Raw genomic sequence first — 57,306 nt, forward strand, 5'->3', positions numbered from 1 at the left:
ATGCAGTACGTCGACCAGCTCTATTCCGCTGCCATGAGGATGGCGCGGAACCCTGCTGACGCAGAAGACCTGGTCCAGGAGGCGTACACCAAAGCCTTCTCCGCGTTCCACCAGTACAAGCCCGGCACGAACCTCAAGGCATGGCTCTACCGGATACTCACGAACACGTACATCAACCTGTACCGCAAGAGGCAGCGCGAGCCGCTCCAGTCGAACTCGGACACGATTGAGGACTGGCAGCTGGCACGGGCGGAGTCGCACACCTCAACGGGTCTGCGCTCCGCGGAAGCCGAAGCACTGGACCACCTTCCCGATTCCGATGTGAAGCGGGCCCTGCAGGCGATCCCGGAAGAATTCCGGCTCGCGGTGTACTTCGCTGACGTGGAGGGTTTCGCCTACAAGGAAATCTCGGACATCATGAACACCCCCATCGGCACCGTGATGTCCCGGCTCCACCGCGGCCGGAAAATGCTGCGGGACATGCTCGCGGACTATGCCGCAGAGCGGGGTTTCAAAGCCGCAACCGATTCAGGCGCAGCGGCCGAAAGCACAAAACAGGAGAACAGGAAATGAGCGACTGCCAGGGACTGGGCGATTGCGACGACGCCCGGATGCAACGTATTTACGAATACCTGGACGGTGCGTTGACACACAGCGACATCGCCGAGATCAAGGATCACCTGGACGGTTGCCCGGAGTGCCTTGAGGAGTACGATCTCGAGTGCGTCATCCGCAAGGTGGTCAAGCGGTCCTGTACGGAAGCCGCCCCGGAGAACCTGAAAAACGCGATCTTGGACCGGATCCACTCGATTCGTCCCGTGGAGGCCTAGCTCCCCGCGGCAGCCCGCCCCGGATGTTAAAGCGAAGGGCCCCGGAAACCATGTGGTTTCCGGGGCCCTTCGCTTTAAAGCTCATGTTCCAAACCGTAGTTTAGGCGTTGGGGCGCTTCCCGTGGTTCGCGCCGCCACGCTTACGGTCACGACGTTTACGTGCTCGCTTGCTCATAGCTGGCCTCCTTAATCTTGGTACTCAAAAGAGCTGCCCTCAAGTCTCCCACATCACGCGACGGCCCGCGAACCGAGTCCGGCTCAGTGACTGTCTGCCTTCAGCGAGTTGCGGATGGATATCCGGGCCTGATCCAGTACCGTTCGGATCGTTTCCAGCGTGACGCCGCTGATGGGGGCGGAGCTGGCCCGAACCCGAAGCTCAACCCGGAGGCTGTCCCTGAAGGCCTGGAGCAGCATTTCCGCTTCCTTCAGCGTTCGGTCGCTTTCGGGGCCATGCCGGGTTCCGCGGTCGGGAAATGCGGCGGATCGTGCTGATGACCTCGCAGCTTCCGCGGTGGCGGCAAGGTCGGCCCGGAGTCCGCGCATATTAGCGCGGATGTCCTCGCGCAGGTTGTCGGCCAGCCTGCGCACGGAGTCCGAAATATCATTTTCGACTCCGGCGAGTTCGTCCCTGCGCCGGTTGAGCTCCACCAGCCCGGCCGGCGTGATGCGGTAGTTGGTGCGGCGCCCCTCGGACTCGGTGGCCACGAGCCCCTCTTCCTCCAGCTTGCCCAGCCGCGGGTAGATGGTGCCGGCGCTGGGGGAGTAGGTTCCCCCGAACCGCTCGCTGAGGGCCTTGATGAGTTCGTAGCCGTGTTTGGGGCCGGACTCCAGCAGGGAGAGGAGATAGAGGCGCAGTGCGCCATGGGCGAAGACCGGAGGCATCTAGGCCCCCGTTTCGGCTTCGGCGGGCGACTCGCTGTGGATGATGGACGTCTTTCCGGAGATGGAGTTGGTCCGGACCAACATAAGCTGCGTATCCGGGCCGGCGATGGTTTGGACCTTGCCGCCGGGCTGGACGTATTTATGGTCGTCGATGACCACAGCGCCGCTGGCGGACTTTGCCACGATGTCCACGCCGACGTCCTGGGGCACCCGGACGGTGAGGTCACCTGACACTGAATTCGCCCCGAAGTCGTGGGTGAAGCCGTGCAGGTCAAAGCTCATGTCGCCGCTCACGGTGTTGGCGCGGATGTTGCTGAACCGGCCCGAGGCGGTGACTTCGCCGGAGACGCTCTTGGCGGTGAGGACGCCGTCGTGGTTCCGGGCGATGACTTCGCCGCTGACCGTGTTGACGTGGAGTTCGCCGGCGGTGCCGTCCGCCATGACTGATCCCGAGACGGTACTCAGCCTCGTATGCCCGCTGATCCCGGAGACGAGGCCGTCGCCGCTGACCGTGCCGGCCTCGACTTCGACTCCGGCCGGGAGCGCAATGCTGATCACGATGGAGTTGGTGCTGTTGTTGTGGACCGTTCCCATGAGGTTCTTGAACCAGCCCTGGGCGCCTTGAAGCTGGTGGCGCACCTCGAGCCTTCCGTTGGCCAGGGTCACCGTCAGCGGGTCGCCGTGTATTTCGGATACTTCGATCCGCGTGACATCCTCGGCGTGGGTGACCACATCGAACCGGCCCCGGATGATTCCGAGTTTGAGTGCCCTGACGCCGTCGACGTCGATGGTCTGCGGACCGGTGACGGTCCAGGTGTTGTCGTCCACAGTTCCTCCAAGTTGCGATATATCGTGAATATGAATTGACGATATATCGCGTCTTGGCCGAAAGCAAGAGTCGACAGCCGTTAGCGGTAGAGCTTCCCGATGAGGGTGCGGGCGATCGCCGTCGCCGGGTCCCGGCCGTCCGGCGTCGGGGCCAGGTTGGTCCAGACAACCAGGGTGACCTTGTTCCCGGGGTCGTAGCCGGCGAAGCTGTTGAACCCGGGCAGTTCACCGGTGTGCCCGAAAAGGTTGCCGAATTTTGCGATCCCCAACCCGTAGAGGGCGCCGCCCGGGTCGTCGGCCTTAACCGGCTGGAGGCTATCCAAACGCAATTTCTGCAAGTCCGGCCCCAGCACCTTCCCGCCGCCGAGCGCTTCGGCCCAGGTCGCCAAATCCTCCGCCGTCGAGATTCCCGCACCGGCCGCCCAGCCCCATGACGGGTTCATGGCTGTCTGGTCCGTGGGCTGGAGCGTCCCGTCGGCGGCAGCCTTTTGCATGTCTTCGGGGAGGGCGCGGTCGTCGAGGGTCAGCACGTTGTTCCCGAACATGTACCCCTGCGGATGCGGGGCGGGAATGTCGTTGGACGCCCGCTCGGGAAACACGGATCCGGTCAGGCCAAGCGGCTTGAACAGCCTGTCGCGGAAGGCCGCTGCCAGCGGTTTACGGTCCAGGGCTTCCGCGATCAGGCCAAGAAGCACCGTATTCGTATTGGAATAGTGGAAGCCCTCGCCGGGAGGAAAGTACGGCGAGTTGCGGAAGGCAACGGCGAGCAGTTCGTCGGTGTTCCACGTCTTCCCGGGATCCGAGTCGAGGACCTGGTTTACTGCCAGGGCCTCCGTGTAGTTGTAGAGCCCGCTGCGCATCGTCAGCAGCTGCTCGATGGTGATATTGGCACCGTTCGGTACATCCGGGCGGTAGTCCGCCACCGGGTCGTCGAGCTTGATCCTGCCTTCCTGGACCAACTGCAGGATGACCGTGGCGGTCCACGTCTTGGTGATGGAGCCGATCCGGACGTGGTCTTCCGGCGTCACCGGATCGGATCCGCCAATGCTTCGCACGCCGTAGGTGCGCGTGAGGTTGCCGCCAGGGGTCCGTAGCAACATCACTGCCCCGGGGACGCGCAGTTCGCGGGCAGCTTCGCTGAAGGTCTGCTCAAGCGCGGCCTGGTCAAATGGGTGCAGCGCGCTGTCTCCCGCCGAAGGTGCCGGTGTACCGCTGGCGGCGTTGGACGGCGACGTTGAGGCTGAGTTCGACCCCGGGCTGGACGGAGCGGGAGACTGGCCCGGACTGCATCCTGCCAGGGCAAGCATCAGTGCCACGGCCAGGGCTGCCGGGGCACGGGAGGCCTTGGAATTTCCGGGAGCGGTCATGACCCACAACCTTCTGTCGACGGCGCTATGGGGCCATTGGGTCACGGGCACGACTCAGGTGTCAAGCCTTACCGGGTACGGTGCAGCAAATTGCCCACGGCGCCGCGGCAGGGATTTGGTTCTTACTCCGGAGCAGCGATGCCGAGCCACTGGAACCAGCCGCGGTGCAGCACCAGCCAGGCCATCAGTCCGTAGCCGGCCTGTCCCGGTGTGCCGCTGTTGGCGGCGAGGTCCTGGCGCCACTGCTCGTGGTTGAGCAACGGCGAAAACGTGTCAACGTAGAGGTGCTTGCGCCGTGTGGTGACGTCCGCGAACGCCGTGTTCAGTTCACCCAACCGCCGGTTTTGCGCCGGATCGAGCGACGGCGGCGGGCCCACCACAAAGACCTCGATTTTGTTCTGCGATGCGGAGTCCAGGATGTTGGCGAGGTTCAGCCGGCTGCGGGCCGTGGACAGCCCGAACTCGACGTCGCGCCCGCTGAGTCCGATCACGAGCCGGTTTTCGTGGTTGTTGCCGAAGCGGCGCCCGGCCTCGTCAAGCCACCGGGCGGCCAGGCCTTCGGTGCCTTCCTGCGGACAGGGGAGGGCATAGCACTCAACGGTGATGCCGTCCTGCGGAGTGCGGGCCAGCACGCGGCCCAGCCAGCCCAGCGCCCGGGGATCGCCCAAGCCGGCCAACAGTTCATCTCCAACAGCCGCAATCCGCAGCTTCCTGTCTTCCACGACTACCTCTTAACCTCAATATGCAACTAAATTCAGCGTTCCATGGAAACGGGCTCCCGGCCAACTCCGGCGGCGGACGGTCTGTTGGCGGCAGCCCCTTCCATTAAGCAGCGCTGCCCGGCCGGAGTCGTTTCGAGCTCCGACCGGGCAGCGTTCAAGCTACTTCCGTGCGAACGCCTGCTTAAGGAGGGCATCCTGCTCCGCGGCGTGCCGCTTCATGGAACCGGCGGCCGTGGAGGCCGAGGCCGGACGGGAAACCAGCCTGACCCTGCGGTCCAGGGCCTCGGGCAGGTTCAGGCCCATGAACGGCCACGGACCCTGGTTGGCCGGTTCGTCCTGTGCCCACACCACTTCGGCGTTCGGGTACTTGGCGAGCTCGGCAGCGATTTCAGCGGCGGGCAGCGGGTAGAGCTGCTCGACGCGGACGATCGCGGTGGTCTTGTCGCCGGTCTTCTGCCGGGTGGACAGGAGATCGTAGTACAGCCGGCCGGAGACCAGCAGCACACGCTCGACAGCATCTGCCTGCAGGTGCTCGTGCTCGCCGATGACGGGCCGGAAGGCGCCCGTGGTGAAGTCCTCCACGGACGAGGCTGCGGCCTTCAGGCGGAGCAGCTGCTTGGGCGTGAAGATGATGAGCGGCTTCCGCGGCCGGCTGTACGCCTGGCGGCGCAGCAGGTGGAAGTGGGAGGCCGACGTCGTGGGGTTGGCCACGATCATGTTCTCTTCGGCGCACATCTGCAGGAAGCGCTCGATCCGTGCGGAAGAGTGGTCCGGTCCCTGGCCTTCGTAGCCGTGGGGCAGCATGAGCACCAGCGAGGAGCGCTGGCCCCACTTCTGCTCGGCCGAGGAGATGAACTCATCAATGATGGTCTGGGCACCGTTGACGAAGTCACCGAACTGCGCTTCCCACAGGACCAGCGCGTCAGGGCGCTCCACCGAGTAGCCGTACTCGAAGCCCATGGCGGCGTATTCGGATAGCAGGGAGTCGTAGATCCAGAGCTTGGCCTGGTCATCGGAAAGGTTGCCGAGGGGCAGCCACTCGTTGCCGTTGGCGCGGTCGTGGAACACAGCGTGGCGCTGCACGAAGGTGCCGCGGCGGGAGTCCTGGCCGGCGAGCCGGACGGGGACGCCTTCCATGATGAGCGAGCCGAAGGCTGCGATCTCGCCAAAGCCCCAGTCGATGCCGCCTTCGCGTGACATCTGTTCCCGCTTCTCCAGCAGCTGCTTGAGCTTGGCGTGGACGGTGAAGCCCTCGGGGATTTCAACGTGTGCCTTGCCGATGCGCGCCAGGGTTTCGGCGGAAATCGCGGTGGAGACCGGTGCGTTGATGCCGAAGTCGGCCTGCTGGGCGATGGGCCGTTCGATGTCCGACACGGCGGCGGAATCCGCAGTGATGATCGGGATCGGGGAGGTCTGGGCCGCGTGGGTTTCTGCGAAGACGCGTTCCAGCCGTTCCTGGTAGTCGCGAAGCAGCTGCTCGGCTTCTTCCTCGGTGATGTCGCCTCGGCCGATCAGCGATTCGGTGTACAGCTTGCGCACCGAACGCTTTGCTTCGATCAGGTTGTACATCAGCGGCTGGGTCATCGAGGGGTCATCGCCCTCGTTGTGCCCGCGGCGCCGGTAGCAGACCATGTCGATGACGACATCCTTGTGGAAACGCTGGCGGAACTCGTAGGCGAGCTGGCCGATGCGGACCACGGCCTCCGGGTCGTCGCCGTTTACGTGGAACACCGGCGCCTGGATCATCTTGGCGACGTCCGTGGAGTAGGTGGAGGAACGTGACGAGGACGGCGCGGTGGTGAAGCCGACCTGGTTGTTGACGACCACGTGGATGGTACCGCCGGTGCGGTAGCCGCGCAGCTGGGAGAGGTTGAGCGTTTCCGCGACCACACCCTGGCCTGCGAAGGCGGCGTCACCGTGCACCATGATGGGCAGCACGGGGAAGGCCTCGCCCTGGTCCAGGCGGTCCTGCTTGGCGCGGACGATGCCTTCGAGGACCGAGTCCACGGCCTCGAGGTGCGAGGGGTTGGCGGCGAGGTAGACCTTGGTCTCCTTGCCGTTATCCGACGTGAAGGTGCCCTCGGTGCCGAGGTGGTACTTGACGTCGCCGGAGCCCTGCACGGAGCGCGGGTCCTGGGTGCCTTCGAATTCGCGGAAGACCTGTGCGTAGGTCTTGCCGGCGATGTTGGTGAGCACGTTCAGGCGACCGCGGTGGGCCATGCCGATTGCGACTTCGTCGAGGTTGTCGTCGGCCGCATCGGAGATGATGGCGTCCAGCAGCGGGATCAGCGATTCGCCGCCTTCCAGCGAGAACCGCTTCTGGCCCACGAACTTGGTCTGCAGGAAGGTTTCGAAGGCTTCCGCAGCATTGAGCTTGGATACGATGCGCAGCTGCTCTTCGCGGCTCGGCTTGGAGTACGGGTGCTCCAGCTGGTCCTGGAACCACTTGCGTTCGGCCGGGTCCTGGATGTGCATGTATTCGATGCCGGTGGTGCGGCAGTAGGCGTCGCGGAGAACGCCCAGGATGTCGCGGAACGCGAGCATGGGCTTGCCGCCGAAGCCGCCGGTGGGCCACTCGCGGTCCAGATCCCACAGGGTCAGTCCGTAGGTGAGGACGTCCAGGTCAGGGTGCTTGCGCTGGACGTACTCCAGGGGATCCGTGTCCGCCATGAGGTGGCCGCGGACACGGTAGGAGTGGATGAGCTGCTGGATCCGGGCGACCTTGTTGATCTGGTCGGCGGGGTCAACCTGCAGGTCCGGGCTCCAGCGCACGGGTTCGTACGGGATGCGCAGGGACTCGAAGATCTCGTCATAGAAGTTCTGCGCGCCCAGCAGGAGCTGGTGCACGAGCTTCAGGAATTCGCCGCTGCCGGCACCCTGGATGACGCGGTGGTCGTAGGTGGAGGTCAGCGTGAGGACCTTGCTGATGGCGTTGTGCGCGATGATCTTCTCGCTGGCGCCCTGGAACTCGGCCGGGTAATCCAGTGCGCCGACGCCGATGATGGCCGCCTGGCCCTTGGAGAGGCGCGGCACGGAGTGCACGGTGCCGATGCCGCCCGGGTTGGTCAGGGACACGGTGGTGCCCGAGTGGTCATCCGCCGTCAGCTTGCCGTTGCGGGCGCGCTTGATCAGGTCCTCGTAGGTGTGCCAGAACTCGGAGAAGTTGAGGGTCTCCGCCTTCTTGATGTTCGGCACCATCAGCAGGCGGGTGCCGTCAGGCTTGGGCATGTCGATGGCGATGCCGAAGTTCACGTGTGCCGGCTGGACCGCTACGGGCTTGCCGTCCACTTCGTCGTAGTAGACGTTCATGGAGGGGAACTGGGACAGCGCACGGATGACGGCATAGCCGATCAGGTGCGTGAAGGAGACCTTGCCGCCGCGGGCGCGGGCCAGGTTGGAGTTGATGACCACGCGGTTGTCGATCAGCAGCTTGGCAGGGATGGCCCGGACGCTGGTGGCGGTGGGAACCTCCAGGCTGGTGACCATGTTTGACGCGATGGCCTTCGCCGGTCCGCGAAGGACGGAGACGACGTCCTCTTCGGGTGCCGTGGGGGCCTTGATGTTCTTGGGCAGCTGTGCCGGGATCGGCGGGGTGCCGGCGGACTCGGGCTTCTTTGCGCCGTCGCGGGCAATAGTGGCAGGAGCTTTCTTTGCCGGGGCTGCCTGCGGCTGGGCGGCAGCGGGCTGGGCAGGAGCAGCCGGCTTGGCAGGGGCTGCCGGCGACGCTGCCGGTGCTGCCGCAGCGGGAGCTACAACTGGAAGTTCGCGAGTTGCGGGGTCGGCGGGCGCCGGTGCCCCCGAGGTCCCGTTGGAAGACGAGCTGTCACCGGCGTCGAAAGATTCGAACAGCGGCCACCACTTGGCATCAACCGTGTTCTTGTCCTGCTGGTAACGCTCGTACAGTTCGTCAACGAGCCACTCGTTTCCGCCAAATTCCTCTGGTAGACGGTGGCTAGGCTGCTCTGGCACTTGAAATACGCCTCTTCCATGAGTTTGATTTCCCTCTGGTCGCCTTCGGTGCCTCAGCACAACAATCGAACCAGTTTCTGCGTCCTGTGAACCCAGACCTTTGCCAGTCTAGTGACGATTCTTGGTTAACTGCCAATAAGGGTGACCCAAATCATGTAGCGGCGAAACTATTGCGGGAATAAGCCTCCGGGGCCGTCTCCGGAGCCGTCCCCGGCGTCGTCCCCGGCGCCGTCCCGCTGGGGGCGCGCCCTCGCCTAGACTCGCAGTGAGAACCCCTTTTCGACGAGGAGCAGCCGTGCGTTTTCTGAGTGAACCGTCCACCGACCTGACTTATTCGGACGCCTTCCTGGTGCCCTCGCGTTCGGACGTGACGTCACGGCTGGATGTGGACCTTGCAGCCGACGACGGCACCGGCTCGTCCATCCCGCTGGTGGTGGCCAACATGACCGCCGTGACCGGAAAGCGGATGGCCGAGACAATGGCCCGCCGCGGCGGGCTGGCGGTCCTGCCGCAGGACGTTCCGCTGGAGGTGCTCCGGGACGTCACAGACTGGATCAAGTCCCGCCACACGGTATTCGAAACTCCGGTGAGCCTGCTGGCCTCGGAAACCGTCATCGACGCCCTCCACCTGATGGGCAAGCGGCCGCACGGGGCGGTCGTGGTGGTGGACGACGCCGGCAAGGTTGCCGGGGTGGTCCGGGCGGCGGACTGCGAGGGGCAGGACCGTTTTGCCTCCCTCGCATCCGTGATGCGGCCGGCCCTGGTGCTCGGCGCCGCCGACTTCGGCGCCGGCGCCGGCGCCGCGGCTGGCGCGGCGGACGGGGCGGGAACAGGCCCGGCCGCCCGTGACGCCTCGCTCCGTGCTGCTTTTGCGGCCATGGACTCCGCGGGTACGGACTTCGCGCCCGTTCAGCTCGGCAGTTCCCTCGCGGGGGTCCTCACCCGCAAGGGCGCCCTTCGTTCCACCATCTACCGGCCGCTGCTGGACGCGGAGGGGAAGCTCAAGGTGGCTGCCGCCGTCGGAATCAATGGTGACGTGGCGGGCCGGGCCGCGGAGCTGCTGGCCGCCGGAGTGGACATACTCGTCATCGATACGGCCCACGGGCACCAGCAGAAGATGTTCGACGCCCTCGCGGCCGTCCGCCGCCTGGACCCCTCCGTTCCCCTCGTGGCCGGGAACGTCGTGACTGCGGACGCCACCCGCGAACTGATCCACGCCGGCGCGAACATCGTCAAGGTGGGCGTTGGACCGGGCGCCATGTGCACCACCCGCATGATGACGGCGGTCGGCCGCCCGCAACTGTCCGCCGTGCTTGAGTGCGCGGCTGCGGCGCGCGCCGCGGGAGGGCGGATCTGGGCCGACGGCGGCGTGCGTTACCCGCGTGACGTTGCCCTGGCGCTGGCGGCCGGGGCAAGCCAGGTGATGATCGGCTCGTGGTTCGCAGGTACCCACGAAAGCCCGGGGGATCTGCAGCCGGATGCGAACGGCCGCCTATATAAGGAGAGCTTCGGCATGGCGTCGGCCAGGGCGGTGCAGAACCGCAACCAGCGTGAAGGCGCCTTCGAAAAGGATCGGAAGGCGCTCTTCGAAGAAGGCATATCCACGTCGCGCATGTATCTGGACCCCGCCCGGCCGGGTGTGGAGGACCTCGTGGACATGATCACCGCCGGACTTCGCAGTTCCATGAGCTATGCCGGCGCCGCCGACCTCGCCGGCTTCCGCGAGCGTGCCGTTGCCGGAATCCAGTCTGCGGCCGGTTACGAGGAAGGCCGGCCCGTTCCGCAAAGCTGGTGAGGGGTGCGTGCGAAGGAGCGGCGGCGGCTGCCCGGCCGCCGCTCCGGTACGCCGTGGCTGCTCCTGTAGACTGAAACTCTTATGGACAGTAATTCTAGGTGCCGGCCTGGGGGCTGTCAGCGGAGCAGGAACACGAGCTCCCCGCAGCACACCCACAGAGCCGGCAAACCCCGTTCACGCGCCCATCACTCTGCAGCAGTTCACTCCGCCGCAGCCTTTCAGGAAACAGGGTCGGCACCGGCCGACCATCCTCCGCCGGCCAGTTTCCCCGGCAACACCTTCCACTCTTCGCCCGCTGGACCCCCGGCGCCCACTGATCCCGGTGAGGGACGTCTGCTCGCCGGATATCCGGAGGCCAGCCGCTGATGGAATGGTTGTTGCTTGGAGCAGGCCTCCTGCTCATCCTTGGCACGGGCTTCTTCGTCGCCGTCGAATTTTCCCTCGTCGCCCTTGACCAGGCCACGGTCCAGCGGGCCGTGGACAACGGCGACGCCGCGGCCGTGCCGCTGCTCAAGTGCCTCAAATCGCTATCCACCCAGCTTTCCAGCTGCCAGCTCGGCATTACCCTGACCACCCTGCTGACCGGCTACGTCATGGAGCCATCCGTGGGACAACTGCTGGAAGGTCCGCTGGCCGCGGCCGGCGTTCCCGAGACCGCAGCGGCGTCAGTATCCCTGGTGCTCGCCATGACCATCGCCACCCTGCTGTCGATGCTGATCGGCGAACTGGTCCCCAAGAACATGGCCATTGCGCTCTCGCTGCCCATCGGCAAGGCAGTGGCCCGCCCGCAGTTGGTGTTCACCGCGATCTTCAAACCGGCCATCGTCGTGCTCAACGGATTCTCCAACAAGGTGCTGAACGTCTTCGGACTGGAAGCCAAGGAAGAGATTTCCGGGGCGCGGACACCAGCCGAACTGGCCTCCCTGGTGCGGCGCTCCGCCGCCATGGGAACGCTCGACGCCGGCACGGCCAACTTCATCGACCGGACGCTCAAGTTCTCCGGCCGCACGGCAGCGGACGTTATGACGCCCAGGATCAGGGTGGAGACCATCGCGGCCGAACAGCCGGTGTCGGACATTGTGGACGCCGCAAAGCGCACGGGGTATTCGCGTTTCCCGATCATCGGCGAGTCCGCGGACGACATCCGCGGCCTGGTTCACGTCAAGAAAGCCATCGCCGTGCCCTGGGACCGGCGCGCCAACCTCGAAGCCGGCGCCATCATGACGGACGTGTTGAGGGTGCCCGAAACCATCCACCTGGATGCACTCCTGGCTGAACTGCGGGAAGGAAACCTGCAGCTCGCCGTCGTTCTGGACGAATACGGCGGCACGGCCGGCATTGCCACGCTGGAAGACCTCGTCGAGGAAATCGTCGGCGAAGTCGCGGATGAACACGACAAAGTCAGGCCCGGGCTCCTCCAGAGCGCTTCGGGCGACTGGTATTTCCCGGGGCTGCTGCGCCCGGACGAGCTCTCCGAACAGATTCCAGGCCTGACTGTTCCCGATGAGTCCGCCTACGAGACGGTCGGCGGCTATGTCATGAGCCAGCTCGGCCGGATCGCGGTGGTGGGGGACAGGGTCGACGTCGGAGGCGGAACACTGAGCGTGACCCGCATGGAGGGCCGCCGGATCGACCGGATCTGCTTCAAGCCCTCTCGTGTCCACGGCGAAGAGCATGTTGCCGGCAAGGGAGGCACCGCATGAGCGACTGGGTAGGAATCCTGTGGCTCGTCATCCTCCTGATCGGCAACGCCTTCTTCGTCGCCGCGGAGTTCGCCGTGATGTCGGCGCGCCGGAGCCAGATCGAGCCGCTGGCGGAAGCCGGGTCCATACGGGCCCAGACCACGCTGCGGGCCATGGAAAACGTCTCGCTGATGCTTGCCTGTGCGCAGCTGGGCATCACGGTCTGTTCCCTGCTGATCCTGCAGGTGGCTGAACCCGCGATCCACCACCTGATGGCGGTGCCCCTGGAAGCAGTGGGCCTGCCCATGGAAATCGCGGATGTCGTGGCGTTCACCGTGGCGCTCCTCGTGGTGACCTTCCTGCATGTGACCTTCGGCGAGATGGTTCCGAAGAACATTTCGGTTTCCGTCGCGGACAAGGCGGCCTTGTTGCTGGCGCCGCCGCTGATGTTCATTGCACGGCTCGTGAATCCGGCGATTGTGGCCCTCAACTGGTCCGCAAACCACATTCTGCGCGCCATGCGGATCGAACCCAAGGATGAGGTCAACTCCTCGTTCACCCTGGAGGAAGTCCAGTCGATCGTGCAGGAATCCACCCGGCACGGGCTGGTGGACGATGATGCCGGACTGATCACGGGTGCACTGGAATTCTCGGAACATACGGCATCCCACATCATGGTCCCGCTGGACAAGCTGGTCATGATGAAAGCGGCAACCACGCCGGTTGAGTTCGAAAAGGCCGTGAGCCGCACCGGGTTCTCCCGCTTCCCGATGATGGACGAGGACGGCATGCTCTCGGGCTACCTCCACATCAAGGATGTGCTGTCCATCCCGGAGGGCGACTACGAGCATCCGATTGCGGAAAGCCGGATCAGGTCCCTGGCGAACCTGTCCATGGACGACGAGATCGAGAAAGCGATGTCCGTGATGCAGCGCACCGGTTCGCACCTGGCGCGCGTCATCGGACCCGACGGGAACACCCGGGGCGTGCTGTTCCTGGAAGACGTGATCGAGCAGCTGGTCGGCGAGATCCGCGATGCGACGCAGGCGAAGGGTATCCGCCGGCTGGGTCAGCCGGACGGAGAGTAGGCGCCGGCAGCGCCCGCGCCCTGACCGGTGTAGCCCTAAATAGGAATCATTCCCATTTAGGGCTACACTCGTCTTGTTGCTAATGCTCCTGATTCTCATGTAGCAAGTCCTGACAACCAGATCCGAGGTCCTTCCGTGCGCCGTTCAGCCGTCCTTTCCGTCACCGCCCTTGCCGGCCTGAGCCTGCTGCTGTCAGCCTGCAGTACGACGGCGGGCGGCCAGCAGGAGGGTTCCGGCGCCATCGAGGTGGTCACCTCCACGAACGTCTACGGGGACATCGTCCGCGAAATCGGCGGGGACAAGGTCAATGTCAAGGCACTCATCACCAAAGCTAGCCAGGATCCGCATTCCTACGAGGCCACCACCCAGGACAAACTGGCGGTCTCCAAAGCCAGGCTGGTCGTTGAAAACGGCGGCGGCTATGACGACTTCATCCACAAGCTTGCCGATGACAGCAACCTGGGCCATGACAACATCATCAGCGCCGTTGAGGTGTCCGGGCTTGCCCCCGAGGAGGAGCCGGCTGCCGGTTCCACAGCCGAGGCCGACGAACTCGGTCACTCCCATGACCACGGAGCCTTCAACGAGCATGTCTGGTACAGCCTCGGTGCCATGACCAAGCTGGCCGATGCCGTTGAGGCCAAACTCGCAGCGCTGGAGCCGGCCTCGGCACCGACCTTCCAGGCCAATGCCGCCGCGTTCAAGCAGGAGATTTCCGGGCTCAATGCGCAGGTCACCGGCCTCACGGCGACGGCCGCGCAGGCGCCCGTGGCCGTCACTGAACCTGTGCCCCTTTACCTGCTCGAAGCCGCCGGCCTGGTGAACAAAACGCCGGCTGACTATACGGCCGCGATCGAGGAAGGCTCCGATGTGCCGCCCGCGGCGCTCAAGGAAGCCACGGAACTGGCCGGTTCAAAGGACATCAAGTTCCTGGCCTACAACACGCAGACCGAAGGCCCGCAGACGCAGGCCCTTAAGAAGGCGGCCGAGGGAGCGGGGATTGCGGTGCTTGACTTCAGCGAAACCCTGCCCGACGGGAAGACGTACGTTCAGTGGATGACCGCCAACGTGGACAGCATCAAGCAGGCACTGGGCAAGTAGCCCGCCGCAACTGGACCCCCGGCAAAACGCCGCAACTGGACCGCCGGCAGCGGACCGTGCCGGATTGAACCATCCTTGGACGGGCCGTCCTAAGATGGTGGGGGCGCTTCGCCCCGCATGAATCGAGGATAAAGAACGTTGAAACCGGTAGTGAGCCTCCGCGGAGCCACCCTGAAGTTCGGCAAACGGACGCTCTGGGAGGACCTGGACCTCGACATCAATCCCGGCGAGTTCTTTGCCGTCCTCGGCCCGAACGGCAGCGGAAAGACCACGTTCCTGAAGGTCCTGTTGGGACTCCAGGAGCTCCATTCCGGGTCGGCGACCTTGGGTGGCCGCCCGGTGGAACGGGGAAGCAACCTGATCGGCTACATTCCGCAGCAGAAATCCTTCGCACCGGACACGCCCCTGCGGGCCCGGGACCTTGTGGGCCTGGGCGTTGACGGACACCGCTGGGGCCTGCGGGTGGGCGCCGCCAAGGCCAACCGCCGGATCGATGAACTGCTGGACCTTGTCGGCGCCACGGAGTACGCCAAGGTGCCGGTGGGCCAGCTCTCCGGCGGTGAACAACAGCGGCTCAGGGTGGCCCAGTCGCTGGCCGCGGATCCGCAGGTCCTCCTGTGCGACGAGCCGCTGCTCTCTTTGGACCTTCAGCATCAGCAGGCCGTCAGCGCACTGATCAACAAGCAGTGCCGCAGCCAGGACAGCGCCGTGGTCTTCGTGACGCACGAGATCAACCCGATCATCGATTACGTGGACCGCGTCCTCTACCTTGCCGGCGGACGGTTCCGGGTGGGCAAGCCGTCTGAAGTGATGACTACCGAGGTGCTCTCCGGCCTCTACGGCAGCCGGGTGGAAGTGATCCACGCCAACGGCCGGATGATCGTAGTGGGGCTGCCCGAGGCCGCAACGCACCACCACGAGGACGCACACTCCGTGGCAGGGGAGGTGGGCTAAATGGATTTCGACAGCATCCTGCGTGCCATTTTCAATTTCGAGAACTACGGCGAGCTCCTGGCCCTGGTGCAGAACTCCATCTGGGCCGGCGCGCTGCTCGGCCTCCTGGGCGGCCTCATGGGCACCTTCGTGATGAAGCGTGACCTCGCCTTCGCGGTCCACGGCATCTCCGAGCTATCCTTCGCCGGCGCAGCCTTTGCGCTGCTGATCGGAGCAGACATCGTTTTCGGATCCCTCATCGGTTCGGTGCTCGCGGCGCTGCTCCTGGGAGTGATGGGCGTCCGCGCCCGGGACAAGAATTCCATTATTGGCGTGATCATGCCGTTCGGCCTTGGCCTGGGCATCCTGTTCCTCTCGCTTTACGAGGGGCGGGCTTCAAACAAGTTCGGCCTCCTGACGGGGCAGATCGTGTCCGTGGACACCGTCCAGCTCCAGGTGCTGGCCACGGCCGCCCTGGTGGTGATGATTGCCCTGGTGGCGATCTGGCGTCCGCTCACTTTTGCGAGCGTGGACCCGGAGGTGGCGGAAGCGCGCGGTGTGCCCGTCCGGACGCTGGGCATCGGCTTTATGGTGCTGCTTGGAATCAGCGTGGCGCTGTCCATCCAGGTAGTGGGGGCACTGCTGGTGCTCGCGTTGCTGATCACCCCTGCGGCCGCGGCGCTGCGCGTGACGTCCTCACCCCGGCTGGTGGTGACGCTAAGTGTGGCCTTCGCGGTGACGGCCACGGTGGGCGGGATCATGCTTGCCCTGGGCGGCCGGATTCCGATCAGCCCGTACGTGACCACTCTGTCGTTCCTGATCTACGTTGTGTGCCGGATCGTCGGCGGTGTACGGGCCGGGCGCGGCCTGAACGGGCGCGTGCTCCCGGCGGAGGCCGGAGCAGCTTAGTCGCACACCTAGCCTGCCGCGGCCTTCCGTGCCGTGCAGTCCGGGCACAGGCCGTAGATCTCAACGGTGTGGGCCACTTCGGTGTAGCCGTGCTCCGCTGCGGTCCGCGCGGCCCAGGTCTCTACCGCGGGAGCCTCGACTTCCACAGCCTTGCCGCAGTTGCGGCACAGCAGGTGATGGTGGTGGCCGGTGACGGCGCACCTCCGGTACACGGCCTCGCCCTCGCCGTTACGCAGGACATCCACAAGCCCGTCGTCGGCGAGCGACTGCAGGATCCGGTAGGCAGTGGCCAGCGACACGGAGGTGCCCTGGTTCTGCAGGATCCGGTAGAGCTCCTGGGTGCTGACGAAGTCGTCAAGCTCATCGAGGGCGGCGCTCACCGCCAGTCGCTGCTTGGTGACACGCTGCTCCCTGCCGCCGGTGGCAGCCGGTGCGGCTAGCTTCGTGCCGTCGGCTTTGGCGCCGTGGGCCATGGATGGACTCGCTTCCCTGAGGGGTGTTGGCAATGTCCAAGATTACCAGCCGGGGTTCATGGGCACTGCCGTTCATATGCATGGCCGTTCATGGACAGTGCCGTGCGGGCCGCCCTAGGCTGGCTCCATGAAGTTGACCAAGTACACCCACGCCTGTGTCCGGCTCGAGAAGGACGGCCAGGCGCTCGTGCTGGATCCCGGCACGTTCTCCGAAACCGGCCCGGCCCTCGACTCCGCCGGGGCCGTCCTGATCACCCACGAACACGGCGACCACGTTGATGTCCCCGCCGTTGTCGCGGCCCTGCAGGGCAATGATGCGCTGCAGGTCTTTGCACCCGCTGGTGTAGCAGCGAAGCTTCGGTCCGAAGCGCCGTTAGCGGCCCCGCGGATCCATGCCGTGGACCCGGGCTCGACGTTCACGGCTGCCGGATTCGACGTGCGGACCTTCGGCGGGCAACACGCGCTGATCCACCCGCAGATACCCGTGGTGGCCAACATCGGATACCTCATCGACTCCAATGTGTACCACCCGGGGGACTCCTTCGTTATTCCGGACGGCATCGCGGTCCGGACGCTCCTGGTGCCGGTCCACGCGCCCTGGAACAAAGTGGGCGAGGTGGTGGACTTCGTCATCGGGGTCCGCGCCGCCAAGGCGTTCCCCATCCACGACGCCCTGCTGAACGAAACCGGACTCGGCCTCATTGAAGGGCACGTGAAGCGGTTGGGGGCCAAGTACGGCACCGAGTATGCGCACCTCTCCAGCGGCGATTCGGTGGAGGTCTAGCTCCCTCCGGGCCAGGATCCCTTTTCGAAGAAATCCCTGATGGTGGCCTCGTGCGGCCGCGGGTCCAGGCCGCGCGACTGAAGCCACGCGTCGTTGTAGTAGCTCCCCGCGTAGCGGTCGCCGGCGTCACACATCAGCGAGACCACGCTGCCCTGCGTTCCGTCCGCGACCATCTTCGCGATCAGCTGCCACACGCCCCAGAGGTTGGTCCCGGTGGACGGTCCGGCGTGCAGTCCTGCGAGGCCACGCAGGTGCCGCATCGCGGCCACCGACGCGGCATCGGGCACCTGGATCATGTGGTCGATCACGGCGGGCACGAAGCTCGGCTCCATCCGCGGCCGGCCGATTCCCTCGATGCGGGATGGCATCCCCGTGCTGAAGTCGGCCACGCCGTCCCTCCAGCCGGGGTAGAAGGCGGAGTTTTCCGGGTCCACGACGGCGAGCTCCGTGCCGTGGCGGTGGTACCGCAGGTATCTGCCGATGGTGGCGCTGGTGCCGCCAGTGCCCGCGCCCACCACGATCCACCGGGGGATGGGGTGCTCTTCGAGGGCCAGCTGCCCGAAGATGGACTCGGCGATGTTGTTGTTCCCCCGCCAGTCGGTGGCACGCTCGGCGTAGGTGAACTGGTCCATGTAGTGCCCGCGGGTTGTCGTGGCGACTTCCTCCGCGGCCGCGTAGACCTCCGAGGCGTGGTCCACCAGGAGGCAGGAGCCGCCGAACTGCTCGATCAGGTCGATCTTCTCCGGACTGGTGGTGCGGGTCATGACGGCGATGAACGGCAGGCCAAGGAGCTGGGCGAAGTAGGCCTCGGAGACGGCCGTGCTGCCACTTGAGGCCTCCACGATGGTGGTGCCTTCCCGGATCCAGCCGTTGACCAGGCCGAAGAGGAACAGCGAGCGTGCCAGCCGGTGCTTGAGGCTGCCCGAGCGGTGCGTGGATTCGTCCTTCAGGTACAGCTGGACGCCCCAGTGTTCCGGCAGCGGGACGGAGTAGAGATGTGTGTCCGCCGACCTGTTGTTTTCGGCGTTGATCCTGCGGACGGCTTCATCGGCCCAGGCGCGGTCCTGGCTGCTCACACGGTTACCTGCTCTGCTCACCGATTCAGCCTACCCGGGACGGAGGGCCTCCACGGCTACAGTTGGAATCGGCTGGCCGCCCGCAGCAAAGCCTCACTCATACGCGCGTTTCCTGCACCGGACCGGACAGCCTGTCATCCGAACCAAAGGAGATTTGATGAACCCCCTGATGGACGTGTCCGCGCTGAACCACCGGATGACCTCCGGTGAGCGCACCGTTCTGCTGGACGTGCGCTGGGCGCTGGGCGATCCCCACGGCCGCGAGCACTACCTGGCGGCCCACATTCCCGGCGCAGTCTACGTTGACCTGCCTACCAAGCTGGCAGCGCCGGCGGATCCGGGCCAGGGCAGGCATCCCTTGCCGCCGCTGCAGCAGTTCCGGGAATCGGCGCGGTGCTGGGGCATCCGGGACAACGACGTCGTGGTTGCGTACGACGACACGGGCAGCACTGCTGCCGCGAGGCTCTGGTGGATGCTCCGCAACGCCGGGCTTTCCACCGTTTTCCTGCTCGACGGCGGCCTGTCCGCGTGGCGGGCGGCGGGATACCCCGTCGAAGGCGGCCTCGAGCAGGCCTCGCTGGGCGATGTCACGCTGACCGACGGTGCGATGCCGGTGATCGGTGCAGCCCAGGCCGCGGAGTGGCCTGGGCGCGGCGTGCTGCTGGACGCGCGGGCGGGGGAGCGCTACCGCGGTGAGATCGAACCGGTCGATCCGCGGGCAGGGCACATTCCCGGCGCTGTGAGTGCCCCCACGACCGGAAACATCGGAAGCGACGGACTGTTCCTGCCTCCGGAGGAGCTGCGGGACCGTTTCACTGCCCTGGGGGTGCGTCCGGACGTGCCCACCGCCGTCTACTGCGGCTCAGGCGTAACGGCAGCGCACGAAATCGCTGCCCTGGAAATCGCCGGCTTCCCGGCGGCGCTGTATCCCGGATCGTTTTCCCAATGGTCCAATGACCCTGCGAACGAGGTGGCGACGGGGGCAGCTCCCTAAGGCTGGCGCCGTTGGCCCGGCTCCGATTGGAACAGCGGACCGGGGCAGGGGTAGCGTCGGAGCATGACTCCCGGACGACCCGTACCGCCGCCCCTTGCCAAGCCCATCCCCGGCACTCCGATCCCTGAGGCCGCATCCCTTGCCCCTGGATCCCCACCTGTTTCCAGCCCGCGGCTGGCCGCGGCGTACGGCGCCACGGCCAGCGACAGCGGCCTTGTGCCGCTGACGGTCGCCCGCCGGGCTCCGAAGGACGACGACGTCGAGATCGCCATCGAATTCTGCGGGCTCTGCCACTCGGACGTGCACGCAACACGCGGCGAGTGGGGCGCGCAGAAATACCCGCTGGTGCCCGGCCACGAGATCGTCGGGCGTGTCAGCCGGGTAGGTGCCGCCGTCGGGGATTTCGCCCCGGGTGACCTCGTCGGCGTGGGCTGCATGGTGGATTCCTGCCGGGAATGCGACAGCTGCCTGGACGGACTGGAGCAATACTGCGAAAACGGCATGACCGGTACGTACGGGGCAACGGATGCCCGCAACGGAAATTCCGTCACCCAGGGCGGCTACGCGACCTCGGTGGTGGTGGACCGCCGCTACGTGCTGCGGGTTCCGGAAAACCTTGACCCCGCCGCCGTTGCGCCGCTGCTCTGCGCCGGCATCACCACCTACTCACCGCTGCGGCATTTCGACGTCGAGGCCGGGGACGTCGTGGGAGTGGTGGGCCTGGGCGGACTGGGCCACATGGCCGTGAAGCTCGCCAAGGCCATGGGCGCCGAGGTGAAGGTGTTCACCACCTCCGCATCGAAGTTTGAGGCGGCCCGCGAACTTGGCGCCGACGACGTCATCCTGTCCCGTGACGAAGCGTCCATGGCAGCTGCAAACCGGAGCATCGACGTCATCATCGACACAGTCGCGGCACCGCATGACCTCAACCCCTACTTCCGGACCCTGCGCCTGGACGGCGCGCTGTTCCAGCTGGGCCTGCCGTCCGAAGCGATGCCGCCGGTCAACCCGGGGACCCTGATCCGGCGCAGGATCGCCTACGCGGGCTCCCTGATCGGCGGCATCGCCGAGACCCAGGAGATGCTGGAATTCTGTGCCGAACACGGCGTGGTGTCCGACGTCGAGGTGGTGCGCGCCGACCAGCTGAACGAGGCGTATGACCGCATGGTCGCGGGCGACGTCAAGTATCGTTTTGTCCTGGACACCAGTACCCTCGGGACCCCATCGGAAAAGGCAGACGCATGAGCACCGTTTTCACCAAGATCATCAACGGCGAGATCCCCGGACGGTTCGTCTGGCGCGACCAGGACGTTGTGGCGTTCCTGACCATGGGCCCGCTCGCTGACGGCCACACCCTGGTGGTTCCCACCGAGGAAGTGGACCGCTGGACGGACGCCCCGCCCGCGCTCCTGGCCCGGGTGATGGAGGTTGCCCGGAAGATCGGCGCGGTCCAGGTCGATGTTTTTGATGCCCCACGGGCCGGACTGATTGTGGCCGGGTACGAGGTCAACCACCTCCACGTCCACGTGTGGCCGTCCAACTCCATGGCCGACTACGACTTCGGTTCGGCCGACCAGAATCCCGATCCCGCAGAGCTGGACGCCAACGCCGAGAAACTCCGCGAAGGGCTCCGCCGGGCCGGCCACGGAGAGCACGTTCCCGCATCCTGACACCCTGCCGGGCAGGATTCGGGCGCCGGCGGGCCCCGATCGAGCGCGAACCTGGCGCAGTTCCCCTTCCGGGGGCTACGCCGGGGCCAGAGCCTTGTTCAGCACCGCGCGGATCCGCTTCTCCGAGACGGAATAGGCTGTTCCGAGTTCGACGGCGAAGAGGCTCACCCGCAGCTCTTCGATCATCCAGCGCACCTGGGTTAACTCTGCGCCCGCGCGGCGGCCGGGCAGCAGCGCGGAGACTGCGTCGTCGTAGTCGTCTTCCAGCCCCTGGACCGCTGCCATGCTCAGGGCGTCCCGCTGGACGTTGCCGGGCAGTTTCTCGAGGCGCTTCTCGATGGCGGTCAGATAGCGCGGCAGCTGGCTGAGCTGGGCGTAGCCCGTGCGTGCTACGAAGCCGGGGAAGACAAGCTGTTCGAGCTGGCTCTTCACATCGTTGAGCGCGCTGATCAGGGCCAGGCTGGTGGTCCCCCTGAGCTGCTTTTCGATCCGGCGCGTACTGGCCAGGATCCGTTCGACGACAGCGGTGACCGTGAAGACCGTGTCGATCAGCTCCGCCCGGACCTGCTCGTACAGTGCCTTGAAAGAGGCTTCGTCCCAGGGCAGTTCGGCCGGCGTCAGCTTGTCGATGGCTGCCAGTGCGCAGTCTGCGATCAGCGCGGACACGGAGCCGTGCGGGTTCTGGCTGAACGTCAGCTTCTCAGTGTTGTTCAGGTGCTCCAGGACATACCGGTCCGGCGGCGGCACTTTCAGCGCCAGCAGGCGTATGACGCCGCCGCGCATGGCCTGTTCCTGTTCGGACGTGGTCTGGAACAGCCGAAGCGCAACGGAGGAGCCCTCATCGACCAAGGCGGGGTAGCCGGTGACCGTGTGTCCCTTCACTACTCCCTGGACCTGGCGCTGCACTGTGCCGAAGCCCCAGTCGGTGAGCCCCGTCTTCTCAGCGAAGCCTGGTGTGCCTGCCCCGTCCGGGGACGCCGCAAAGCCGCCGGCCGCCTGCGGGGACCGCGTGGACTGCCCGCCCTTCGGCCCCTTGGGGGCCGTCGTAACCGGGGTTGCACCCAGGGATTCGGCGATGGCCCGCCTCGTGGCCGGTGCCAGCCGTTCCTGCAGTTCCGCGAGGTCCTTGCCTTCATCCAGCGTCCTGCCCTTGGAATCGACCACCCGGAAACTCACGCGAAGGTGGGACGGCACGGCATCCCAGTTCCAGGAACCCGGCGGGATGACCTGTCCGCGGATCCGGCGCAGGACCAGCTCCAGGGAGGGCTCCAGCTCGTCGGTCGCGGGGTCGAAGTCGGCCTCCAGTGCGGCCACGGCCTGTCGCGCGACATCCGGGGCGGGAACGAAGTTCTTGCGCACCTGCTTGGGCAGCGACTTGATCAGGGCCGTGACGAGCTCCACCCGCTGGCCCGGAATGAGCCAGCGGAACGCCGCATCGTCCAGCTGGTTCAGGAAGAGCACGGGCACCTCGGCCGTGACGCCGTCGGACGGGTTGGGCGGGGAGCCCGGCGCAACGGGGTGGAACTCGTAGCTCAGGGGCAGTTCAAAGCCCTTGTGCAGCAAGGTCTTCGGGTAGGCCGAATCGTCGAGCGCGTCGGCGTCCTCGCTGATCAGCAGCGCCTGGTCGAAGTCGAGCAGCGCGGGATCCTGCTGCCGGGCTTCCTTCCACCACTTGTCGAAGTGGCGTTCGGACACCACGTCCTTGCCGATCCGGGCGTCATAGAACCCGAACAGTGTTTCATCGTCCACCAGGATGCCCCGGCGCCGCATCCGGGCCTCGAGCTCCTCGACTTCGTGGAGCAGGGCACGGTTGCGGTGGAAGAACTTGTGGTGGGTCTGCCAGTCGCCCTCGACGAGGGCATGCCGGATGAACAGTTCCCGGCACAGTTCCGGGTCCACCTTGCCGTAGTTGATCCGCCGGCTGGCAATGATGGGCACCCCGTAGAGCGTGACCTTCTCGTGGGCCATCACCGAGCCCATCTTCTTGGACCAGTGCGGTTCGCTGTAGCTTCGTTTGACGAGGTCCGGCGCCACCTGTTCGGCCCAGAGGGGATCGAACTTCGCCGCCACACGGGCCCACAGCCGGCTCGTCTCGACGAGTTCCGCGGCCATCACGAACGTGGGCGACTTCTTGAACAGCGCCGAGCCGGGGAAGACCGCGAACCGGCTGCCGCGGGCGCCCGCGTATTCGCGCTTGCGCTCGTCGAGGATGCCGATGTGGCTCAGCAGGCCCGAGAGCAGGCTGATGTGGATGCCCTCGTGGTTGCCCACCGGATCGGCCAGGCGCTTGTTGTCGAGGCTGATGCCCAGCGGCCTGGCGAGCTGGCGGAGCTGGGCGAACAGGTCCTGCCATTCCCGGACGCGGAGGTAGTTGATGAACTCGGCGCGGCAAAGCCTGCGGAACTGGGTGGAGGAAAGCTCCTGCTGCTTCTCCTGGAGGTAGTTCCAGAGATTCAGGAAGCCGGTGAAGTCCGAGTTCTCATCCCGGAACCGCGCATGCTTCTCGGCGGCGAGCTGTTGCTTGCCTGAGCCGTCCCCTTGGGGACGCTCGCGCGGGTCCTGGATGGTGAGCGCAGCGGCAAGGATCATTACTTCGCGGACGCAGCCGCGCTTGCCGGACTCCACGATCATCCGGCCGAGCCTCGGGTCCACGGGCAGCTGGGCAAGCTGCTGCCCGACGGCGGTCAGGCCGCCGCCGTTCCTGCCGCCCGAAGCACCTGCCGGGCGGCCGCCGTCGGCCGCCTGTTCCTGCGGGCGCGCCGCAGTCAAGGCGCCGAGTTCCCGGAGGAGCGTGACGCCGTCGTTGATGGCGCGGGAGTCCGGAGGCTCCACGAACGGGAAGTTCTCCACGTCCTTGGGGCCGCGGGCCACGCCCATGGCCGTCATCTGCAGGATGACGGCTGCGAGGTTGGTGCGCAGGATCTCGGGATCCGTGAACTGCGGCCTGGACTCGTAGTCCTCTTCCGAATACAACCGGATGGCGATGCCGTCGGAGACACGGCCGCAGCGCCCGGAACGCTGGTTGGCCGAGGCCTGGGAGACACGCTCGATGGGCAGCCGCTGCACCTTGGTCCGGTGCGAGTACCGCGAAATGCGCGCTGTGCCCGTGTCCACGACGTACTTGATGCCGGGCACGGTGAGGGAGGTTTCCGCGACGTTGGTGGCCAGCACAATCCGTCGATTGCGGCCGGGGTGGAAGACCTTGTGCTGCTCCTGCAGGCTCAGCCGGGCAAAGAGCGGCAGCACCTCGGTGCCGGCCAGCCGCCGGTTGGACTGGATCCGGGCGTTGAGGGCCTCGGCGGCGTCGCGGATTTCGCGCTCGCCGGAGAAGAAGATGAGGATGTCGCCCGGCGCTTCGAGGGCCAGTTCGTCGACGGCGTCGCAGACGGCGTCGAGCGGGTCGCGGTCCTCCTCGAGTTCGTCGTCGGAAGAGTTGTCTTCATCGTCGCCGGCAGATGCGGCCCCGCCAGCCGGCTGGGAGAGCGGCCGGTACCGGATTTCCACCGGGAACGTCCGGCCGGAAACCTCGATGACGGGGGAGGGATCCTCTTCCGTGCCGAAGTGCTTGGCGAACCGCTCGGGGTCGATGGTGGCGGACGTAATGATGATCTTCAGGTCCGGGCGCTGCGGCAGGATGCGCTTGAGGTACCCGAGGATGAAGTCGATGTTGAGGCTGCGCTCGTGGGCTTCGTCGATGATGATGGCGTTGTACTTGCGCAGCAGCTTGTCGCGCTGGATCTCCGCCAGCAGGATGCCGTCAGTCATGAGCTTGACCTTGGTGGACCGGCTGACCTCGCCGGTGAAGCGGACCTGGAAGCCCACCTCCTGGCCGATCTCCACGCCTAGTTCTTCGGCGATGCGTTCGGCCACCGTGCGGGCAGCGAGCCGGCGCGGCTGGGTGTGGCCGATCAGTCCGTTCTCACCCAGGCCCAGTTCCAAGCACATCTTCGGAATCTGCGTGGTCTTACCGGAACCGGTCTCGCCGGCAATGATGGTCACCTGGTTGGCCGCTATGGCGGCCATCAGGTCCTCGCGGCGCTCGGAGACCGGCAGCTCGGCGGGGTACGAAATATGAAAAGTCATGGCTGGAACCAGTCTACTGTGGCGCAGCCGGTGAGCCTGGTTCATCGTCAGGGATACCGCCCGACGCCGGCCTGCCGCCGCCCGCCGCCTTCCCCAGCCGTTCGGCCAGCCTGCTGACATGCTGCGCGAACTCCGCCGGGGAGAGGATCTCGAAGTCCATGTCCAGCCCTGCCAGGTGCGCGGCGGGGGCCTCGAGCCGGTCCCAGCCCGCGCGCAGGATGGTCCGGTCCGGTCCTTCGGCGGTCAGGGTGGCCACATGCGGACCCACCAGGGCTGCCACGTCGTGCAGCGGCGCGTGCAGCCGCACCACCACCTCATACCTGTACGGGGACCGCGTCACCGAGCGCTGCACATAGGCTGCCAGGTCCGGCGCGGGCAGCGGGCGCGGCACATACTTCTTCCGTTCCGCCGGCATGGAGGCGAGGCGGTCTGCCCGGAACGTGCGCCAGTCCGCCCGGTCGCAGTCCCAGGCGACCAGATACCAGCGGCGCCCCGTGTCCACGAGACGGTACGGCTCCACCAGGCGGCGGCCCGCGCCGCCGTCGGCCTTTGTGTAGTCGAAGCTCACCTGGCGGTGGTCGGCAATGGCCGTCGACACTGCCGTCAGAAACAGCGGATCAACCGGCGCGGCGTCGCTGGCCAGTGTGGTCACTGCGTTTCGCAGCGTGGAGAACCGGGTGCGCAGCCGGGACGGCAGCACCTGTTCGAGTTTGGCCAGGGCCCGCACGGAGGCCTCGCCGATCCCCGCAACCGGGCCTGCCGCCACCGAGCTGAGGCCCAGGGCCACGGCCAGGGCCTCGTTGTCGTCAAGCAGGAGTGGCGGAAGCTGGGCTCCCGACCCCAGCTGGTAGCCGCCGGCAACACCGGGGGAAGCCTGGATGGGATACCCCAGGCTGCGGAGCTTGCCGATGTCGCGGCGGACGGTCCGTTCCGTCACCTGCATGCGTTCGGCCAGGGCCGGTCCCGTCCATTCGCGGCGCACCTGCAGCAGGCTCAGCAACTGGAGCAGGCGGGCGGAGGTCTGGATCATAGGAACGAATGTACGCCCCTATGCGGACCATAACTGTCCGGATAGGGGCGTAGGTTGCTGTGATGGGTGGAGATGCCGGGCCGTTGGCCGGGCTAGCCCTGCGGCAGCCGGCCACGACGGCGATGGTCAGTAGTTCCTGAGGGTGTAGCTGACGCTCGGCAGTTCCAGTGCGGACCAGTCCTCCTCCGAGCGTTCGGGCGGCGTGTGGCCCCGTCCGTCCTTGAGGAGTGCGGCGATGGTGGCTGACAGGATGACGAGCAACAGGACGATGAGTACGACTCCGATGGTTTCCATGCCTCTATGTTTCTACCGTTGCCGGCGACAAAACAGTGGCAGAAATGACCAAAAAGCTATAATTTCTGCCACAATGGAAGCATGCTCAAATCAGTGGCAGTGATTGTTGTTCCCAACTTTTCCATCTTCGAGTTCGGGACCGCGTTCGAGGTGTTCGGCATTGACAGGTCGGACCGGGGGACCGGGGTTCCGGCCTTCGATTTCCGCGTCTGCACGCCGGAGCCGGGGGATGTCCGGCTCAAGTCCGGCCTGTCCCTGCACGTGGAGCTGGGGCTGGAAGCGGCCGCCGATGCCGACCTCGTGATCATGGCCCCCTATGGCCACGACCAGGACGTCCCGGAATCCGTTTTGGACGCCCTGCGGGCCGCCCATGCCCGTGGCGCCTGGGTGATGTCCATCTGTTCCGGCGCCTTCGCGCTGGCGCGGGCCGGCCTGCTGGACGGGCGCAGATGCACTACGCACTGGCACTATTCGCAGGTGCTGGCCAGCCGTTACCCGGCGGCCCTGGTGGACGAAAATGTCCTGTATGTCCAGGACGGCCGGATCATCAGCAGTGCAGGCACCGCGGCCGGGATTGATGCCTGCCTTCACCTGGTGAGGGTGGAACTCGGCGCCAACGTGGCGGCGAGCATTGCCCGCGACATGGTGGTCCCGCCCCACCGCGACGGCGGGCAGGCGCAGTTCATCGACCGTCCCATTCCTGCCTGCGGTTCACAGCCCATGGAAGAGCTGCTGCGGTGGATGGTCCGCAACCTCGAAAACGAGCACACCGTGAACGAACTTGCGGCCCGGGTCCACATGTCGCCGCGGACGTTCGCGCGCCGCTTCCGGTCCGAAACGGGGGCCACTCCCGCCGCCTGGCTGAACTCCCAGCGCGTGCTGCGGGCGCAGGAGCTCCTCGAATCCACGGAGCTGAACATCGACGAGATTGCCCGCGAGTCCGGGTTCGGCCATTCCGTGCTGCTCCGGCACCATTTCGGCAAGGTGCTGTCCACCAGCCCCCAGTCCTACCGGAGGGCGTTCCGCGGGCAGCTGGAGCCGGCGGTCTAGCCGGACCGGCGTCCGCTGTTCCGAGCGGCTTCGGCGGCTGCCCGAGTGTTGTCCACGAGGACCCGCCACGGCCCCGTGACAGCCTGCTCGGGGAGCGTGGCGCGGTGCTGGCCGGCCTTGATCGAATACGTGAACCTGTCCGGCTGGCCCCCGGCCTCAGCGGACCGCGGGACGGCGTCCCAGGGGCAGGCCTCAACGAGCGGTTCCCAGCGGCTCTTGTCCGTGGGCGTCGTGGCCTGGACACTCCACACCCGCTTGAGCGCAGCAATCCCGCCGCTGCGCTGGACAGTGATCTTCATGGCCTGGTTCCTGTGCTTCCGGTACTGCTGGCCGCCGGCTGACCGCTCCGGCGGCGATCCAGTTACAACTTTACCTTCACAGTTTCCCACGCCTTCCGGACGGCGTCATGTTCGGGGGAGTCTCCACCGAACAGTTCCTTCGCGGATGCGGCGGTGGCTTTGGCGAACTTGGTGAACGTGGCATTGGCCGGCAGGGATCCTCCGGTGAGTGTGTCGTACCAGATCCGGCCCGGAGTTTCCCAGGCGTTGCCGCCAAGTGCCGACGCCACCAGGTAGAACGCGCGGTTGGGGATGCCTGAGTTGATGTGCACGCCGCCGTTGTCCGCACCGGTCCGCACATAGGAATCCATCGAGTCCGGTTGGGGATCCTTGCCCAGCACGTCGTCGTCGTAGGCGGTGCCGGGAGCCTTCAGCGACCGCAGGGCCGCACCTTCCACCTGATCGGTGAACAGGTCTTTGCCGATCAGCCAGCTGGCCTCCGACGCCGGCTGCTGGCCGACGTACTGTTCCACCAGGGCGCCGAACACATCCGAAAGAGACTCGTTGAGGGCCCCCGCCTGGTTCCGGTAGACGAGGCCGGCCGAGTGCTGCGTGACACCGTGGGCCAGTTCGTGCCCGATGACGCTCAGGGACCGGGTGAAGCGCTGGAAGATTTCGCCGTCGCCGTCGCCGAAAACCATCTGGGTTCCGTCCCAGAACGCGTTGTCGTACAGCTTCCCGAAGTGCACGGTGGCATCGAGCGGGAGGCCCTGGCCGTCGATCGAGTTCCTGTCAAAGGCCTCGGCGTACAGACGGTGGGTGTGCCCGAGGCCGTCGTAGGCCTCGTCTGCTGAGGGGTCTCCCGTGGCGGGTTCGCCTTCCTTCCGGACCACCTGGCCGGGCAGGGATTCGGAGCCCTTGGCGTCATAGACCGTGCGGCTGGGCGGACCGGGCTTGAGCTGCCGGATTCCGGAGGGGACGGCTGGCAACGGAAGCGCACGGGTGGCCTGGATGGACCTGACATGGAGCAGCGCTTCCTTGGCTGCCCGCGCAACGGCGGAGAAGCGTGGTTCGTCCCGGGCCGCAAGGCGACGCAGCAGGTAGGGCGGGATGATGGAGCAGTACATGATTTTCCCCTTTGCTCGTCGGCGATGGAACCAGCCTACGAGGGGGCACCGACATTGCCGCGGACGGGACACGCCTTAGGGGCCACACGCGCCTTAAGCAGGAAACCCCGCCAGCTGGGCTGGCGGGGTTTGTCTGTGCCCTCGATAGGATTCGAACCTACGACCTTCTGCTCCGGAGGCAGACGCTCTATCCCCTGAGCTACGAGGGCAGTCAGGGTTCCTGCCGTTGCCGGCGGGACGTCCTAGAGCTTAGCAGGAAGGTGGCCTCCAATGGAAAATCGGCGGTCAGTAGCCTGCAAACGAGTCGGTGTGGATGCGCCGCGCACCGGCGCCGCGGGCGGCGGCTCGCAGCGAGCGGACGCTGGCAGGCGAGCCGGAAACGAACACCTCGCGGCCGGCGATGTCCGGAACAAGCTCCTTGAGCGCGGCACCGTCCAGCCGTGCCGGCGGCCTGGAGACTTTGCACGCGTCTTCCATGAACGACGGCGGCACGGAGCCGTCGGACAGACGGGCAATGACGCGGGCACCGGACTGCTCAAGCGCATCCGCGTAGGCGAGTTCAGAGGCAGACTTCGCCAGGTACAGCAGGACAACGTCGCGGTTCTTCGCAGTACCCGCGGCGAGCTGGGCAAGGTAAGGCGTAATGCCGATGCCGGCCGCAACCAGCAGGACGGGGCCGGCCGGCCTGCGGGGGAGGACGAAGTCTCCGCCCACCGCGGTTGCCGTCACGGAATCTCCGGGCTGCAGCGCAAGCAGGGCACGCTTGGCGGCGGACACGGGTTCGGCAGTTCCCACACCGATCGTGACGTCCCGGGCATCCGGTGCGCTAGTCAGGCTGAACACGCGCCGCCGGCCTTTCCCGTCGGACTTGGCGTGGGGCAGGTGCAGCTCCATGTACTGTCCCGGCGTGAACCGGACCGCGCGTTCGGGCCGGAAGCTGAATTCCGTCGTCGTTGGTGTCAGGGGCCGCGATTCCTGGAAGTTTAGGCGGATGCCGCCGCGCTGCCCGGCCAGGAAGGCAAGCAGGTTTCCCACGAGCAGCGCCAGTTCGGGCGAGTTTGCCACGAATCCCAGGTTGTAGGGCACCGCGAACACCACCCCGACGACGGCGGCGAGCGCCAGCTGCTGCCAGCGCCGCGGCGGTAGGGTCAGCGGTTCGGTCAGCATGAAGCCCACGAAGAACAGCACCGGGCGCTGCGCGAGCGGCTGCCAGAGTGCCCCGCCCAGGGTCATCCCGGCCCGGAGGAGTTCCGTGGCCACAATGGATACGGACACGGCCGTGAACACGGCGCCCATGAGGACTTTCCTGGTGCGGTAGAGCACCAGCAGGATGCCGGGAACCAGGAGGAAGAGCATCGCGGGAGTGGCCGCCCACCACGTGGCGATGTTCAGTCCCGTCAGGCCTGCCGTGAAGGCGCCTGCTGCAGCCGGGTTGAAGATGTGCCGGCCACGCCAGGCCAGGGCGTATTTCGAGGCCGACGCCAGGACACAGGCGAGCGCGACGCCTGCCACGTCCAGGGCCTTAAAACTGGGCCAGAACAGGAAATACAGCAGCAGCCCGGTGATGAGCGATGATTCGGAGTGCGGCCGGACGTGGAACAGCGCGGCCAGCCCGCGGTTCGAGGCGTAGGTCAGTCCCAGGCAGAGCGCCAGGTGGGCCAGCATTTCGGGGATGCCGAACGTCAGCCAGCCGAGGACGTTGAGCAGCAGGCTGTATGCGGCCAGGACGGCAAGCACCCACAGCACCAGGCGGTACATGGTCAGGCGGTTCAGGGACGTGTCCACCCGCTGGATCATGGAACTCATTCGAACAGCACTCCTTCGAAACCTGCTGAGTAGGCGGCACTTCCGTCCGAGAAAACCGTAAGCCAGGAAAACTCAAAATCCTGTTCAAGCGCCTTGCCGGAAACGAAGAACAACGCCGTGGCCAGCGCGTCGGCCGTCATGGCAGTCCCCGCCAGCGCCCACGTGGCGATGACGGTCCGCACCGGTGTCCCCGTGGTGCCGTCCAGCACATGGTGCAGCCCGTCGCCCCAGGCCCGCCGGTTGGCGGCGGAGGCGCAGAGCGCACCGGCGCCCAAGCTGATGGTGCCGATGGCCCGGCCGGGATCGTACGGATGCTCCAGGCCGACGGCCACCGGAGCGGGACCGGAATTGAGGAGGTCGCCGCTGGCGTCGATGAAGTGTTCGCTGACGCCCTGGGACCGGAGTTCCGCTGCCAGCAAATCGGCCAGCTGCCCCTTGCCGGCGGCTCCGACGTCCAGGACCACGGGAGCCGTGGTGGTCAGCACAGTGTCCTGCCAGTCCAGTACGTCGTCCCACGGCGGGGCGGGCAGCGGGGTGCCGCGGGACCGGAGCGAGTAGTCCGCGTCGTAGCCCAGCTGTTCCAGGCTGCCGCCGATCAGCGGAGTCATGGCACCGGCGCTCAGCCGGTAAAGGCTCCGGTACAGGCGGCCCAGCGCCCCCGCACCGTCCGGCATCTGGTAGCGCCCCGCTTCCCTGGCCGCCTGCGCCACGAGGGAGTCCGTCCGGAAACGGGACCACGCGGCGTCGTAATCCTCCACCACGTCCAGGAGCCGGCGGCGCTGGCCCGTGTCCAGGGGGCCGGGCGTGGAAATCTCCCAGGCGGTCCCGATTCCCTCGAAACTAACGGCTGCCCAGCCCGGGTGCGGCACGTGATCTCCTCTTGATGCGGTGAACGGGTTCAGAGCCGTACTTACTGAGCTTCGGACTTGATCTTCTCCACTGCTTGGTTGAAGCCGCCGCTGGTCAGTGAGGAGCCGGCAACCTTGGAGACGTTCAGCTCATCCAGCTTCTTGCCCACGATCTGCGCCTTGATCCCGCCCGCGAACTCGCCCTGGAACTTGCGCGTGTTGGGATTGGAGGGATGCTGGGTGATGTTGACGTCGGACACCGTTCCGCCGGAAAGCGTCAGCTCAACGCCCACGGTTTCCGTGCCGTTGGGGGAGACATAATTTCCGTCGGCGCTGTAGGTGCCGTCCTTGTAGCCGGACGCGGCCGATGTCGAGGCGCCAGTACTCGCAATGGGGGCACCGCTGGTTGAGGCGGCAGTGGACTGTGCCGCCGGTGCCTGGGCGGACGGCGCACAGCCCGCTACGGTTCCGATCAGGGACATGCCGGCGAGGCCGACGAAAACGCTCTTGCGTACCGGGAAGCTCATGCAGGGACTCGTTTCGTGTGGTTGCGTATGGATGCGTCTTGATGGGGACCCGGCACCGGGGTGGCCGGGTGCAGCCACGCAGTTACAGGATGGACAACGTTGGAATCAGCGTAATGGTTCAGGCTGTGACGAACCCGATTCAATTCTGTGAGGCTTCTTATTCCTGTGCGCCTTCGCAGCGTCATGGCATTGCCCCGATTCCGCCGCGATCGCGGGCCACCGGTAGGCTAGAAGTGTGACTCCCGAAGAACTCTCCCTCGCCATATCCGCCTGCCTGAAAGACGCCGTCGCCGCCGGTGATATTGCACTTTCCGCATCAGCCGTGCCGGACGAGGTGCGGGTGGAGCGGCCCAAGAACCGGGACCATGGCGACTGGGCCACCAACATTGCCCTCCAGCTGGCAAAGCAGGCGGGCACCAACCCGCGGGACTTCGCCACCATCCTCAGCGCACGGCTCAAGACCATCGACGGCGTATCGGCCGTGGACATCGCCGGACCCGGCTTCCTGAACATCACCGTCGACGCCGCCGCAGCAGGGACGCTCGCCAAGGCCATCGTCGAAGCCGGTCCGCAGTACGGCACCAACTCGGCGCTCGCCGGCCACGTGGTCAACATGGAATTCGTCTCAGCCAACCCCACCGGCCCGCTGCACATCGGCCACACCCGCTGGGCTGCGCTGGGCGACTCCATCGCCCGCGTGCTCCGGGCCTCCGGCGCAAAAGTCACCGCCGAGTACTACATCAACGACGCCGGCTCCCAGATGAACGTTTTCGCCCACTCGGTGCTGTCCCGGCTGCACGGCCGCGGCGTTCCGGAGGGCGGTTACCCGGGACAGTACATTTCCGACCTTGGCCACCACGTCCTGACGGAACACCCGGACATCCGTGAGCTCACCGACGTGGCGGCGCTGCCGGTCATCCGCAGCGCGGCGTACAAGGCCCAGATGAAGGACATCAAGGACACCCTCGCCGACTTCGGTGTTGCTTTCGACGTCTACTTCTCCGAGCAGGAACTGCACGACGCCGGCGCCATCGAAAGTGCCGTGGCGCGCCTTCGGGAACAGGGCCACGTGTTCGACGACGGCGGTGCCGTCTGGCTGCGCACCACGGACTTCGGCGACGACAAGGACCGCGTGATGATCCGCGCGAACGGCGAACCGACGTACTTCGCCGCGGACGCCGCCTACTACCTCTCCAAGAAGGACCGCGGCTTCGACCAGAAGATCTACCTGCTGGGAGCGGACCACCACGGCTACATCCACCGGCTGAAGGCGATCGCCGCCGCTGCCGGCGACGATCCCGAGGCCAACATCGAGGTGCTGATCGGCCAGCTCGTGTCAGTGAACGGCGCCAAGCTGTCCAAGCGGGCCGGCAACATCATCGAGCTCAAGGACCTCATCTCCTGGCTGGGCAAGGACGCCGTCCGCTACTCGCTGGCCCGGTTCCCGGCTGACTCTCCGCTCACCCTGGACCCCGACCTGCTCAAGAAGCACAGCAACGAGAACCCGGTCTTCTACGTCCAGTACGCCCACGCCCGCTCCCGAGGCACGGCCCGCAATGCCGTGGCGGCCGGAGTGGAACGCCGCGTCGATGGCGAAGACGTGTTCGACGCAGCACTCCTGGACCACGCCACCGAGAACGAACTGCTGTCCTACCTGGGCAGCTACCCGTCCATCGTGGCCAAGGCCGCCGAACTGCGCGAACCGCACCGCGTTGCCCGCCACCTGGAAGTCATCGCAGGTGCCTACCACCGCTGGTATGACGCCTGCCGCGTGGCGCCGCAGGGCGATGAGCCCATCACGGACGTCAACCGGACGCGGCTGTGGCTCAACGACGCCACCAGCCAGGTGCTGGCCAACGGACTGGAACTGCTTGGCGTTTCGGCGCCGGAACGGATGTGACGCAATGACCGGGAACTCCCTGAACCACGCATCGCCGCTGGCACCGGACTGGCTTGCCGTTCCGGCGGACCTCAATGCGCTCCATGAGCCCATGTGGGCGGCCGGAGTTGCCAGGAACGACGCCGGCGAGCTCGCCATCGACGGCATTCCGGTCAGCGAGCTCCGGCGCCAGTTCGGCACGCCGCTGTTCGTGATGAGCGAGAACGACTTCCGGGCACGCGCCCGGGCCTTCAGCGACGCCTTCAATGACGCCTTCGCCGACATCTGCGGGGGAGTGGATGTCTACTACGCCGGGAAGTCCTTCCTCTGCACTGCCGTCGTCCGGTGGGTGGAGGAAGAGGGGCTGCGGCTGGACACCGCCTCCGGCGGGGAACTCGCCGTCGCCAGCCGCGCCGGCATCCCGGGGGCCGACGTCGCCCTGCACGGGAACAACAAGTCCGACGCCGAGATCCACCGTGCGCTGGACATGAAGCTGGGGCGGATCGTCGTGGACAGCCTCGCGGAGCTGGAGCGCGTCGCGAAAATCGCCTCGGACCGCGGCGAAACCGCCAAGGTGATGCTGCGGCTCACCCCCGGAGTGCATGCGCACACGCACGAATTCATTGCCACCGCCCATGAGGACCAGAAGTTCGGCCTCTCCATGGCGGAGGATTCCACGGACCAGGCCGGCCTGTCCGCCGCCGAGGAAGCCGTGGCCGCGGCCACGAGCTACCACAGCATTGAACTCCTGGGCCTGCACTGCCACATCGGCTCGCAGATCTTCGAGCCGGACGGCTTCGCGCTGGCCGCCGTGAAACTGCTCAATTTCCTCGCCGCGATGCAGGGGAAATACTCCATCGTCCTGCCTGAACTGGACCTCGGCGGCGGCTACGGCATTGCCTACACGCCGGTGGACACACCGCGCCCGCCGGCCGAGATCGCGCAGGCGATGGCCGCCGTCGTGCGTTCCACCTGCGCCGAACTGGGCATCACCGCACCGCGGATCTCCATTGAGCCGGGGCGCGCCATTGTGGGGAGCACCACCTTCACCCTCTACGAAGTGGGAACGCTCAAGACCGTCCGCGTGGACCCGCCCGGCGCCGGAACCGGCGACGGCGGCGAAAATGCCGCGAATGCAGAAGGAACCGTTACGCACCCCCGCCGCTATGTGTCGGTGGACGGCGGCATGAGCGACAACGCCCGTCCGGTGCTTTATGACGCGGATTATTCGGCAATTGTGGCCTCGCGGAGCTCCGACGCAGCACCGCAGCTGTCCCGCGTAGTGGGCAAACATTGCGAGAGCGGCGACATAGTTGTTAGAGATGTATATCTGCCCGAGGACGTGGCAGCCGGTGATCTGCTCGCTGTACCGGGGACCGGCGCCTACTGCTGGGCCCTGTCAAGCAACTACAACTATCTGGCCCGGCCGGGCGTTGTCGCTGTGCGCGACGGATCAGCACGGCTGATTATCCGCGGGGAAACCGAACAAGATCTGCTGAACCGCGACATGGGAGTCTGAATGACTGAATTGCGAACCCTGAAGGTAGCCCTGCTGGGCTGTGGCAACGTTGGGGCCCAGGTGGCGCGGATTCTGATTGAGGACGCCGAAGCGCTGGCCGCCCGCACCGGAGCCCGCCTGGAACTGACCGGCATCGCCGTGCGCACCATCGATGCGCCCCGTGACGTTGAGCTGCCGCGGGAACTCTTCACCACCGACGCCGACACCCTGGTCAAGGATGCCGACCTCGTCATCGAACTGATGGGCGGCATCGAACCTGCCCGCACCCTGATCCTCGCCGCCATCGAGAACGGCGCCAGCGTGGTCACCGGCAACAAGGCCCTGCTGGCCCAGGATGGCCCCACGCTCTACGAGGCGGCAGACAAGGCCGGCGTCCAGCTGTCCTACGAAGCAGCCGTGGCCGGCGCCATCCCCATCCTGCGCCCCATCCGCGACAGCCTCTCCGGCGACCGCATCACCCGGGTCCTCGGCATCGTCAACGGCACCACCAACTTCATCCTTGACCAGATGGATTCCACCGGTGCGCAGTTCGCCGACGCCCTCGCCGAGGCCCAGCGCCTTGGCTACGCCGAAGCGGATCCCACAGCCGACGTCGGAGGCCTTGATGCCGCAGCCAAGGCGACCATCCTCGCCTCGCTGTCCTTCCACACGCGCTTCGACCTGGAGAACGTCCACTGCGAAGGCATCACCGAAGTCAGCGCGTCGGATATCGCCGCGGCCAAGGACGCCGGGTTCGTCATCAAGCTCCTCGCCATCGCGGAGAAGCTGACCGCCGCCGACGGCACCGAGGGCGTCTCCGTCCGCGTGCACCCGACGCTGCTGCCGCGCGAACACCCGCTGGCGGCCGTCCATGGCGCGTTCAACGCCGTGTTCATCGAAGCCGAGAACGCCGGCGAGCTGATGTTCTACGGCCAGGGCGCCGGCGGAACCCCGACAGCGTCTGCCGTCGTGGGCGACCTCGTCTCCGCTGCCCGCCGGATTGTCCTGGGCGGGCCTGCGCAGACCGAGACCACCATCGGACACGTTCCCGCGCTGCCCATCGACGCCGTCAACACGAGCTACTACATTGGCCTCGACGTTGCTGACCAGCCGGGCGTGCTGGCACGGATCGCCCAACTGTTCGCGGAGCACGGCGTGTCCATCGAGATCATGCGCCAGACCATCCACCGCGATGCCGACTCCAACGTGGAATCGGCCGAACTGCGGATCGTCACCCACCGCGCAACCGAAGCTGCACTGGCAGCAACCGTCCAGGCCGTGAAGGGCCTCGACGTCATCAATTCCGTTACATCCGTTCTTCGGGTAGAAGGAGTCTAAGTGGCTCACCAATGGCGCGGTGTCATCCGCGAATACGCTGATCGTTTGCCCGTAACGGAAAGCACGAAGGTCATTACCCTCGGTGAGGGCGGCACGCCGCTGGTCCACGCGCAGAAGCTGTCCGAGCTGACCGGCTCCACCGTGTACCTCAAGGTCGAAGGCATGAACCCCACGGGATCCTTCAAGGACCGCGGAATGACCATGGCCATGACGGCAGCGGTGGCCTCCGGCGCGAAGGCAGTCGTGTGCGCCTCCACCGGGAACACCTCCGCTTCCGCCGCCGCATATGCCACGGCCGCTGGGCTGAAGTGTGCCGTGCTGGTGCCCGAAGGCAAGATCTCCATGGGCAAGCTCAGCCAGGCCATCGCGCACGGCGCGACGCTGCTGCAGGTGGACGGCAACTTCGATAACTGCCTGGACATCGCCCGCAAGCTCGGCGAGGCCTACCCCGTCTTCCTGGTGAACTCCGTGAACCCTGCCCGCATCCAGGGCCAGAAGACCGGCGCCTTCGAGATTGTCGATGCGCTCGGCGACGCCCCGGACATCCACGTCCTGCCGGTGGGCAACGCCGGAAACATCACCGCGTACTGGAAGGGCTACAAGGAGTACTCAGCGCCGTTCGAGTCCGAAACTGCCGGAACCCTCGCTGCCGTATCCACCAGGACACCGCAGATGTGGGGCTTCCAGGCCGCCGGCGCGGCCCCCTTCGTGGTCGGCCACCCCATCACGGAGCCCGACACCATCGCCACGGCCATCCGGATCGGCAACCCTGCATCCTGGGACGGCGCCATCGCGGCCCGTGACGAATCCGGTGGTTTCATCGACTCCGTCACCGACGACGAGATCCTGGCAGCCCACCGCTGGCTGTCGGCCCGCGAAGGCGTCTTCGTCGAGCCCGGTTCCGCCGCCGGCGTCGCCGGACTGATCAAGAAGCACGCGGCCGGCGAGGTCCCCGCAGGCAAGACCATCGTGATCACCGTGACCGGCCATGGCCTGAAGGACCCGCAGTGGGCGCTGCGCACCGAGGACGGCAGCGATGTTCAGCCCGTCAAGGTGTCCAACGACGTGGTCACCGTGGCCGCCGAACTGGGCCTGGAAGAAAAATAACCTTGGAAACCACCCTCACAGTCCCGGCCGAGTCTGCCGCCGGCGCGCCGGCAGTCCCGGCCGGGCAGTTGGTGACCGTACGCGTCCCGGCCACCAGCGCCAACCTCGGCCCGGGATATGACAGCCTGGGCCTGGCCCTTTCGCTGCATGACACCCTGACCGTGGAAACCCTGGGCAGCGGCGAACTGCAGTTCGAGCTCAGCGGCGAAGGTGCGGAGACGCTTCCGCGCGACGCCAGCCACCTCGTGGTCAGGGCCGTCACGGAAGCCCTGCACCGGCTGGGCTTCCGGCACGAGGGCCTCCGCATTACCGCCGACAACGTCAACCCGCACGGCCGCGGCCTGGGTTCCTCGGCTTCGGCCGTCGTGGCGGCGGTGACCGCCGCGAATGCACTGGTTCCGGAGGCTTCCCGGCGGGGCAAGGACTGGATCCTGCAGCTCACGAGCGAAATGGAAGGCCATCCTGACAACGTCGCACCGGCCATTTTCGGCGGGCTGGCGCTGTCATGGCAGGACAGTGACCAGTACAGCAGCACGTGCGCTACCGTGGCGGATTCGGTGATTCCCGTCGTCGCAGTACCGGACTACGAGCTTTCCACCGAAGCGGCCCGCGCGCTCCTGCCGGCGTCCGTGGGCCATCATGCGGCCGCCATGAACTCCGGCCGGGCGGCGCTGCTCATCCACGCCCTCACCAGCAAACCGGAATTCCTGCTCGCCGGCACGGAGGACTACCTCCACCAGAGCTACCGCGCGGAGGCCATGCGCCCCAGCGCGGAGCTGATCCGGGCCCTGCGCCGTGCAGGGCACGCAGCCGTTGTTTCCGGCGCGGGACCAACCGTCCTGGTGCTGGCCAACGGGGAAGACGAGGCCGGTACGGTGGTGGACTTCATTGACGCCTACACCCGGGCCAACACGCCGGATGTTGGCTGGCGCGTGATGAAGCTGGCGGTGGACGTCGAAGGTGCTAAAGTGGGAGTGCACCGGCGGTAATCCCGCAGGCAGTTAGTCAAAGAATCAGAATCGCAGTCAAAAGAACCCGATGTTGGCCATGGCGCCTGTCTAATCGTTTGCTGCTCTGAAATTCAACTGCGCAATAGTCTCCGGTGCCGCCTGCTTTGGTCTGTCGCAGGAACCTGCAGAATCACTCTGCACCCCTGAAGCGTCAGTCCGCCATTCCGGTCTCTTGTTGGAATGTCGAGGTGTATCAGTATCCGGCCCTGCTGGCCGAATTCCATCCGGCAAGGCCGAAATCCGGCTGTAGATCTGAACTGCAGCCCAGATCAAATCATCGCGTCCAGCTCCCAGTCTGGACGCCGTCGAGGGGGAAGGATCCTTCGTGACCGAAACCACTGAGCTGTCTCCAGCTGTGGACATATCATCTTCTGCTACCGATTTGTCGGCAGCACCCGCCAAGAGCAGCGGCCTTGCCGGCCTCAAGCTCGCCCAGCTGCAGGCTCTCGCCAGCCAGTTGGGTATTTCCGGCGGATCCCGCATGCGCAAGGGCGATCTGGTGACCGCCATTTCCGCTCATCGTGCGGGCACTTCAGCCACCAAGGCTCCGGCCAAGGGCGCTGAAAAGACCGGCGAAACCATCTCGGCCCGGGCAAAAGCGCCGGCTGCTGCGGCCCCTGCGGCTGAAGCCGTGGAGGCTCCCGCCGCGGAAGGCACCCGTGCCCGCCGTGGCCGCAGCCGCCGCGCCGGCAGCGACGGTGTTGTGACCGCTCCTGCCACCGAGGCACCCGCCCCGGAAGCCGCACCCAGCGAGGCGCCCGCAGCCCCGTCGGCTCCTGAAGCCGGCCAGGCCGCTGTGTCCGAAGCTGCTGCACCTGAAGCCGCAGAGCGCCGCCAGCCCCGCACCCGGAACCGCCGCCGCGGTGAAGCGGCAGCCCAGGCTCCGGCCGTCGAAGCTGAAGCACCGGCCGAGGCCCCCGCCGAACAGCGTGGCGAGCAGCGTGAACAGCGCGGCGAGCAGCGTGAACAGCGCGGCGAGCAGCGCACCGAACAGCGTGAACAGCGCACCGAACAGCGTGAACAGCGCACCGAACAGCGTGAGCAGCGCGGAGGTGACCAGGGCGGCGAGGCTGCCGAAGCCGGTCAGCGCAACGAACGCCAGACCACCCGCACCCGAGGCGGCCGCGACGGCGGAGACACCACCGGTACGCGCGAAACGCGCCGCGACGACACCCGCGAAAGCGATGATGCAGACGGCGGAAGCCGCCGCAACCGCCGCAACCGCCGTGACCGCAACGACCGGACAGGCGGCCAGGACAGCCGGGACAACTCGCGCAACGACCGCAACGACCGCTTCCGCGACCGTAACGACCGCCGTCGTGGACGCGCCCAGGGACCGGACGTCGACGACGTCGAGGTCACCGAGGACGATGTCCTGCTGCCCGTCGCCGGCATCCTGGACGTGCTGGAGAACTACGCGTTCATCCGCACCTCCGGTTACCTGCCGGGGCCGAATGACGTCTACGTGTCCCTCGCCCAGGTCAAGAAGTACAACCTGCGCAAGGGCGACGCCGTAGTCGGCGCCATCCGGGCACCGCGTGAAGGCGAAGACCGCAGCCAGCAGACTGCCCGCCAGAAGTTCAACGCCCTGGTCCGCGTCACCTCAGTGAACGGCAAGACGCCGGAAGAGCTCAAGGACCGTGTCGAGTTCGCCAAGCTCGTTCCGCTCTACCCCTCCGAGCGCCTGCGCCTCGAGACGGACCCGAAGAAGATCGGCCCCCGCGTCATCGACCTGGTTGCCCCGATCGGCAAGGGCCAGCGCGGCCTGATCGTTTCGCCGCCGAAGGCCGGCAAGACGCTCATCCTGCAGTCCATCGCCAACGCGATCACCACCAACAATCCTGAGGTCCACCTCATGATGGTGCTCGTTGACGAACGTCCCGAAGAAGTCACGGACATGCAGCGCACCGTGAAGGGCGAGGTCATTGCCTCCACCTTCGACCGTCCCGCCGACGACCACACCACCGTGGCCGAGCTCTCCATCGAACGCGCCAAGCGCCTCGTGGAAATGGGCATGGACGTTGTGGTGCTCCTCGACTCCATGACCCGCCTGGGCCGCGCCTACAACCTGGCGGCGCCGGCTTCCGGCCGTATCCTGTCCGGTGGCGTCGACTCCGCAGCGCTGTACCCGCCGAAGCGCTTCTTCGGTGCAGCCCGCAACATCGAAAACGGTGGCTCGCTCACCATCCTGGCAACCGCTCTCGTCGAGACCGGCTCCAAGATGGACGAGGTCATCTTCGAAGAGTTCAAGGGCACCGGCAACATGGAACTGCGCCTGTCCCGCCAGCTCGCGGACAAGCGCATCTTCCCGGCAGTGGACGTCAACGCGTCCGGTACCCGCCGCGAAGAGAACCTGCTTTCCCCCGAGGAAGTCAAGATCATGTGGAAGCTGCGCCGCGTCCTTTCCGGACTCGAAACGCAGCAGAGCCTTGAGCTGCTGACCAACAAGATCCGGGAGACCCAGAGCAACGTTGAGTTCCTCATGCAGGTCCAGAAGACGACGCTTGGCGCGAAGTCGGATAACGACAAGTAGCTGCGCTCACCGCCCAAAATATGCCGGCCTGATGGCCGGCATATTTTGGGCGGTTCGTCGTTAAGTCCCGTGAAACTAGACTTGTATGAGTCGAAAGAGGTTTTGAAAATGTTTGAGTCCGTACACGGCCTGCTTGATGAGCATGATGCCATTCAGGCGCAGCTGGGGGATCCTGCTGTTTATGCTGACCAGCGGCTGGCTCGTAAGCTGGGGCGGCGGTCTGCGCAGCTTAATGGCATTGTGGACGCTTACCACAAGTGGCATGCGATCCAGGATGATCTCGCGGCTGCGAAGGAAATGGCTTCGGAGGATCCGGAGTTTGCGGCGGAGGTTCCTGAGCTGGAGGCTGCCCTGGAGGCGGCTTCGGCCAAGCTGCGGCGGCTTCTGATTCCTCGCGACCCGGACGATGCCCGCAACGTAATCCTTGAGGTCAAGGGTGGTGAAGGCGGCGATGAGGCTGCCCTGTTCGCCGGCGACCTGCTGCGCATGTACACCCGGTACGCGGAATCACGCGGCTGGAAGACGGAACTCATTTCAGCCACCGAATCGGACCTCGGCGGGTACAAGGACGTCCAGATGGCCGTCAAGGGCAACTCCAACGATCCGGCAGAGGGCGTCTACGCCCGGCTCAAATTCGAAGGCGGCGTGCACCGTGTGCAGCGCGTCCCCGTGACGGAATCCCAGGGCCGCATCCACACCTCGGCTGCCGGCGTGCTGGTGCTTCCGGAAGTGGACGAGCCCGAGGAACTCGAGATCAACCAGAACGATCTCAAAATCGACGTCTACCGGTCCTCCGGACCCGGCGGACAGTCCGTTAACACCACGGACTCCGCGGTCCGTATCACCCACCTTCCCACCGGAATCGTGGTGGCCATGCAGAACGAGAAGTCCCAGCTGCAGAACCGTGAAGCCGGCATGCGCGTCCTGCGTGCCCGCATCCTGGCCCACCAGCAGGAGCAGATCGACGCCGAGAACTCCGCGCAGCGGAAGTCCCAGATCCGTACGATGGACCGCTCGGAGCGGATCCGTACGTACAACTACCCGGAAAACCGGATCGCGGACCACCGCACCGGTTACAAGGCCTACAACCTGGACCAGGTCATGAACGGCGACCTTGAGCCCGTGATCCAGTCGGCCATCGAGATGGACGAACAGGCCCGCCTCGACGCCATCGGCGAATAGTCCCCGGCCGGTCGCTTGATGACACTTGGAACAGGACTGAGCCTGGCGGAGGCCGTCCGCGAAGCAACCGCACTGCTGGCCGATGCCGGTGTTCCCAGCCCCCGCGTGGACGCGGAACTGCTGGCGGACCACCTCCTGGGCGTCGGGCTGGGCAGGCTGCGGGCCATGCTCCTGGGGGATTCCCCGGAACCGGACGGCTATGCCGAGCTGGTGGCGGAGCGCGTACGTCGCGTCCCGCTGCAGCACATCACCGGTGTGGCCCACTTCCGATACCTGCAGCTTGCCGTGGGTCCCGGCGTGTTCATTCCCCGGCCGGAAACCGAGTCGGTAGTCCAGCTGGTCATTGACTGGCTCAAGGACCTGGAGCGGCTGCACGGCAGGGACCACCCTAAGGTGGTGGACCTGGGCACAGGCTCAGGAGCCATCGCGGGCTCGGTGGCGCACGAGGTGCCCGGTGCGGAAGTCCACGCAGTGGAGTTCAGTGAATTCGCGCATGCCTGGGCGGCACGGAACCTGGCGCCGCTGGGCGTCAAACTGGTCCGCGGGGACCTTCGCGATGCGCTGCCGGAACACAACGGAACTTTCGACGTCGTGGTGTCGAATCCGCCGTACATTCCCGCGGAAGCGATCCCCAACGAACCCGAGGTGGCCCTGCACGATCCGCCCGAGGCGCTTTACGGCGGGGGAGCGGACGGAATGGTACTTCCGACGGCGGCAGCGGCGTCCGCTGCCCGGCTGCTCGTTCCCGGCGGCTACTTCGTGATGGAACATGCCGAAGTCCAGGCAACGTGGATCGCTACGATGCTGAAGAACTCCGGTTGCTGGTCCGATGTGACAACGCACGTGGACCTCAACGGCAAGGAACGTGCCACCAGCGCGGTCCTTACCGAACCGTCTGACCAAGTGATGAAAGAATAGGCCAGTGACCACAACCTATGACTGCACGGCAGCCGACCAGCGGGCTGAAGGGCTGGAGCATGCCCAGCGGGCCATCCGCCAACACAAATGCGTGGTGTTCCCGACGGACACGGTTTATGGAATCGCCGCGGACGCCTTTTCGCCGCAGGCCGTCACCATGCTCCTCGTCTCGAAGGGCCGCAGCCGGCAGATGCCGCCGCCCGTCCTGATCCCGAGGCTCAATGCCCTGGACGGACTGGCAACTGATGTGCCCGCAGAGGCCCGCAAGCTTGCCGAGGCCTTCTGGCCGGGCGGCCTCACCATGATTTTCCACGCACAGCCTTCGTTGGACTGGGACCTGGGTGAAACCAAGGGCACCGTGGCGTTGCGGATGCCGGCCGACGACGTCGCGCAGGACCTGCTGACGCTGACCGGACCCTTGGCGGTGTCCTCCGCGAACCGCACCGGCCAGCCGGCTGCCCGGACCGCCGCCGACGCCATGACCCAGCTCGCGGAATCGGTGGAGGTCTACCTCGAAGGCGGGCTGCGGCCGGCAGGCGACGGGGACGTTGAGGCTCTTCCGTCCACGATCGTCGACGCCACTGCACAGCCGCTCAGGGTGGTCCGCCAGGGTGCCATCACGCTGGAACGGCTCCGCGAGGTTGTCCCGGGCCTGTTGGACATTGACGGTATTGCCGCCGACGTCCCGGCGTCCGAACCGGAACCCGGCAATGAAATGGTGGCTGAACCGGAGCCGGCATCAGATGAGCCTGCTGAACCGGCTCCCGCTGCCCAACCGCGCGTGACGGGAACCGGCACCGAATGATCATGACGCGGCAGCACATCCCTGTTCTTGGCGTGGACGCGACGCCACTCACCGTTTCCGAGATGACCGCGACGCTCAACCGCTTTGTCGCTGAAGGCGTCACCCGCACGGTGGTGGGCCACAACCTGCACAGCGTGACGCTCTTCCATTCGGACCCGGAATTCCGCGCCCTCTACGAAGGCAGCGATGTGGTGCTGCTCGACGGCGCCCCGGTCCTGTTGCTGTGGGGACGCTCGGGGGATGCGGACGGGCCGGTCATGGACTACCGGCTGGGCTCCACCGACTGGATCCCGGCCCTGGGGAATGTCGAAGGCCTCGAACGGATTGCCGTGATCGGCGCCGGAGCAGAGGCCAACGCCAAAGCAGTGGCGCGCCTGGCGGGGATCGTGCCGAATGCCAAGGTTGCCGGCATGCCCGGCGAAGGCTGGAACGACGACATTGAGGACCAGGCCGTGGCCTGGCTGGCGGAGCTTCGCCCGCAGCTGGTGCTGATCGGCCTCGGCATGCCCCTGCAGGAGATGGTTCTCCGCCGCCGGCTGGACGCCCTTCCCCCTGCCGTGTACTGCGCCGTGGGCGGAGCGATCGAACAGATTGCCGGTATCCAGAAGCTGGCACCGCGCTGGCTCGGCCGCCTGGGCCTGGAATGGGCGTGGCGGCTCATGCTGCACCCGCGCAGGGTGGCTTACCGCGTGTTCGGTGAGCCGTGGGTGCTCCTGGCGCTCCTGATCCGCCGACGCTTTACGTCAAACCGCTAGAACTTCTGGTCCTTCAGGGGTGCGAACCCCTTGCCGCGGAGTCCGGTGGAAAACGCCCGGAACCAGTCGGCCAGCCCGCGGAAGTCGCCGCGACGCAGGAAGTAGCCGAGGTAGCCGCCCACATCCGCCACGAGGGACTTGACCCGGAAGTGGCGGCGGATCAGGTAGCCGCGGTTCCGGTAATAGTAATAGCGCTTGAAAGCGGTCTCCGGAACAATCACGTGCCACCGGGCGCCGAAAACGTGCTTCGTCTCGGCAAACGCGTGCGGATGCGTGATGGCCGTCGTGGTTACCGTGCCGAACCGGATTCCCGCCTTGCGGAGCCTGATGGTGAAATCCACCTCGTCGCCGCGGATGAACAGCCGCATGTCGGGCAGGCCCACCTTGAAGAAGACGTCCGAACGGATCAGCGCGCCGTTGAAGAAGTGGCCGTCGTCGGGCAGGAAGCCGAGCTTCTCCACTTCCGCACGGTCATGCGTCACTTTGCCGTCGAGACGGAAGAAAAAGGACAGCCGATCAGGGTGGCCGGGCGCAGCCACGAGGGGGACAACCGCGTCGAGGCCCCGCGACTCAGCCTCGCGGAGCAGCGTGGCGAGGCATTCCGGGTCGCCGGGCTCGGCGTCGTCGTCCATCATCCAGATCCAGTCCGCGCCGCTGGCCACGGCCTTGAGGATGGCCAGCGAGAAGCCGCCGGCGCCGCCCAGATTCGCTTCCGACCGGACATAGTCCACGTTGGAGTGCTCTTCCGCCACGTCCTTGGCGGGCACGGTGCCGCTGTCCACGAGGCAGATGGAACGGACAGGCGAAGTCTGCCTATTGATGGCATTCAGCAGAACGGCGAGCTCACGGGGACGGTCAAACGTCACGGCAGCAACTGCAACCGACATGGACATTGCTGGTTCCTTTCAACACGGCCGCCGGTGGTTTTCCCGCCGGCATTGGGCCGTGTGACGCGAAGCCAGCAAGCCGTTGGCATTAGTATCTTGACTAGAGTCCACTGTAATACAGCCCTGTCAGGCACTACGCACTGCCTGCCGCGCGCACGGCGACGGAGAAGTTTCATTTATCGAAAGTCAGTTCCACAGCAATCCCGCCCGAGCTATCCCAGCCGCCCGGCATTGACCCGGCCGCAGGGATACACGCTGCCCGGGGCCGGTTCCGCTGACGGCGCGGGGAAGGTGGCGTCCCCATGATCATGTACCTGCTCATGATGCTGACTGCGGCCGTGGTGTCCTATGGCGCAACCTGGGGCGCACGCCTGGTTGGCAACAGGCTTCAACTGTTTTCGCCGATCCGCAGCCGCGACACGCACTCGCACAAGGTCTCCAGGCTGGGAGGCCTGGGCATTTACGCAGGATTCCTGGTGGCGCTCTGTGTTGCCAGCCAGTCATTCTTCGTCAAAGACATCTACCGCGGCAACGCCTCCCCGTGGGGGGTCCTCGCCGGCGCGACGCTGATCGTCATAGTGGGCCTCGCCGACGACTTGTTGGACCTGCGGTGGTGGGTGAAGCTGATCGGCCAGAGCGCCGCAGCAATGGTGGTGGCCATCTGGGGCGTCAGGATGGCCATTGTCCCGTTCGTACCGGAACCGATCATCCTCGAGAACGAGATTGTGAGCATAGTCCTCACCGCCGGTCTGATCGTGACCACTATGAACGCCTTCAACTTCATCGACGGGCTCGACGGGCTGGCCGCCGGCGTTGCCATCATCGGCGGCGCTGCCTTCTTCCTGACGGCCTACTGGGTGCACCGCAACTCGGACGTGCTGGACAAGTCCGACCTCGCGACACTCCTGACCGCGGTCGTGGTGGGCAGCTGCGTGGGCTTCCTGCCGCACAACTGGTTTCCCTCGAAGATCTTCATGGGCGACTCCGGCGCCATGCTCATCGGCCTGCTCCTGGCCTCCGCAGGCATCGTGTCAACCGGCCAGATCACCTCCGGACTCTATGACCGCGCCAACGGTATACCGACCATCATCCCCATCCTCCTGCCGTTCGCAGTGTTGTTCCTGCCGTTGCTGGACCTTGGCCTGGCTGTCGTTCGCCGCACGGCGCTGGGCCGTTCGCCCTGGTCCGCCGACCGCGGGCACCTCCATCACAAACTGATGGACATCGGATACTCCCACCGGACCGCCGTCGTCCTGATGTACATGTGGACGTGCATCCTGGCGTTCGGTGGCCTGGCATTCGCCATCTTCCCGTGGCAGACGGTGCTGGCCATGGATGTGGCCGCGGCGGCCGTTATGGCCGTGGTGACCGCATGGCCGTACCTTCGCGACAAGGCCCCGAAGCCCGGTCCGCGGTCGGAAGCAGAGGCCGAAGCCGAAGCCGAAGCAGCGGGGCAGGAATGAGCGTTGACGTCGCTTTTCCGAATAATTTCTATCTCATGTAGAATTCCAGTGCGGCCATTCGCCGCACCCACCCTTGCCAGCGCGCAGTACACGACGATTGGGATCTCATGACCTCCAACGCCGAACCCGGACCTAGCTCCGGCAACGGACCCGTTGGTGTCTCGGGCCCCACGAAGTCACTGTGGCTGCGGCTGTTGATTCTGAGCAGCGGCGCCGGGCTGGCCGGTCTTGTCCTCGCGGGAATACCGGCCGCCATCCTCAACGGCGCCGGGGGAGTGCTGTCCAGCACTTTCGGCGGCCTCCTGGTCATGGCCTTCTTCGCGATCAGCCTCCTGGTTGGCCATTTCGTCGGCCGGAACAATCCGTCAGGTGCCATCGGGGTCTTTGTCGTCACATACTTCGTCAAAGTCGTGGGTTTTGCCGTGGTGCTCTTTGTCATCGGCACACCCGACTGGCTCCACGACCGCTGGTTCCTGATTGGAGCCGTTGCCTGCGTCGTGTTCTGGCAGGCTGCCGAGATCTACGGTTTCAGCAAAGCCCGCTTCCGCATCTATAACGACCCCGAACCTGTGAAAGACGGCCATGATGAGCAGCCGTAATTCCAAGCGCAAAAACGTGCGGCAAATCCCCAATTCCACGTCCGGTTCTCCCGGCGTATCTTCGGACGGCGGGGACGGCGGATACAACGCCGGCATCGCCGTCTTTAGCTACATAATTGGCGGAATCATCGTCTGGAGTTTGATAGGGTGGGGTCTGGATTATCTGTGGGGAACCCGCTGGATTGTGCTCGCAGGCGCTCTGCTTGGAGCTGCGGGAGGGTTCTATCTTTCTCATATGCACGGCCTCACCAGTAACAGAACGTCAACTGGTGAAGACAGTGCAGCCAGCGGCCCGTCCAAGGACGAGGAACAGTAATGCCTAACAATTTCACATGGGGAAGGGCGGTCATGAAGATCGCCGGACCCTCACCAACGCCCAATGATGGACACTGCAGAGAGGAAACGCGTTGATCGCGCTTGCGCTCCCGGCCCAAGATTCAGGAGAGTTCAATCCTCCTGGAATTGACGAAATGCACCTGCCGGCAATCCTGCCGTGGGGTGTAGCAGACGGATTCTCCAAGCAGATGCTGCTGGTAATCCTGTCGGTCGTCATTATCGCTACATTCTTTCTGCTAGCTGCGCGGAAGCAGCAGCTTGTTCCAGGCAAACTGCAGTTTGCAGGTGAGGCCGCCTACGGCTTCGTCCGCAACAGCATCGCCAAGGACATCATTGGCGGCAAGGACTTCATGAAGTACGTCCCGCTGTTGTTCAGCCTCTTCTTCTTCATCCTGGTGAACAACATCTACGGCGCCATCCCGGTGGTCCAGCTTCCGAGCTTCTCACACGTTGGCGGCGCCTATGTCCTGGCAGGCATCGTTTACTTCACCTGGATCGCCATCGGCGTCAAGAAGAACGGGCTCAAGTACTTCAAGCTGGCCACCGTTCCTTCGGGCGTGCCGGTGTACATCCTCCCGATCGTCATTCCGATCGAGATCATCTCCAACTTCCTGGTTCGGCCCGTCACGCACAGCCTCCGTCTGTTTGCCACCATGCTGGCCGGACACCTCATCGTGATGATTGCCGGATCCGGCATCGAGTACCTCGTCATGCAGGAGAACATCCTCCTCAAGGGCACCTCCGTACTGGTCCTCGCCGGCGCCATCGCCATGTACATGCTGGAAGCGCTGATCATGGCGCTGCAGGCTTACGTCTTCACGCTGCTGACTGCCATCTACATTGAAGGCGCACTGCACGCGGACAGCCACTAGGCACCCACAAACTTCCCCTTCGCGGGGATGAAGCAACCCAAACAACCTGCCACACGGGTGGCATCTTGAAAGGAAGAAAAATGGAAGGCTCCATCAACGGCTCCCTCAACCTCATCGGCTACGGCCTCTCCGCTATCGGCGGTGGTATCGGTGTGGGTCTCGTCTTCGCGGCTTACATCAATGGTGTGGCACGTCAGCCGGAAGCCCAGCGCGTCCTGCAGCCGATCGCGTTCCTCGGCCTTGCGCTGACTGAAGCACTCGCCATCCTCGGCCTGGTCTTCGCTTTCGTTCTTTCCTAAGCGTTAGAACCTATCGAACATCCAGAACCGAGTAGATAAGGACGGGTGAAATATGAATCAGATGATCATCTCAGCCGCCACCGAAGGCGCCGAGCCGACTAATCCGCTCATTCCCAACGTATGGGAAATGGGCGTAGTCCTGGCCGGCTTTGCTGTCCTCTTTTACATCGTGGTCAAGTTCGTTGTCCCGATGTTCGAGAAGACGTTCGCAGAGCGTGCCGAGGCTATCGAAGGTGGCATCGCCAAGGCTGAAAAGGCCCAGGCAGAGGCTTCTGCCGCACTCGAAGAGTACAAGCAGCAGCTCACCGACGCCCGTGCCGAAGCCAACCGCATCCGCGAGGAAGCCCGTGCCGAAGGCGCCCAGATCCTGGCGGACCTGAAGGAAAAGGCAGCTGCAGAGTCTGCCCGCATCACCGCCCACGCCCACGCGCAGATCGAATCCGAGCGCCAGGCGGCCGTTGTGTCGCTGCGCTCGGAGGTCGGCACGCTGGCTACCACGCTGGCAAGCCGCATCGTCGGCGAGTCACTCAGCGATGACGCGCGTGCAGCCCGTGTGGTTGACCGCTTCCTGGCAGATCTGGAGAACCAGAACGCAGGTGCAGCTAAGTAATGGCAGGTGTATCGAGCGAATCGCTGACCGCGGCGCTGGTGGCGTTGGAAGCCAAGCTTCCCTTCGCTTCGCTGCAGTTGGCTAAGGAACTCTTCGGAATCCTGGGAACGGTGGACAGCTCGGCTGGCTTGCGCCGCGCCCTGACTGACCCGTCCCGCAGCGGTGACGAAAAGTCGGCGCTGGTCAAGCAGCTCTTCAGTGGGAAAGTCTCTACTGATGCTGCGGAAATTGCGAGCGGACTGGCCGGTTCACGCTGGGCGTCGGCTCGGGATATCGGCGATGCACTCGAGACTCTTGCCGCTTCGGTGGTAATTGCCGTTGCTGAGAACAAGTCGGCCGTCTCTGCCTCAGGAGTCACCGGACTGGAAGCGCTGGAGAACGATCTGTTCGCCTTCAACCAGGCCGTCATTTCCAGCCACGAGGTACAGCGTGCTCTGTCCGAGCCGCAGGCGAGCCCGGCTGCCAAGATTGCCCTCGCCGAAAAGCTCGTTCCCAATGCGAGCGAGGAAGCGAAAGTCCTTATCGGACAGGCAGTTACGCAGCCCCGTGGCCTCAAGGTGACAAACCTTGTGCGCCGTTTCGCAGAGCTTGCAGCCAAGCGCCAGCAGCGCTGGATCGCAACGGTCAGCATCACCCGTCCGCTGACGGAGACGCAGGCCAGCCGACTGCAGGCAGGGCTGAACGCCCTGTACGGGCGCGAGCTCAAGATCAACATGAACGTTGACCCGGCACTGATCGGTGGCATCCGGATCCAGGTTGGTGACGAAGTGGTTGACGCTTCTGTCATCGCCCGCCTGGGCCAGCTCCAGCGTCAGCTTGCCGGCTAACCGGACAAGCACAACTTAACTGATAGAAACCCCGGTCATCGTGACAACGATGATCACGAAAACAGGAGAGCAGGGACTGCAGATGGCCGAATTGACCATCAACGCCGACGACGTCCGTATTGCGTTGAACGAGTTCGCGGCGTCCTACGAACCCGGAAACGCAGAGCGCGTAGAGGTCGGCCGTGTGACCACCGCAGGTGACGGCATCGCCCGTGTTGAGGGCCTTCCCTCGGTCATGGCGAACGAGTTGCTTCGTTTCGAAGACGGCACGCTGGGCCTGGCCCAGAACCTCGACGTCCGCGAAATCGGTGTCATCATCCTCGGTGACTTCACCGGCGTCGAAGAAGGCCAGGAAGTCCACCGCACCGGTCAGGTTCTGTCCGTGCCGGTCGGCGACGCCTTCCTCGGCCGCGTGGTTGACCCGCTGGGCCAGCCGATCGACGACCTCGGTGAAATCAAGGCTGAAACCACCCGTGCACTGGAACTCCAGGCGCCCGGCGTGACCCAGCGTAAGTCGGTTCACGAGCCGATGCAGACCGGTCTGAAGGCTATCGACGCCATGATCCCGATCGGCCGCGGCCAGCGTCAGCTGATCATTGGTGACCGCCAGACCGGCAAGTCGGCAATTGCCATCGACACGATCATCAACCAGAAGGCCAACTGGGCTTCCGGGGATGTCACCAAGCAGGTGCGCTGCATCTACGTGGCCATCGGCCAGAAGGCGTCCACCATCGCGGCTGTCCGCCAGACGCTCGAGGACAACGGCGCACTGGAATACACCACCATCGTGGCTTCCCCCGCGTCCGACCCCGCAGGCTTCAAGTACCTGGCCCCTTACGCCGGTTCGGCTATCGGCCAGCACTGGATGTACGGCGGCAAGCACGTCCTCATCGTGTTTGATGACCTCTCCAAGCAGGCTGAGGCCTACCGTGCAGTGTCGCTGCTGCTCCGCCGCCCGCCGGGACGCGAAGCCTACCCGGGCGACGTCTTCTACTTGCACTCCCGCCTGCTGGAGCGTTGTGCCAAGCTCTCCGACGAGCTGGGTGCCGGCTCGATGACCGGTCTGCCGCTCATCGAGACCAAGGCGAACGACGTCTCCGCCTACATCCCGACCAACGTGATCTCCATTACCGATGGCCAGATCTTCCTGCAGTCGGACCTCTTCAACGCCAACCAGCGTCCCGCCGTCGACGTGGGTGTCTCGGTATCCCGCGTGGGTGGTGCAGCGCAGGTCAAGTCCATGAAGAAGGTCTCCGGTACCTTGAAGCTGGAACTGGCTCAGTACCGCGACATGCAGGCATTCGCAATGTTCGCGTCGGACCTCGACGCCGCATCGCGTCAGCAGCTGACCCGTGGTGCACGCCTGATGGAACTGCTCAAGCAGGGCCAGTACTCGCCGTTCCCGGTTGAGAACCAGGTTGTGTCGATTTGGGCCGGTACCAACGGCTACTTGGACGATGTTCCGGTTGAGGACATCAACCGCTTCGAGACCGAGTTCCTGGAGCACCTGAAGCACAAGTCCTCCATCCTGACGACGCTGGCACAGACCAACGTCATGGACGATGACACTGCGGAAGCACTGAAGACCTCGATCGTGGCCTTCAAGAAGGGCTTCTTCGGCGAGGGCGACAACCTCCTGGTTGGTGCGGGGCATGAGGAACACGCCCCCATCGACGAGGCGCAGGTCGACCAGGAAAAAATCGTCAAGCAGAAGCGCTAGTTTCGCTGGCAGGGACTGCCGGGACCCAGACGGGTTCCGGCAGTCCCGGCCACCGGGATCTTAGGAAAGGATAAGTATGGGAGCCCAGATTCGGGTCTACCGCCAGAAGATCAGCTCGACGACGTCGATGCGCAAGATCTTCAAGGCGATGGAACTGATCGCTACCTCGCGCATCGGCAAGGCCCGCGCACGCGTAGCGGCTTCACTGCCTTACGCAAACGCGATTACGCGTGCCGTTTCTGCTGTCGCAAGCCAGAGCGAAATCGACCACCCGCTGGTCACCGAGCCCGAGCAGATCCGGCGCGCCGCTGTCCTGGTCATCACCTCGGACCGTGGCCTCGCAGGTTCCTACTCGGCAAGCGTGCTCAAGCAGGCGGAAGGCCTCACCGAGCTGCTTCACGAGGAAGGCAAGGAAGTCAAGACGTACGTTCTCGGCCGCAAGGCCCAGGCTTACTTCGACTTCCGCAACCGTCCTTACGCCCAGGTGTGGACCGGCAACACGGACGCGCCGGAGTTTGCAACCGCGCAGGAAATCGGCGCAGCACTGCTGGAGGATTTTGCCACCGCGTACGAAGAGGGAGGCGTGGACGAGATCCACGTTGTCTACACCCGCTTCAAGTCCATGGTGACGCAGGAACCGACGGTCATCCGTCTTCTTCCCCTCGAGGTCGTCGAAGAGCAGGCACAGTCCGAATCGGACCTCCTGCCGCTCTACGAATTCGAGCCGGAGGCGGAGCAGGTTCTCGATGCCCTGCTGCCGCGCTACATCGAATCACGCATCTTCGCCGCAATGTTGCAGGCAGCAGCTTCCGAGCTTGCAGCCCGTCAGCGGGCGATGAAGTCCGCCGGCGACAACGCCACGGACCTCATCAAGAAGTACACGCGTCTGCGCAACACTGCCCGCCAGGCTGAAATTACGCAGGAGCTTTCCGAAATTGTGGCCGGCGCCGACGCCTTGAACGCGTCCTAGCCAGCACGGTTCCGGATCCAGCTGTACCTGCATCAAAGATAAACTTAACATCCACGCCATCTACTGAGTGAAGTGAGAGAGATGACTGCCACCGCTACCGAACACGTAGCCGCAACGTCCGGTGCAACCGGCCGTATTGCACGTGTTATTGGCCCGGTTGTCGACGTCGAATTCCCGGCTGACGCAATCCCCTCGATTTACAACGCACTCACCACGGAGATTACTCTCAATGGTGAGACCAAGACCATCACGTTCGAGGTTGCCCTGCACCTGGGTGACAACCTCATTCGCGCCATCTCCCTGCAGGCCACCGACGGACTCGTCCGCGGCACCAACGTAGTGGACACCGGCTCGCCCATCACCGTGCCTGTCGGCGACGGCGTCAAGGGCCACATCTTCAACGTCCTCGGCAAGCCGCTGGATGTTGACGAATCCGAGATCCAGGCTTCGGACCACTGGGCCATCCACCGCAAGGCCCCGGCCTTCGCGACCCTCGAAGGCTCCACCGAGATGCTGGAAACCGGCATCAAGGTGATCGACCTCCTCACCCCGTACATCAAGGGTGGAAAGATCGGCCTGTTCGGCGGCGCCGGTGTCGGCAAGACCGTGCTGATCCAGGAAATGATCACCCGTGTTGCCCGCAACTTCGGCGGCACCTCGGTGTTCGCAGGCGTCGGCGAGCGTACGCGTGAAGGTAACGACCTCTGGGTTGAAATGGAAGAGGCAGGCGTCCTCAAGGACACCGCCCTTGTATTCGGCCAGATGGATGAGCCGCCGGGAACGCGTCTGCGCGTTGCACTGTCCGCGCTGACCATGGCGGAGTACTTCCGCGATGTGCAGAACCAGGACGTGCTGCTCTTCATCGACAACATCTTCCGCTTCACGCAGGCAGGTTCCGAGGTCTCCACCCTTCTCGGCCGCATGCCTTCCGCCGTGGGTTACCAGCCGAACCTTGCTGACGAGATGGGCCTCCTCCAGGAGCGCATCACGTCCACCAAGGGCCACTCCATCACCTCGATGCAGGCCATCTACGTTCCCGCGGATGACTACACCGACCCGGCACCGGCCACCACCTTCGCACACCTCGACGCGACCACGGAACTTTCCCGTGAAATCGCTTCCCGTGGTCTGTACCCGGCTGTGGATCCGCTGACGTCGACTTCCCGAATCCTGGACCCCCAGTACATCGGCAAGGACCACTACAACACGGCTGTCCGTGTGAAGCAGATCCTGCAGAAGAACAAGGAACTCCAGGACATCATCGCCATCCTCGGTGTTGACGAACTGTCTGAAGAGGACAAGATCGTCGTGTCGCGTGCACGCCGCATCCAGCAGTTCCTCTCCCAGAACACCTACACCGCCAAGCAGTTCACCGGCGTCGAAGGCTCCACCGTTACCATCAAGGACACGGTCGAAGGCTTCACCGCTATCTGCGACGGCGAGCTTGACCACGTTGCAGAGCAGGCGTTCTTCAACGTCGGCGGCCTGGATGACGTTGAGCGCCAGTGGGCCAAGATCCAGGAACAGACCAAGTAATATGGCTGAGCTTGAGGTTGAGATTGTCGCAGCGGATCACTTCGTGTGGTCCGGAGCGGCCAAGATGGTCAAGGCCCGCACCAGCGATGGTGAAATCGGAATCCTGCCCGGCCACTCGCCCCTGCTGGCGATTCTGGCCGAAGGTGAGCTGGCCATTGAGCCTGTTTCCGGTGACCGCATTGCTGTAGTTGTCGACGGCGGATTCTTCTCCGTCGACAACAACAGGGTCGTCATTGTTGCTGACAACGCCCAAATGGGTGACGCGGCTACTGCGGGGATCCGCTAGCACGACCTTGATGAACGATCCTGGTTTTCCGTTCATCGCGTTGGCAACTGCCCTTGCGTTGCTGATTTTTGCACTGTGCCTGTCCGGGGTACGCCGCTTTAACCTGCGGCGTGCCCTGGGCACAGTGGACGCCTCCATTTGCACGGCTGGAAAGAGCTGGCAGATGGGGGTTTGTCGTTATCAGGACAACGACCTGGAGTGGTTCAAGCTGCTCTCGCTCAGTGTCCGTCCCAAATACACTTTCCGGCGCAGCTCGCTGGAACTCGTAGGGCGCCGCAAGCCCACCGAAGCGGAACTCGTCAAGGTGCAGCCCGATTCCGTCATCGTGGAACTTCACTACGAGGGCCGGGAAGTCCTGCTGGCCATGAAGTTCGACGCCTACACCGGACTGTCATCATGGCTGGAGGCCGGCCCGGTCATCGGTGTTGGCACCTGGCGCTAACGCCGGTGGATTTCATAGCTGACATCCATCTCACCGATGGACCCGTGCTCTGGATTGCCTGGGCAGCCGGAGCCGTTGGGCTCGGCTGGCTGCTGTGGGCCCGGGGACGCCGCTGGGCCCTGAGCGCGGGCGCTGCCCTCCTCCTGTCCGCCGGCGTTGTGGCCGGGGTGCACTGGCTGCTCATCTATGCGTTTTCCACCCTGCCCGAGGTACTCCCGCGCGAAGTGCTCGCGTGGTTTGTGGCAATGGTCTTTGCCCTGTTCCTCTGGGCGCTGCGGCTCTGGAAACTCCGCCGGCCGTCCCCTCCGAAGAGCCGCGGCGCGTGGCGGGGGAGGGCTGCCGTGACAGTTGCCATGCTGGGAGTGTTCCTGCTCGCCGCCGTCCAGATCAATGCCTACTTCGGCCTCAACCATACGGTCAGTGATGTCATGGGCATGGCCGTGGCAAGGATTCAGCCGCTCGAATCCGAATTGAAGCGCCAGCCCGCGTCCGCGATCCCCACCCCCTTGGCAGCCTGGCGGGCACCGGAGGGATTGCCGGCGGGCGGTGTGCTGCGGAGGGCCGTGATCCCCGGCCCCGTGTCGGGCTTCAGCAGCCGCGAGGCGTACATCTATCTTCCTCCCGCCTACCAGGCCGCACCCCGCCCTGCCCTTCCGGTCCTTGTCCTCTTCTCCGGTCAGCCCGGCGGGCCATCGGACTGGCTCACCGGCGGGGCGCTGCGCAGCCGGATGGACCGTTTCGCAGCGGAGCACGACGGCGTCGCGCCGGTCGTCGTTGTGGTGGATCCCAACGGCACGGCGTCGGCAAACACGCTCTGCATGGACAGCCGCATCGCCCAGGCCGACACGTTTCTGTCCCGTGACGTCCCGCAGTGGATTGAACAGAACCTGGACATTGATCCGGACCACCGGCAGTGGGCGGCCGGCGGATTCTCCTTCGGAGCCACGTGTGCCATGCAGATGGGCACCCGCCATCCCGACGTCTACGCTTCCGTCCTCGCCTTCTCCAGCGAGCGTGAACCGGCGCTTGCCAAGGAGCGGCACAAGACGGTTGACGCGGCGTTCGGCGGCGACGTGGCGGCCTTTGATGCACAGACTCCCCTGAACATCATGCAGAAGACCCGGTTCGAGGGCCATGCCGTGTACTTCGGTGCCGGTTCCAGGGATCCGGAGTTCATGGCCTACATGGACGAACTTTCCGCAGCCGCGCGCCAGGCAGGCTTCACCGTCCATGCCCAACCGGTGGCCAATACAGGTCACTCCTGGGAAGCCGCTTCCAGGGGCCTTCC

General features: G+C 65.4%; 53 protein-coding genes and 1 tRNA gene (2 of these 54 cut by a window edge). 36 read left to right on the plus strand and 18 right to left on the minus strand.

The window, feature by feature from the left end:
- Both CXQ91_RS02385 and rsrA read left to right on the plus strand, forming a co-directional pair.
- Positions 1–573: the 3' portion of a sigma-70 family RNA polymerase sigma factor gene (locus CXQ91_RS02385; protein WP_258073796.1), read on the plus strand. 201 nt of this gene lie to the left of the window's left edge; the window shows 573 of its 774 coding nt (coding positions 202–774); its start codon lies beyond the left edge, outside the window; its stop codon occupies positions 571–573.
- Positions 570–830 (plus strand): mycothiol system anti-sigma-R factor, encoded by a 261-nt coding sequence (gene rsrA, locus CXQ91_RS02390; protein WP_028270137.1) that lies wholly within the window; start codon positions 570–572, stop codon positions 828–830. Before CXQ91_RS02385 ends, rsrA begins: the two co-directional genes overlap by 4 nt.
- 100 nt (positions 831–930) lie before the next feature.
- On the opposite strand, the gene CXQ91_RS25670 is transcribed toward rsrA, so the two are convergent.
- The 6 genes from CXQ91_RS25670 to CXQ91_RS02420 form a co-directional block, all read right to left on the minus strand.
- Positions 931–1,005: a 50S ribosomal protein bL37 gene (locus CXQ91_RS25670; protein WP_104061284.1), complete on the minus strand. Its 75-nt coding sequence runs from the start codon at positions 1,003–1,005 to the stop codon at positions 931–933.
- A gap of 83 nt (positions 1,006–1,088) precedes the next feature.
- Positions 1,089–1,712 carry a PadR family transcriptional regulator gene (locus tag CXQ91_RS02400; protein ID WP_104172305.1) on the minus strand — a complete coding sequence of 208 codons (624 nt, stop codon included), beginning with the start codon at positions 1,710–1,712 and terminating at the stop codon, positions 1,089–1,091.
- Positions 1,713–2,540: a DUF4097 family beta strand repeat-containing protein gene (locus tag CXQ91_RS02405; RefSeq protein WP_104172306.1), complete on the minus strand. Its 828-nt coding sequence runs from the start codon at positions 2,538–2,540 to the stop codon at positions 1,713–1,715.
- 80 nt (positions 2,541–2,620) lie between these two features.
- Complete coding sequence (locus tag CXQ91_RS02410) at positions 2,621–3,907, minus strand: serine hydrolase (RefSeq protein ID WP_104172307.1); 1,287 nt, start codon at positions 3,905–3,907, stop codon at positions 2,621–2,623.
- Between the two features lie 122 nt (positions 3,908–4,029).
- Positions 4,030–4,629, minus strand: coding sequence for a GDSL-type esterase/lipase family protein (locus CXQ91_RS02415; protein WP_104172308.1), 600 nt, complete (start codon positions 4,627–4,629; stop codon positions 4,030–4,032).
- Between the two features lie 159 nt (positions 4,630–4,788).
- The gene (locus tag CXQ91_RS02420; protein ID WP_104172309.1) at positions 4,789–8,598 is read right to left on the minus strand and encodes a multifunctional oxoglutarate decarboxylase/oxoglutarate dehydrogenase thiamine pyrophosphate-binding subunit/dihydrolipoyllysine-residue succinyltransferase subunit; all 3,810 of its coding nucleotides are present in this window, start codon (positions 8,596–8,598) and stop codon (positions 4,789–4,791) included.
- 295 nt (positions 8,599–8,893) lie between these two features.
- Here CXQ91_RS02420 and CXQ91_RS02425 point away from each other — a divergent pair, with 295 nt between their 5' ends.
- The 6 genes from CXQ91_RS02425 (at position 8,894) to CXQ91_RS02450 (ending at position 16,106) form a co-directional block, all read left to right on the plus strand.
- Positions 8,894–10,393 carry a GuaB1 family IMP dehydrogenase-related protein gene (locus CXQ91_RS02425; protein ID WP_104172310.1) on the plus strand — a complete coding sequence of 500 codons (1,500 nt, stop codon included), beginning with the start codon at positions 8,894–8,896 and terminating at the stop codon, positions 10,391–10,393.
- 365 nt (positions 10,394–10,758) lie between these two features.
- Positions 10,759–12,096 (plus strand): hemolysin family protein, encoded by a 1,338-nt coding sequence (locus CXQ91_RS02430; RefSeq protein ID WP_104172311.1) that lies wholly within the window; start codon positions 10,759–10,761, stop codon positions 12,094–12,096.
- Positions 12,093–13,163 (plus strand): hemolysin family protein, encoded by a 1,071-nt coding sequence (locus CXQ91_RS02435; protein WP_104172312.1) that lies wholly within the window; start codon positions 12,093–12,095, stop codon positions 13,161–13,163. The genes CXQ91_RS02430 and CXQ91_RS02435 overlap by 4 nt, the downstream gene beginning before the upstream one ends.
- 135 nt (positions 13,164–13,298) lie before the next feature.
- Positions 13,299–14,264 carry a metal ABC transporter solute-binding protein, Zn/Mn family gene (locus tag CXQ91_RS02440; RefSeq protein WP_104172313.1) on the plus strand — a complete coding sequence of 322 codons (966 nt, stop codon included), beginning with the start codon at positions 13,299–13,301 and terminating at the stop codon, positions 14,262–14,264.
- A 138-nt stretch (positions 14,265–14,402) separates the two neighbouring features.
- Positions 14,403–15,218 carry a metal ABC transporter ATP-binding protein gene (locus CXQ91_RS02445; protein WP_104172314.1) on the plus strand — a complete coding sequence of 272 codons (816 nt, stop codon included), beginning with the start codon at positions 14,403–14,405 and terminating at the stop codon, positions 15,216–15,218.
- Complete coding sequence (locus CXQ91_RS02450; RefSeq protein ID WP_104172315.1) at positions 15,219–16,106, plus strand: metal ABC transporter permease; 888 nt, start codon at positions 15,219–15,221, stop codon at positions 16,104–16,106. It abuts the gene before it with no gap.
- A gap of 8 nt (positions 16,107–16,114) precedes the next feature.
- On the opposite strand, the gene CXQ91_RS02455 is transcribed toward CXQ91_RS02450, so the two are convergent.
- Positions 16,115–16,579, minus strand: a complete 465-nt coding sequence (locus CXQ91_RS02455) for a Fur family transcriptional regulator (RefSeq protein ID WP_104172316.1) — start codon at positions 16,577–16,579, stop codon at positions 16,115–16,117.
- A gap of 127 nt (positions 16,580–16,706) precedes the next feature.
- Here CXQ91_RS02455 and CXQ91_RS02460 point away from each other — a divergent pair, with 127 nt between their 5' ends.
- Positions 16,707–17,363, plus strand: a complete 657-nt coding sequence (locus CXQ91_RS02460) for an MBL fold metallo-hydrolase (RefSeq protein WP_104172317.1) — start codon at positions 16,707–16,709, stop codon at positions 17,361–17,363.
- Here CXQ91_RS02460 and CXQ91_RS02465 read toward each other — a convergent pair.
- On the minus strand, positions 17,360–18,460 hold the full coding sequence (locus CXQ91_RS02465) for a PLP-dependent cysteine synthase family protein (RefSeq protein WP_104172318.1): 1,101 nt from the start codon (positions 18,458–18,460) through the stop codon (positions 17,360–17,362). The genes CXQ91_RS02460 and CXQ91_RS02465 overlap by 4 nt on opposite strands.
- A 136-nt stretch (positions 18,461–18,596) precedes the next feature.
- Between CXQ91_RS02465 and CXQ91_RS02470 the strand changes: the two genes are divergently transcribed.
- The 3 genes from CXQ91_RS02470 to CXQ91_RS02480 all read left to right on the plus strand — a co-directional run bounded on the left by CXQ91_RS02470 (position 18,597) and on the right by CXQ91_RS02480 (position 21,103).
- Complete coding sequence (locus CXQ91_RS02470; protein WP_104172319.1) at positions 18,597–19,433, plus strand: sulfurtransferase; 837 nt, start codon at positions 18,597–18,599, stop codon at positions 19,431–19,433.
- A gap of 63 nt (positions 19,434–19,496) precedes the next feature.
- Complete coding sequence (locus CXQ91_RS02475; protein ID WP_104172320.1) at positions 19,497–20,678, plus strand: NAD(P)-dependent alcohol dehydrogenase; 1,182 nt, start codon at positions 19,497–19,499, stop codon at positions 20,676–20,678.
- Positions 20,675–21,103: an HIT family protein gene (locus CXQ91_RS02480; RefSeq protein WP_104172321.1), complete on the plus strand. Its 429-nt coding sequence runs from the start codon at positions 20,675–20,677 to the stop codon at positions 21,101–21,103. The genes CXQ91_RS02475 and CXQ91_RS02480 overlap by 4 nt, the downstream gene beginning before the upstream one ends.
- A 75-nt stretch (positions 21,104–21,178) precedes the next feature.
- Here the strand turns inward: CXQ91_RS02480 and hrpA are convergent, their stop codons facing one another.
- The 3 genes from hrpA to CXQ91_RS24680 all read right to left on the minus strand — a co-directional run bounded on the left by hrpA (position 21,179) and on the right by CXQ91_RS24680 (position 26,510).
- Entirely contained in the window at positions 21,179–25,186 is a 4,008-nt protein-coding gene (gene hrpA / locus CXQ91_RS02485; protein ID WP_104172322.1) for an ATP-dependent RNA helicase HrpA, read from the minus strand.
- Between the two features lie 13 nt (positions 25,187–25,199).
- A complete protein-coding gene (locus tag CXQ91_RS02490; protein WP_104172323.1) occupies positions 25,200–26,216 on the minus strand; it encodes a YafY family protein in 1,017 nt (338 codons plus the stop codon).
- A 126-nt stretch (positions 26,217–26,342) separates the two neighbouring features.
- Positions 26,343–26,510, minus strand: a complete 168-nt coding sequence (locus CXQ91_RS24680; RefSeq protein ID WP_181038741.1) for a hypothetical protein — start codon at positions 26,508–26,510, stop codon at positions 26,343–26,345.
- 81 nt (positions 26,511–26,591) lie between these two features.
- Here CXQ91_RS24680 and CXQ91_RS02495 point away from each other — a divergent pair, with 81 nt between their 5' ends.
- The gene (locus CXQ91_RS02495) at positions 26,592–27,560 is read left to right on the plus strand and encodes a GlxA family transcriptional regulator (RefSeq protein WP_104172324.1); all 969 of its coding nucleotides are present in this window, start codon (positions 26,592–26,594) and stop codon (positions 27,558–27,560) included.
- Here the strand turns inward: CXQ91_RS02495 and CXQ91_RS02500 are convergent.
- From CXQ91_RS02500 to CXQ91_RS02525, 6 genes are all read right to left on the minus strand, one after another.
- The gene (locus tag CXQ91_RS02500) at positions 27,557–27,859 is read right to left on the minus strand and encodes a protealysin inhibitor emfourin (protein WP_104172325.1); all 303 of its coding nucleotides are present in this window, start codon (positions 27,857–27,859) and stop codon (positions 27,557–27,559) included. The two genes, CXQ91_RS02495 and CXQ91_RS02500, sit on opposite strands and share 4 nt — an antisense overlap.
- Positions 27,860–27,921: 62 nt before the next feature.
- Complete coding sequence (locus CXQ91_RS02505; RefSeq protein ID WP_104172326.1) at positions 27,922–28,965, minus strand: M4 family metallopeptidase; 1,044 nt, start codon at positions 28,963–28,965, stop codon at positions 27,922–27,924.
- Between the two features lie 136 nt (positions 28,966–29,101).
- Positions 29,102–29,174: transfer RNA gene (locus CXQ91_RS02510), tRNA-Arg, on the minus strand.
- Positions 29,175–29,250: 76 nt separating this feature from the next.
- Entirely contained in the window at positions 29,251–30,762 is a 1,512-nt protein-coding gene (locus CXQ91_RS02515; RefSeq protein WP_104172420.1) for a ferredoxin--NADP reductase, read from the minus strand.
- Positions 30,763–30,767: 5 nt separating this feature from the next.
- Positions 30,768–31,640, minus strand: a complete 873-nt coding sequence (locus tag CXQ91_RS02520; RefSeq protein WP_104172327.1) for an FAD:protein FMN transferase — start codon at positions 31,638–31,640, stop codon at positions 30,768–30,770.
- Positions 31,641–31,681: 41 nt separating this feature from the next.
- Positions 31,682–32,146, minus strand: coding sequence for an FMN-binding protein (locus CXQ91_RS02525; protein ID WP_104172328.1), 465 nt, complete (start codon positions 32,144–32,146; stop codon positions 31,682–31,684).
- Between the two features lie 235 nt (positions 32,147–32,381).
- Here CXQ91_RS02525 and argS point away from each other — a divergent pair, with 235 nt between their 5' ends.
- The 10 genes from argS to CXQ91_RS02575 all read left to right on the plus strand — a co-directional run bounded on the left by argS (position 32,382) and on the right by CXQ91_RS02575 (position 45,171).
- Positions 32,382–34,046, plus strand: a complete 1,665-nt coding sequence (gene argS / locus CXQ91_RS02530; RefSeq protein ID WP_104172329.1) for an arginine--tRNA ligase — start codon at positions 32,382–32,384, stop codon at positions 34,044–34,046.
- A gap of 4 nt (positions 34,047–34,050) precedes the next feature.
- Positions 34,051–35,544 carry a diaminopimelate decarboxylase gene (gene lysA / locus CXQ91_RS02535; RefSeq protein WP_104172330.1) on the plus strand — a complete coding sequence of 498 codons (1,494 nt, stop codon included), beginning with the start codon at positions 34,051–34,053 and terminating at the stop codon, positions 35,542–35,544.
- A complete protein-coding gene (locus CXQ91_RS02540; RefSeq protein WP_104172331.1) occupies positions 35,545–36,861 on the plus strand; it encodes a homoserine dehydrogenase in 1,317 nt (438 codons plus the stop codon). It begins immediately after the preceding gene.
- Positions 36,862–37,968 (plus strand): threonine synthase, encoded by a 1,107-nt coding sequence (gene thrC / locus CXQ91_RS02545; protein WP_104172332.1) that lies wholly within the window; start codon positions 36,862–36,864, stop codon positions 37,966–37,968.
- A 2-nt stretch (positions 37,969–37,970) separates the two neighbouring features.
- A complete protein-coding gene (thrB, locus tag CXQ91_RS02550) occupies positions 37,971–38,957 on the plus strand; it encodes a homoserine kinase (RefSeq protein ID WP_104172333.1) in 987 nt (328 codons plus the stop codon).
- 346 nt (positions 38,958–39,303) lie between these two features.
- Positions 39,304–41,511, plus strand: coding sequence for a transcription termination factor Rho (gene rho, locus CXQ91_RS02555; protein ID WP_104172334.1), 2,208 nt, complete (start codon positions 39,304–39,306; stop codon positions 41,509–41,511).
- 108 nt (positions 41,512–41,619) lie between these two features.
- Positions 41,620–42,693 (plus strand): peptide chain release factor 1, encoded by a 1,074-nt coding sequence (gene prfA / locus CXQ91_RS02560; RefSeq protein WP_104172335.1) that lies wholly within the window; start codon positions 41,620–41,622, stop codon positions 42,691–42,693.
- A gap of 18 nt (positions 42,694–42,711) precedes the next feature.
- Complete coding sequence (prmC, locus tag CXQ91_RS02565) at positions 42,712–43,611, plus strand: peptide chain release factor N(5)-glutamine methyltransferase (protein WP_104172336.1); 900 nt, start codon at positions 42,712–42,714, stop codon at positions 43,609–43,611.
- Positions 43,612–43,615: 4 nt separating this feature from the next.
- On the plus strand, positions 43,616–44,416 hold the full coding sequence (locus CXQ91_RS02570; RefSeq protein WP_104172337.1) for an L-threonylcarbamoyladenylate synthase: 801 nt from the start codon (positions 43,616–43,618) through the stop codon (positions 44,414–44,416).
- Positions 44,413–45,171: a WecB/TagA/CpsF family glycosyltransferase gene (locus CXQ91_RS02575; RefSeq protein ID WP_104172338.1), complete on the plus strand. Its 759-nt coding sequence runs from the start codon at positions 44,413–44,415 to the stop codon at positions 45,169–45,171. The genes CXQ91_RS02570 and CXQ91_RS02575 overlap by 4 nt, the downstream gene beginning before the upstream one ends.
- On the opposite strand, the gene CXQ91_RS02580 is transcribed toward CXQ91_RS02575, so the two are convergent.
- Positions 45,168–46,064, minus strand: a complete 897-nt coding sequence (locus tag CXQ91_RS02580) for a glycosyltransferase (RefSeq protein ID WP_104172339.1) — start codon at positions 46,062–46,064, stop codon at positions 45,168–45,170. The genes CXQ91_RS02575 and CXQ91_RS02580 overlap by 4 nt on opposite strands.
- A 296-nt stretch (positions 46,065–46,360) precedes the next feature.
- Here CXQ91_RS02580 and CXQ91_RS02585 point away from each other — a divergent pair, with 296 nt between their 5' ends.
- The 13 genes from CXQ91_RS02585 to CXQ91_RS02645 all read left to right on the plus strand — a co-directional run.
- Positions 46,361–47,521 (plus strand): MraY family glycosyltransferase, encoded by a 1,161-nt coding sequence (locus CXQ91_RS02585; protein ID WP_104172340.1) that lies wholly within the window; start codon positions 46,361–46,363, stop codon positions 47,519–47,521.
- Positions 47,522–47,628: 107 nt separating this feature from the next.
- A complete protein-coding gene (locus tag CXQ91_RS02590; protein WP_104172341.1) occupies positions 47,629–48,120 on the plus strand; it encodes a hypothetical protein in 492 nt (163 codons plus the stop codon).
- The gene (locus tag CXQ91_RS02595) at positions 48,107–48,436 is read left to right on the plus strand and encodes a hypothetical protein (protein ID WP_104172421.1); all 330 of its coding nucleotides are present in this window, start codon (positions 48,107–48,109) and stop codon (positions 48,434–48,436) included. The genes CXQ91_RS02590 and CXQ91_RS02595 overlap by 14 nt, the downstream gene beginning before the upstream one ends.
- Before the next feature lie 91 nt (positions 48,437–48,527).
- Positions 48,528–49,328 (plus strand): F0F1 ATP synthase subunit A, encoded by an 801-nt coding sequence (gene atpB, locus CXQ91_RS02600; protein WP_104172342.1) that lies wholly within the window; start codon positions 48,528–48,530, stop codon positions 49,326–49,328.
- Positions 49,329–49,408: 80 nt separating this feature from the next.
- Positions 49,409–49,627 carry an ATP synthase F0 subunit C gene (atpE, locus tag CXQ91_RS02605; protein WP_011692451.1) on the plus strand — a complete coding sequence of 73 codons (219 nt, stop codon included), beginning with the start codon at positions 49,409–49,411 and terminating at the stop codon, positions 49,625–49,627.
- 52 nt (positions 49,628–49,679) lie between these two features.
- A complete protein-coding gene (locus CXQ91_RS02610) occupies positions 49,680–50,237 on the plus strand; it encodes a F0F1 ATP synthase subunit B (protein WP_104172343.1) in 558 nt (185 codons plus the stop codon).
- Positions 50,237–51,064: a F0F1 ATP synthase subunit delta gene (locus tag CXQ91_RS02615; protein WP_104172344.1), complete on the plus strand. Its 828-nt coding sequence runs from the start codon at positions 50,237–50,239 to the stop codon at positions 51,062–51,064. Before CXQ91_RS02610 ends, CXQ91_RS02615 begins: the two co-directional genes overlap by 1 nt.
- An 82-nt stretch (positions 51,065–51,146) precedes the next feature.
- Entirely contained in the window at positions 51,147–52,784 is a 1,638-nt protein-coding gene (gene atpA / locus CXQ91_RS02620; RefSeq protein WP_104172345.1) for a F0F1 ATP synthase subunit alpha, read from the plus strand.
- A gap of 76 nt (positions 52,785–52,860) precedes the next feature.
- Positions 52,861–53,754 carry a F0F1 ATP synthase subunit gamma gene (locus CXQ91_RS02625; RefSeq protein ID WP_104172346.1) on the plus strand — a complete coding sequence of 298 codons (894 nt, stop codon included), beginning with the start codon at positions 52,861–52,863 and terminating at the stop codon, positions 53,752–53,754.
- An 81-nt stretch (positions 53,755–53,835) separates the two neighbouring features.
- A complete protein-coding gene (gene atpD / locus CXQ91_RS02630; protein WP_104172347.1) occupies positions 53,836–55,290 on the plus strand; it encodes a F0F1 ATP synthase subunit beta in 1,455 nt (484 codons plus the stop codon).
- Between the two features lies 1 nt (position 55,291).
- A complete protein-coding gene (locus tag CXQ91_RS02635) occupies positions 55,292–55,576 on the plus strand; it encodes a F0F1 ATP synthase subunit epsilon (protein ID WP_104172348.1) in 285 nt (94 codons plus the stop codon).
- Between the two features lie 10 nt (positions 55,577–55,586).
- Positions 55,587–56,018: a DUF2550 domain-containing protein gene (locus CXQ91_RS02640; RefSeq protein ID WP_104172349.1), complete on the plus strand. Its 432-nt coding sequence runs from the start codon at positions 55,587–55,589 to the stop codon at positions 56,016–56,018.
- Positions 56,019–56,023: 5 nt separating this feature from the next.
- On the plus strand, positions 56,024–57,306 hold the 5' portion of the coding sequence (locus tag CXQ91_RS02645; RefSeq protein ID WP_104172350.1) for an alpha/beta hydrolase family protein. The gene runs 46 nt beyond the window's last position; the window shows 1,283 of its 1,329 coding nt (coding positions 1–1,283); it begins with the start codon at positions 56,024–56,026; its stop codon lies beyond the right edge, outside the window.

Source organism: Arthrobacter sp. Y81 (genome assembly GCF_002929335.1).
Lineage (GTDB): Bacteria > Actinomycetota > Actinomycetes > Actinomycetales > Micrococcaceae > Arthrobacter.

Excerpts from the sequence above, each read along its gene's own strand:
- prfA (WP_104172335.1), top strand. The coding sequence starts at position 41,620 with ATGTTTGAGTCCGTACACGGCCTGCTTGATGAGCATGATGCCATTCAG.
- CXQ91_RS02575 (WP_104172338.1), top strand. The coding sequence starts at position 44,413 with ATGATCATGACGCGGCAGCACATCCCTGTTCTTGGCGTGGACGCGACG.
- CXQ91_RS02480 (WP_104172321.1), top strand. The coding sequence starts at position 20,675 with ATGAGCACCGTTTTCACCAAGATCATCAACGGCGAGATCCCCGGACGG.
- CXQ91_RS02590 (WP_104172341.1), top strand. The coding sequence starts at position 47,629 with ATGACCTCCAACGCCGAACCCGGACCTAGCTCCGGCAACGGACCCGTT.
- lysA (WP_104172330.1), top strand. The coding sequence starts at position 34,051 with ATGACCGGGAACTCCCTGAACCACGCATCGCCGCTGGCACCGGACTGG.
- CXQ91_RS02595 (WP_104172421.1), top strand. The coding sequence starts at position 48,107 with ATGAGCAGCCGTAATTCCAAGCGCAAAAACGTGCGGCAAATCCCCAAT.
- rsrA (WP_028270137.1), top strand. The coding sequence starts at position 570 with ATGAGCGACTGCCAGGGACTGGGCGATTGCGACGACGCCCGGATGCAA.
- CXQ91_RS02540 (WP_104172331.1), top strand. The coding sequence starts at position 35,545 with ATGACTGAATTGCGAACCCTGAAGGTAGCCCTGCTGGGCTGTGGCAAC.
- CXQ91_RS02610 (WP_104172343.1), top strand. The coding sequence starts at position 49,680 with ATGAATCAGATGATCATCTCAGCCGCCACCGAAGGCGCCGAGCCGACT.
- CXQ91_RS02475 (WP_104172320.1), top strand. The coding sequence starts at position 19,497 with ATGACTCCCGGACGACCCGTACCGCCGCCCCTTGCCAAGCCCATCCCC.
- CXQ91_RS02490 (WP_104172323.1), bottom strand. The coding sequence starts at position 26,216 with ATGATCCAGACCTCCGCCCGCCTGCTCCAGTTGCTGAGCCTGCTGCAG.
- CXQ91_RS02450 (WP_104172315.1), top strand. The coding sequence starts at position 15,219 with ATGGATTTCGACAGCATCCTGCGTGCCATTTTCAATTTCGAGAACTAC.
- CXQ91_RS02625 (WP_104172346.1), top strand. The coding sequence starts at position 52,861 with ATGGGAGCCCAGATTCGGGTCTACCGCCAGAAGATCAGCTCGACGACG.
- CXQ91_RS02515 (WP_104172420.1), bottom strand. The coding sequence starts at position 30,762 with ATGATCCAGCGGGTGGACACGTCCCTGAACCGCCTGACCATGTACCGC.
- CXQ91_RS02430 (WP_104172311.1), top strand. The coding sequence starts at position 10,759 with ATGGAATGGTTGTTGCTTGGAGCAGGCCTCCTGCTCATCCTTGGCACG.
- prmC (WP_104172336.1), top strand. The coding sequence starts at position 42,712 with ATGACACTTGGAACAGGACTGAGCCTGGCGGAGGCCGTCCGCGAAGCA.
- CXQ91_RS02400 (WP_104172305.1), bottom strand. The coding sequence starts at position 1,712 with ATGCCTCCGGTCTTCGCCCATGGCGCACTGCGCCTCTATCTCCTCTCC.
- CXQ91_RS02500 (WP_104172325.1), bottom strand. The coding sequence starts at position 27,859 with ATGAAGATCACTGTCCAGCGCAGCGGCGGGATTGCTGCGCTCAAGCGG.
- CXQ91_RS02460 (WP_104172317.1), top strand. The coding sequence starts at position 16,707 with ATGAAGTTGACCAAGTACACCCACGCCTGTGTCCGGCTCGAGAAGGAC.
- CXQ91_RS02435 (WP_104172312.1), top strand. The coding sequence starts at position 12,093 with ATGAGCGACTGGGTAGGAATCCTGTGGCTCGTCATCCTCCTGATCGGC.
- CXQ91_RS02640 (WP_104172349.1), top strand. The coding sequence starts at position 55,587 with ATGAACGATCCTGGTTTTCCGTTCATCGCGTTGGCAACTGCCCTTGCG.
- atpD (WP_104172347.1), top strand. The coding sequence starts at position 53,836 with ATGACTGCCACCGCTACCGAACACGTAGCCGCAACGTCCGGTGCAACC.
- atpA (WP_104172345.1), top strand. The coding sequence starts at position 51,147 with ATGGCCGAATTGACCATCAACGCCGACGACGTCCGTATTGCGTTGAAC.
- CXQ91_RS02525 (WP_104172328.1), bottom strand. The coding sequence starts at position 32,146 with ATGAGCTTCCCGGTACGCAAGAGCGTTTTCGTCGGCCTCGCCGGCATG.
- CXQ91_RS02635 (WP_104172348.1), top strand. The coding sequence starts at position 55,292 with ATGGCTGAGCTTGAGGTTGAGATTGTCGCAGCGGATCACTTCGTGTGG.
- CXQ91_RS24680 (WP_181038741.1), bottom strand. The coding sequence starts at position 26,510 with ATGGAAACCATCGGAGTCGTACTCATCGTCCTGTTGCTCGTCATCCTG.
- CXQ91_RS02585 (WP_104172340.1), top strand. The coding sequence starts at position 46,361 with ATGATCATGTACCTGCTCATGATGCTGACTGCGGCCGTGGTGTCCTAT.
- CXQ91_RS02410 (WP_104172307.1), bottom strand. The coding sequence starts at position 3,907 with ATGACCGCTCCCGGAAATTCCAAGGCCTCCCGTGCCCCGGCAGCCCTG.
- CXQ91_RS02455 (WP_104172316.1), bottom strand. The coding sequence starts at position 16,579 with ATGGCCCACGGCGCCAAAGCCGACGGCACGAAGCTAGCCGCACCGGCT.
- hrpA (WP_104172322.1), bottom strand. The coding sequence starts at position 25,186 with ATGACTTTTCATATTTCGTACCCCGCCGAGCTGCCGGTCTCCGAGCGC.
- CXQ91_RS02470 (WP_104172319.1), top strand. The coding sequence starts at position 18,597 with ATGAACCCCCTGATGGACGTGTCCGCGCTGAACCACCGGATGACCTCC.
- CXQ91_RS02580 (WP_104172339.1), bottom strand. The coding sequence starts at position 46,064 with ATGTCCATGTCGGTTGCAGTTGCTGCCGTGACGTTTGACCGTCCCCGT.
- atpE (WP_011692451.1), top strand. The coding sequence starts at position 49,409 with ATGGAAGGCTCCATCAACGGCTCCCTCAACCTCATCGGCTACGGCCTC.
- CXQ91_RS02495 (WP_104172324.1), top strand. The coding sequence starts at position 26,592 with ATGCTCAAATCAGTGGCAGTGATTGTTGTTCCCAACTTTTCCATCTTC.
- CXQ91_RS02615 (WP_104172344.1), top strand. The coding sequence starts at position 50,237 with ATGGCAGGTGTATCGAGCGAATCGCTGACCGCGGCGCTGGTGGCGTTG.
- CXQ91_RS02505 (WP_104172326.1), bottom strand. The coding sequence starts at position 28,965 with ATGTACTGCTCCATCATCCCGCCCTACCTGCTGCGTCGCCTTGCGGCC.